Here is a 55,244-nt window from a genome sequence, read left to right as displayed (position 1 = left end):
GTTCCCCACGACCAGCGCCGCAAAGGCCTGCGTCGCCGCCATGGCCGCGAGGCTGGCATAGGCGGCGCGGTCGATGCCCAGGATCTCGGTCAGGCGCCCCGCGCCCCAGGTGCCCAGGGTCCCGCCCAGGCCGAACACCGCCAGCGTCAGCGGGATGACCCAGCCCGGCGCCGCGGTCGTGGCCAGGATCGCCGCCGTCAGGAAGGCATAGACCGCGAACAGCCCGCCAAAGCCGATGGCCCCCACGGCCAGCACCCAGAGCACGCGCGGATTGCGCAGCGCCGCCAGCTCGTCCCAGGGGCGCGCGTCGGGGTTGCCGCCCACCCGCGGCGCCACGCGCAGGATCAGCCAGGCCGAGAGCAGCGCGATGACGCCGGGCAGCGCAAAGCCCCACCGCCAGCCGATGCTCTGCCCCATCCAGCCCGCCAGCGGCACGCCCACGATATTGGCGACGGTCAGGCCCAGCAGCACCCGCGCCGCCCCCCGCGCCCGCTGGCCCGCGGGCAGCGCATCGGCGGCATAGAGCATCGCCACGCCCAGGAACCCGCCATGCGGCAGGCCCGCCAGGAACCGCGTCCCCGTCAGCGCCGCCAGCCCCGGCATGACCGCCGCCGCCAGGTTCATCACGCCATAGAACGCCATCAGCGCCGCCAGGAACCGCCGCCGCGGCAGCCGCGCGCCCAGCATGGCGGTCAGCGGCGCGCCGACCACGACGCCCATCGCATAGGCGCTGATGACATGGCCCGCCTGCGGTTCGGTCAGCGACAGGTCGGCGGCGAAATAGGGCAGAAGGCCCATCGCCGCGAATTCGGAGGTTCCGATGGCAAAGGCGCCAAGGGCCAGCGCCAGGATGGCGGCGCGGAAATCGGGGGTCGCGGTCATGGCACGGTCCTGCGGCACGGGTCGGGGGTCGCGGCCCTCACATCAGCTTGCGGCGGGCTTGGCAAGCCCCCGGGGCGTCAGGACAGCCTTGCAGCTTGTGCAAGGCGCCCGTCAGATCCAGCCCTGCCGCAGCGCGACCCAGATGGACAGCGCCCCCACCATCAGCAGCGCAAAGGCCACGGATGCGGCGATGCTGACCGCCCTGCCTCGCAGGCGCGCGGCCCCGCCCAGGGGGCGCAGATGCGCGCTCAGCGCGGCATGGTCGCGCGACAGGCGGTCCAGCGGCAGCTGGCGGGCGACGCGGGGCTGGCGGGACAGGCGCTGCGCCTCGGCCAGGCGGGCGGCGCGGCGGCGCAGTCGCGCCGGCAGCGCGCCGCCGCGACGGCGCAGCATCAACTCCAGGTCCGGACGCTCACCCCGCCGGGCACCGCCGAAGCGGGACGCGATCAGGTCGGCGATCTCGTCGGCCATGACGGGGATGTCTTCGAAGCTGTGAGCCTTGCGCATCATGGCGGCACGATAGACGGGATGGTTCCCGCGCGCCAGACGCCGTAAGCTGCCCGGATGAAACTGAATCACACCCTTTCCGGCCCCGAGGGCGACCTGCCGGTGCTGCTGGTCCACGGCCTGTTCGGCCAGGGCCGCAACCTGGGCGCGCAGGCGCGCCGGCTGGCCCAAACCCGCCGCGTGGCCACCGTCGATCTGCGCAACCACGGCGACAGCCCGCATGACGCGCGCGCCGATTACCCGGCCTTGGCCGAGGACCTGGCCCAGCTGATCGCGGACCTGGGCGGTCGCGTCGATCTGGTGGGCCATTCGATGGGCGGCAAGGCGGCGATGCTGCTGGCGCTGACCCGGCCCGCGCTGGTGCGGCGGCTGGTCGTCATGGACATCGCGCCCCTGCCCTATCGTCACGATCAGGCCGTGCATATCGACGCGATGGAATCGCTGGACCTGACCGGGCTCGAGCGGCGCTCCCAGGCCGACGCGGCGCTGGCCGGGCGGGTGCCCGATGCGGGCGTGCGCGCCTTCCTGCTGCAGAACCTGGACCTCAAGGCGCGCCCGCCCACCTGGCGGCTGAACCTGACCGCGCTGCGCGCCGCGATGCCGCAGATCGTGGGCTGGCCCGAGGATGCGCCCAAGGCCCGCTTCGACGGCCCCGTCATGGCGCTGCGCGGCGCACGGTCCGATTACGTCGACGCTGCCGGAGAGGCCGAGCTGAGGGCGCATTTCCCGCAGGTCCGCATCGTGACGCTGAAGGATGCCGGGCACTGGCTGCATGCCGATGCGCCCGAGGCCGTGGCCGAGACGCTGGCGGCCTTCCTGGCCTGACGCGCCTCAGCCCTGGGGGCAGTCCAACGCGACCAGCGCCACGGCGGAATCCGTCCCGCCCTGCGGGCGCAGGCTGCCCGGAACCGCCGTGCAGCCGCTGGCGCGGGACGCGGCCTCCAGCATGGCGGCCCGGACGCGGGGCCGGTCGGCGCGGCGGGCGCGGTCCAGACGGATCACCTGCGCCTCGTCGCCGCGCAGATAGACGGCCATGCGAATGCCGCCCGCGGTCACGTCATGGCGCGGCAGGCCCAGCCAACCCGGCTGCGGCGTCGCACATCCGGCCAGGGCCAGGATCAGGGCAAGGGGCGCCGCGCGACAGGCAGGCGTCACTCCGCGTCCCCGCGGCGCTGTTCCTCCAGCCGGTCGGCCAGGGATTCGGCGCGGGCGGCCAGTTCGGCCATCGCCTCGCGCAGGTCGGCCGGAATGACCGGGACCTCGACGCGGGGCGGGTTCTGCTGAAGGCGGGTGACGTGACGCTCGGCCTTCTCGGCGCGCTCCTCCAGCGTGGCGAAGCGGTCGGCCAGCATCAGCCCCGCCAGCAGCAGCAGGCGCGGCTCGGGGACACGGCCCGCCTGCTCCAGGATCTGGCGGGCCTCGCCGTCCAGGATCTGCGCGGCGCGCGCCAGCAGGCGCTCCTCGCCGTCGGCGGCGCCGACGCGGTATTCCTTGTGTCCGATGGTGAATTCGACCTCGGCCATGTCAGCGTTCCTCGTCGGATGGGGCGGATGCGGGCTCCAGGATCGCGGGTTCGTCCGCCAGCAGCCGCTCCAGTTCGGTCATGATCTCGCTCATCTGCGCCATCTCGGCGGCGCGGGCCGCGCGCAGCGCGTCCAACTCGGCCTCCAGCGCGGCCATCTGTTCGTCGGGTCCGATGCCGCCGGTCTCCTGCGCTTCCATCAGGTCGCGATTGGCCGCGATCAGCACGTCGTTGGCGCGCGCCAGCGCGGCCGCCTGTTCGGTCGCGGCGTCCAAGCGCGCCTGCAGCCCGCTGAGATCCGCGCTGTCGGCGGTGGCGTCTGAGGCATCGCCGGGCTCATCGGCCAGCCGGGCCAGCGCCTCGTCGCGCTGCCGCGTCAGCTCCGCGATCACGCCCGTGTCGGCGCGGCCCGGAAGGCCCGCGTCCAGCAGCTGGTCCATCCGGTCAAGCGCGGCGCTGAGGCGGCGTTCGCTGGCTGTGATGTCGCTCATCGGCGCGGGTCCTTCGCTGTGCTGTCGGTCCGTTTTCGCATCGCGGGCCGGCTCATGCAAGAACGGGCGGGAAAACCCGCCCATTCCCCTGTCTTGCAGGTCGCGTCCCCGTCAGCGCAGTTCGCGCCGCTCGGCCATCAGCCCCTTGACCAGCGCGAAGGACGCGCCCAGCAGGACGATGGCGAAGGGGAAGCCCGTCGACACCGCCATGGCCTGCAGCGCGATCAGCCCTCCGCCCATCATCAGGGCGATGGCGACCGCGCCCTCGATCGCGACCCAGAAGATGCGCTGCGCGATGGGGGCGTTGATCTTGCCGCCCGCGGCGATGGTGTCGATGACCAGCGATCCGCTGTCCGAGGAGGTCACGAAGAACACGATGACCAGCACGATGCCCACCAGCGAGGTGATCGAGGCCAGCGGAAGCTGGGCCAACATCTCGAACAGCTCCAGCTCCAGCGGCGCATCCAGGATGCCCGAGAAGCCCGCGACCGTCATGTCGATCGCCGTGCCGCCCAGCGCCGTCATCCACAGCACCGAGATCAGCGAGGGCACGATCAGCACCGCGATCAGGAACTGCCGCACGCTGCGGCCGCGGCTGACGCGCGCGATGAACATGCCGACGAAGGGCGACCAGCTGATCCACCAGGCCCAGTAGAACGCCGTCCAGCCGTGGCGGAAGTTGTCGTCGTCGCGCCCGAACGGGTTCGACAGCGGCACCAGCTCGGTCGCATAGGCGCCTAGGTTGCTGAAGAAGTCCGTCAGGATGACCAGCGTCGGCCCCAGCGCGATCACGAAGACCAGAAGCAGCAGCGCCAGCACCATGTTGATCTCGGACAGGCGCTTGACGCCCTTCTCGACGCCAAGGACCACCGAGGCTCCGGCGACCAGCGTGATCAGCACGATCAGCACGACCTTGGTCACGTCGCCATCGGGCAGCCCGAAGAGATGCGTCAGCCCCGCCGATGCCTGTTCGGCCCCCAGCCCCAGCGACGTCGCCAGGCCGAAGATGGTGGCCAGCACCGCCAGGATGTCGATGACATGGCCCGGCCAGCCCCAGATCCGCTCTCCGAAGATCGGGTGGAAGACCGACCGCAGCGTCAGCGGCAGACCCTTGTTGAACGCGAACAGCGCCAGCGACAGCGCCACGACCGCATAGATCGCCCAGGGGTGCAGGCCCCAGTGGAAGATGGTCGCGGCCATCCCGATGCGGCGGGCGGCGTCCGCATCGTCCTCGGCCCCGCCCAGCGGCGCCCAGTCGGTGCGCAGCCCGTCCTCGGTGGTGACGCCGCCCAAGGCGGCCTCGAAATGGCCCAGCGGCTCGCTGACGCCATAGAACATCAGGCCGATGCCCATGCCGGCCGCAAACAGCATCGCGAACCAGCCGGTCAAGCTGAAGTCCGGCGTGGCCTCCGGGCCGCCAAGGCGCACCTTGCCCAGCGGCGAAAGGATCAGCCCCAGGCACAGCAGCACGAAGAGGTTGCCCGCCAGCATGAAGAACCAGTCCAGATTAGCGGTCAGCCCGTCGCGCAGGCTGCCGAAGAACGGCTCCAGCTGCGCGGGAAAGATCAGCGTGACGGCGGTGAACAGCACGACCGCCACGGCCGAGATACCGAAGACCGGGTTGTGGATGTCGAAGGCGAATGGCGCGCGCCCCTCGATGTTGTCCTGACCGATCGTGTAGTCGGTCTCGATGATCTGGGTCGGGCCTTCGGGTTCGGGTAGGGGCTCGACGCCCTCATCCGGGGCGGGTTCGGGGACGCTGCGGTCCGTCTGCGGGGGATAGCGTCCGCTCAGCGCCTCGTGCTGGCGGTTCGGTCCGCCGGGCGTCGCCGGCGGCTTTGGGGGTGTCTGTGACATCTGTCCCTTTCAGATTGCGTCTTGATCGGGTGGCAGGTCCAAGGACCCTTGGCGGAAAACCGCCGCGGAAGGCGTCGTATGTCTCACATTCCGGTGAGAAAAGCCACCGCAGCCCGATTTGTTCCCGCGCAGGGCCAATGGCAGGCACCATCTTGGCGGATCGGACGCGCGCGCCTATAAGGCCGCCTGACAGGAAGGACATCCCATGCGCCAGGCGACCATCACCCGCAAGACCTCGGAAACCGCGATCGAGGTGACGCTGAACCTCGACGGCACCGGGGTCTATGACAACCGGACCGGCGTGGGCTTCTTCGATCACATGCTGGACCAGCTGTCGCGCCATTCGCTGATCGACATGACCATCCGCGCGGATGGCGACCTGCACATCGACGACCACCACACGGTCGAGGATACAGGCATCGCCATCGGCCAGGCCCTGGTCGCGGCACTGAGCGACAAGAAGGGCATCCGCCGTTACGGCAGCTTCCTGCTGGCCATGGACGATTCGCTGGTCCGCGCGGCGCTGGACCTGTCGGCGCGGCCCTATCTGGTCTGGAACGTGGATTTCCCGTCCCAGAAGATCGGCACCTTCGACACCGAACTGGTGCGCGAATTCTTCCAGGCGCTGTCCACGCATGGCGGCATCACGCTGCATGTGGACCGCCTGCACGGGCTGAACAGCCACCACATCGCCGAGGCCGCCTTCAAGGCCGTTGCCCGCGCGCTCCGCGAAGCGGTAGAGCCCGATCCGCGCATGGCGGGCGTGCTGCCCTCGACCAAGGGGGCGCTGTGATGCGGGTCGCGCTGGTCGATTACGACAGCGGCAACCTGCATTCGGCCGAAAAGGCGTTCCAGCTGATGGGCCGCGACGCGGGCGCGGAGGTCGTCGTGACCTCGGACCCCGAAGTCGCCGCCCGCGCCGACCGCATCGTGCTGCCCGGCGACGGGGCCTTCCCCGCCTGCCGCACCGCCCTGGGCGAGGTGGACGGCATGGCCGAGGCGATCCGCGACGCCGTCCTGACCCGCGGCGTGCCCTTCATGGGCATCTGCGTCGGCATGCAGATGCTGGCCACCACCGGCCACGAATACCGCGAGACGCCCGGCCTGGACTGGATCGGCGGAGAGATCCGCGCCATCGCCGCTCCGGGCCTCAAGGTGCCGCATATGGGCTGGAACGATCTGGTCATCGACCGCCCCCACCCCGTGCTGGAGGGGATCGCGACCGGCGATCACGCCTATTTCGTCCACAGCTGGCAGTTCCAGGTGGCCGACCCCGCGCATCTTCTGGCCCATGTCGATTACGGCGGGCCGGTGACGGCGGTGGTCGGACGCGACAACATCGTCGGCACCCAGTTCCACCCCGAGAAATCGCAGGCCGTGGGCCTGCGCCTGATCGCCAACTTCCTGCGCTGGAACCCCTGAGCGGTCACTGGACCTTGGGGCCCGTTTGCGGTCATGTGCCGCAAACGGACAGGAGAGAGTGATGGATGATCTGGAACGCCGCATCGCCGTGGCCCGGGGCGATCAGCCCGCCGACCTGATCCTGCGCGGCGCCCGGGTCTTCGATCTGATCACCGGCACGATGATGACGGGCGACGTGGCGATCTCTGGCGACCGGATCGCAGGCATCGGCGATTACGCCGCCGACCGCATGATCGACGTCACCGGGCTGATCCTGGTGCCGGGCTTCATCGACACGCATCTGCATGTCGAAAGCAGCCTGGTCACGCCCTTCGAATTCGACCGCTGCGTGACGCCCCGCGGCGTCACCACCGCCATCTGCGACCCGCACGAGATCGCCAATGTCATCGGCCTGGACGGCATCCGCTATTTCCAGGCGGCCACCGAGCATCTGCTGATGGACCTGCGGGTGCAGCTGTCCTCCTGCGTGCCGTCCACCGAGATGGAGACATCGGGCGCGCGGATCGAGGCCGGGGATCTGGCGCAGGTGATGGGCCACCCTTCGGCCATCGGGCTGGCCGAGTTCATGAACTATCCCGGCATCATCCATCGCGATCCGGCCGCCATGGCCAAGCTGCGCCTGTTCGCGGGCGGTCATATCGACGGGCATTGCCCGCAGCTGACGGGTCTGGACCTGAACGCCTATGTCGCCGCCGGCATCCGCACCGAGCATGAGGCCACGACCGCCGACGAAGCGCTGGAGAAGCTGCGCAAGGGAATGCGGGTGCTGATCCGCGAAGGGTCCGTCAGCAAGGACCTGGACGCGCTGCAGCCGATCCTGACGGATACGACCAGCCCCTATCTGTGCCTGTGCACCGACGACCGCAACCCGCTGGACATCGGAGAGCATGGGCATCTGGACTACATGATCCGCCGCCTGATCGCGCTTGGCACCGCGCCGCTGGCGGCCTATCGCGCGGCGTCGCTCTCGGCGGCCGAGGCCTTCGGGCTGAAGGATCGCGGACTGATCGCGCCGGGCCTGCGCGCCGACATCGTGGCCATCGACAGCCTGGAGGGGTGCCACGCGCAGCTGGTCCTGACCGGCGGGCGGGTGGTCGATGACGCGGTCTTCGCCGCGCGCGGGACGGTGGCCCCGGTGGGCCGCGCCTCGGTCAAGGCGCCCAGGGTAGGCCCGCAGGATTTCCGCTGCACCGGCAACCGCACGGAGACCCCGGTGATCGGCATCCTGGAAGGCAAGATCATCACCGAACACCTGACCCATGACATCCCGCCGCAGGACGGCGACAAGCGCCCCGACCCCGCGCGCGATCTGTCCCGCATCGCGGTGATCGAACGGCATGGACGCAACGGCAACATCGCCACGGGCTTTGTGCAGGGGTTCGGGCTGGCGCGCGGGGCCATCGCCTCGACCCTGTGCCACGACCATCACAACATCGCCGTGGTGGGCGTCGATTACGCCGACATGGCGCTGGCGGCCAACCGGCTGACCGATCTGGAGGGGGGCTTCGTCGTGGCCTGCGACGGCCGAATCCTGGCCGAGCTGCCCCTGCCCGTCGCGGGGCTGATGAGCCTGGAGCCGTTCGAGACCGTGCGCGACACGCTGATCGCCCTGCGCGAGGCGGCCCGGACCCTGGGAACGACGCTGGAGGAGCCGTTCCTGCAGCTGGCCTTCCTGGCCCTGCCGGTCATTCCCGCGCTGAAGATCACCGATCGCGGCATGGTCGATGTCGCGAAGTTCGAGATCATCGCCCCCTGAGGATCAGCCGCGCACCCGCTCCACATGGGCGATGGCGGCGGCGACGGCATCACTGATGCTCAGGGTGCTGGTGTCCAGCACCACCGCATCGTCGGCGGGGCGCAGGGGCGCGGTCGCGCGCTGGCTGTCGCGCAGGTCGCGTTCGCGCAGCTGGGCCAGCATCTCGGCGGGGTCGGCGCCCAGTTCGGCGGCGCGGCGCGCGGCCCGGATCTCGTCCGAGGCCACGACATAGAGCTTCACCGCCGCATCCGGGCAGATGACCGTGCCGATGTCGCGCCCATCGAGGACCGCGCCCGGCTCCTGCGCGGCGAAGCGATGCTGGAACGCGACCAGCGCCTCGCGCACCTCGGGGATGGCGGCGATGCGGCTGGCGGCTTGCCCCGCCTCGGCGCTGCGTAGGTCGTCGCGCTGCAGATCGGCCGGGGTCAGCGTGCGCGCCGCGGCCACCGGATCGCCTCCCTTGGCGCCGGTCGCGCGATAGAGGAGGCCGGTATCCAGGTGGTGAAACCCGAACTGTTCGGCCAGCGCGCGGGCGATGGTCCCCTTGCCCGATGCGGCCGGTCCGTCGATGGCGATGATGAAGGGCATGGGTCGGGCTCCGGCAACGGGTCTGTCAGCGGTCCCCATGACACATCCGCCCCCGGAAGGTCCAGCATCGCAGGCCGCGCAATCACGAACCCGTAACCTTCTGGCCAGATTGGCCCTTGGCAAAGCCGCCCCGGCGACGTCCTATATGTCTTTAAGCCATGATTTGAGTGCAGACATAGATGTTGACCGGTTTCATCGAACGCCTTCTGGACGCCCGGACCATTCCCGACATTCGCAACACCTTCCTGGAGGCCGTGCAGCAGCTGGGGTTCGACCATGCGGTCTATGCGGCGCGCTTCATGCTGTCGGTGCCGCGCTCGCTGATGGGCGAGAACCCAGTTTTGTTCAGCAACCTGCCGATGGACCTCATCGCCGAGATCAGGATGCTGCCCGCGCTGGAGCGCGACGGCTGGATTGAATGGGCGCTGACCCATGACGGCGACATCGCGGCGCAGGAGCTGCGCGACCAGGGCCGGCCCTCGCCCTCGCTCGCGCTGGCCGAGCGGCACGGGCTGGCGCAGGCGCAGATCCTCAGCCTGCGGGACAAGGTGCTGAACACGGCGGGCGCGGTGATCGTCATCCCCTTCCAGGGGGCCGATCACGCGGACCTGCGCGACCGATGGCAGCGCACGGGACGCGAGGTTCGGGTCCTGGCCTGGGTGCTGCACATGCGCATGGCCACGATGCAGCGCCACCCCCACGGCGCCGTGCTGACCCTGCGTCAGCGCGAAGTGCTGGGATGGCGCTCGGCCGGCAAGACCGTGGCCGAGATCGCGACGATCCTGGGCATCACTTCCGCCACGGTGGAAAAGCACATGCGCCTGGCGCGCGAGGCCCTGGGGGTCGAGACGACGCCCCAGGCCGTGCTGAAGGCCCATGTCACGCATCAGCTGTTTCAGCCCGCGCGCGCGACGCGGGCCCTGCCGGGCGCGCGCGGCACGGGACGCGACCGGAACGCGGCGCCGAGGTAGGGTTTCCCACCGTTTCCTTCGGCCCGCGTTTCGCGTCACATCATCCCGTTCCGTGAGGTGGCACCTTGGTGCCAGGAACAGGCGATGTCCGGCCTCGTTGCCTTGGCCGGGCATCGTCCCCCCAAACGACAGATGCCGACCCCTGGGGGCCGGCATCCGCAGATCAGATCGAAAAAGGACGGATCAGGCGCCGCTGAGGGTCTTGGCGACCTCGGCCGCGAAATCCTCTTCCTTCTTCTCGATGCCCTCGCCGACCATCACGCGGGCATAGCCGGTGATCTCGACGCCGGATTCCTTGGCGGCCTGCCCGACCGTCAGGTCGGGGTTCATCACGAAGGCCTGGCCCAGCAGGGTGTTCTCGGCCACGAACTTCTTCATCCGGCCCGGGATGATGTTGTTCTGGATGACGGCCTCGGGCTTCGGCTTGTCGGAGGAGGCGTTCTCCTCCAGCGCCTTGGCGGTCTGCACCTGCAGCTCGCGCTCCAGCACGGCCGGGTCCAGCGTCGCCTCGGACAGCGAGACGGGGCTGGTCGCGGCGATGTGCATCGCGAACTGCTTGCCCACGGTCTGCGCCTTGTCGGCCGGACCCGACAGCGCGACCAGCACGCCGATCTTGCCCAGGCCCTCGGCCGCGGCGTTGTGCACGTAGGAGACGACGGTCTCGCCTTCCAGGACCTGCACGCGGCGCAGGGTCAGGTTCTCGCCGATGCGGGCGATGGCGCCGGTGACGACGTCGGCGACGGGCTTGCCGTCCAGCTCGGCGGTCTTCAGCGCCTCGACATCGTCCGAACCCTTCAGCGCCACGGCGGTGATGTCACGGACCAGCTGCTGGAAGTCGGCGTTCTTGGCGACGAAGTCGGTCTCGGAGTTGATCTCCACGGCGACGCCGCGGCCACCCTCGACCTGCACGCCCACCAGACCTTCGGCCGCGACGCGGTCGGCCTTCTTGGCGGCCTTCGCCAGGCCCTTGGTGCGCAGCCAGTCGATGGCGGCTTCCATGTTGCCGTCGTTCTCGGTCAGGGCCTTCTTGGCGTCCATCATGCCTGCGCCGGTGGTCTCGCGCAGTTCCTTCACCATCGCTGCGGTGATTGCCATATCCGTCTCCTATCTGTTCAACGCGTCAGGCGGGGCATATCCCCGCCTGACGACAATTCCGTGAAATCGTTGATCCGGACGGATCAGGCCTCGGCGGGCGCCTCGGCCTCGTCCAGCAGCTCCTCGGGGGCCTCGGCCAGCGAGCCCAGATCGACGCCGGCGGCGCCCATCTGCGCGGACATGCCGTCCAGAGCCGCACGGCTGACCAGGTCGCAATAGAGCGAGATGGCGCGGGCCGCGTCGTCATTGCCCGGGATGATGTAGTCGATGCCATCGGGCGAGCAGTTGGTGTCGACCACGGCCACGACCGGGATGCCCAGCTTCTTGGCTTCCAGGATGGCCAGGTCTTCCTTGTTCACGTCGATGACGAACAGCAGGTCGGGAAGGCCGCCCATGTCGCGGATGCCGCCCAGCGAGGCTTGCAGTTTGGTCTGCTCGCGCTCCAGCTGCAGGCGCTCTTTCTTGGTCAGGCCCTCGGCGCCGCCGGCCATGGTCTCGTCGATCGCCTTCAGGCGGTTGATCGACTGGCTGACGGTCTTCCAGTTGGTCAGCGTGCCGCCCAGCCAGCGGTGGTTCATGTAGAACTGCGCGGACTTCTCGGCGGCTTCGGCGATGGCCTTCTGGGCCTGGCGCTTGGTGCCGACGAACAGCACGCGGCCGCCCTTGGCGACGGTGTCGCGGACGACGGTCAGGGCGGCGTCCAGCATCGGCACGGTCTGGGTCAGGTCCAGGATGTGGATGCCGTTGCGCTCGCCATAGATGAACTCACCCATGCGGGGGTTCCAGCGCTGCGTCTGGTGGCCATAGTGAACGCCAGCTTCAAGCAGCTGACGCATGGAGAAATCGGGAAGCGCCATAACGTGTTCCTTTCCGGTTTGCGCCTTGGCAGGGGATCTCAGGGCGGATGCCCCAACCGGTGGACCGTCGCGGCTATGTCCCGCGGGGCCCGCCCCTGCCTGTGAAGTGTGCGCGCCATAGCCGGTGCCCCGCCCGGATGCAAGCGGATTCGCGGGCCGCGGCTGTTGCCCTGTTGCCGATAGCGGTAACACAGATGGTGGCGCGGTGCCGCTTTCCCTTGCATCGGGCGCATCCGGGGTTCAGGTTCGGGGCGATTTTTCCCTGTCCCGAAGGTGCGCCATGACCCCCCAAGATCAGTCCCGGCAGACGAAAGCCCTGTGCCAGTTGGCCCCGGTCATCCCGGTCATCGTCATCAAGGACGCAGCCCATGCCGAGGGGCTGGCCCGCGCGCTGGTCGCGGGAGGCCTGCCGGTGCTGGAGGTGACGCTGCGCTCGGACGCGGCGCTGGACGCGATCCGCGCCATGAGCGGCGTCGCGGGCGGCCATGTCGGCGCGGGCACCGTGCTGACCCCGGATGACGCAAAACGCGCCAAGGATGCGGGCGCGAGCTTCGCGGTCTCTCCCGGCCTGACCGACCGGCTGATCGCGGCCTGCGAGGATCTGGCCCTGCCGCTGCTGCCCGGCGCCGTCACCGCCTCCGAGGTCATGCGCGCCGCCGATGCGGGCTTTGACATGCTGAAGTTCTTCCCGGCCGAGGCGGTGGGCGGCGCGCCCGCGCTGAAATCGCTGGCAGGCCCCCTGCCCCGCATCAACTTCTGCCCCACGGGCGGCGTGACACCCCAGAACGCGGGCAGCTATCTGTCCCTGCCCAACGTGGTCTGCGTCGGCGGCAGCTGGATCGTGACCGATGCCGACATGGCCGCCGGCAACTGGCAGGCGATCGAGGATCGCGCCCGCACCGCCGCCGCCCTGCGCGGCTGACCATGGACCTGGCGCGCGCCCGCAGGAACGTCGCGGTCCTGGTGCTGGCCCAGGCGATCCTGGGCGCGCAGATGTCGGTCATCTTCATCGTGGGCGGGCTGGCGGGACAGATCCTGTCGCCGCATCCCTGCCTCGTGACGCTGCCGCTGTCGATGATCATCCTGGGCTCGACCCTGTCGGCGCGGCCCCTGGCGCGCTTCATGCAGGCGCGCGGGCGGCAGGCGGGGTTCCTGCTGGCGGTGGCGGCGGGGGCCATGGGCGCGGCCATCGCGGCGGCGGGGCTGTGGCTGGGCTCCTTCGAGCTGTTCATGGTCGGCTCGACCCTGACCGGCATCTACATGTCGGCGCAGGGCTTCTACCGCTTCGCCGCCACTGACACCGCGCCCGAGGATTACGCCCCCAAGGCCATCAGCCTGGTCATGGCCGGGGGCCTGGCCGCCGCCATCATCGGGCCTGCGCTGGTGCGCCTGACCAGCGACCTGACCGCGGTGCCGTTCCTTGCGACCTATCTGGCGGTGATCGGCCTGAACCTGGCCGGACCGCTGCTGTTCGCCTTCCTGGACATCCCCAAACCGCCCGCGCTGGTGGCGGGCGCATCCACCGGGCGCCCGATGGGGCAGATCCTGCGCAGCCCCGCCATCGCCGTGGCGATGGTCTGCGGCATGGTCTCCTATGCGCTGATGAACCTGGTGATGACATCGACGCCCCTGGCGGTGGTGGGCTGCGGCTATGACACAGCGGATGCGGCCAATATCGTCAGCGCGCATGTGCTGGCCATGTTCGCGCCCAGCTTCGTCACCGGCCACCTGATCGCGCGCTTCGGGGCCGAGACGATCGTGGGCCTGGGCCTGGCGATCCTGGCCGCCGCCGGGGCCGTCGCCCTGTCCGGGGTGGAGCTGGAGCAGTTCTTCATCGCCCTGATCCTGCTGGGGATCGGCTGGAACTTCGGCTATATCGGGGCCACGACCATGCTGACCCGCGCCCATGCCCCCGATGAGCGCGGCCGGGTGCAGGGCATGAACGATTTCGTGGTCTTCGGCGGCGTGTTCCTGGCGTCCCTGTCCTCGGGCGGGCTGATGAACTGTTCGGGCGGCTCGATCGTCGCGGGCTGGAACGCGGTGAACCTGGCGATGCTGCCGTTCCTGGCGCTGGCGGGCGGGGCGCTGATCTGGCTGGTCATGCGCCCCCGCCCTGCCTGAGGCCCGCCCTGCCTGAGGTCAGATCAGGGTCTTCTGTTCAGGCGGCGCGGGCTTGCGACGCTTGGGCTTCTCCGGCGCGGCGTCGGGGCGCACGGCCACGCGGCGGTCGCCTGCGAATTGCAGCTCCATCCGCGGCGTCCGGGCGGCGACCTCGGGGGTGGTGATCACCCCGCCCTCCGGGTCGCGCAGGATCACGAAGCCGCGCCGCAGCGTCTGTTCGTGCCCCAGGGACTGCCGCATCCGGTCCAGCCGAACCAGCGCATCCTGCCGCTGACGGCGGATGCGGAACATCGCCGCGATCAGCCGCCGGTCCAGATCGCCCAGACGCGCGCCCTGCTGCGCCGTCACCCGCCGCGTATCGGCCAGAACCCGCACCAGCGAATTGTCCAGCCGCTGGCGCAGCTGCGCCAGCCGGTCGCGCGGACGCTCCAACCGCCGGGCGCGCGCGCCCTCCAGCCGCATCAGCGCCCGGTCCATCCCGGCGCGCTTGCCTTGGGTGAACTGGCGCAGCATCGCCGCGGGCATGGGCCGCGAGGCCAGCTGCTGCCGCCGCGCCCGCGCCAGCTGCCGCAGCGCAGGCTCCAGCCGCCCGCCCCACAGGTCCAGCCGCTGCCGCGCACCCTCCGTCAGCGCCGCGGGGCGGCCCAAGGCGCGGGCCAGATCGCGCAGACGCTGGCGCGGGCGCTGGATCGCCTGCGCATTGCTGCGCGCCATCCGCGCCCCGGTCTCCGCCAGGCGCGCGGCCAGATCGACGCGGACCGGGACCGCCATCTCGGCCGCAGCCGTGGGCGTCGGCGCCCGCCGGTCCGAGGCATAGTCGATCAGCGTCGTGTCCGTCTCATGCCCCACGGCCGAAATCAGGGGGATGGCGCTCTCCGCCGCCGCCCGCACCACCGATTCCTCGTTGAAGCCCCACAGATCCTCCAGCGACCCGCCGCCGCGTGCCACGATGATCAGGTCCGGCCGGGGGATCGGCCCGCCCGGCGCCAACGCGTTGAAGCCCCGGATCGCGGCCGTCACCTGCGGCGCGCAACCCTCGCCCTGCACGGCCACCGGCCAGATGATCACGAGGGTCGGAAAACGGTCGCGCAGCCGGTGCAGGATGTCGCGGATCACCGCGCCCGACGGCGAGGTCACCACCCCGATCACCCGCGGCAGGAACGGCAGGGCGCGCTTGCGGTCCTGGTCGAACAACCCCTCGGCCGCCAGGGCCTTGCGGCGCTTCTCCAGCATGGCCATCAGCGCGCCCGCACCGGCGGGCTCGATCTGATCGACGATCATCTGGTATTTCGACTGGCCCGGAAAGGTCGTCAGGCGGCCGGTGGCGATGACCTCCATCCCCTCCTCGGGGCGCTGGATCAGGCGGGCGGCCTGCCCCTTCCAGGTGACGGCGGCCAGCACGGCGCGGTCGTCCTTCAGGTCGAAATACAGATGCCCCGATCCGGGACGGGACACGCGCCCGACCTCGGCCCGCACGCGGACGCGGCCGAACTGGTCCTCGATGCTGCGTTTGACCGCGCCGGACAGTTCGGACACGGTGAATTCATGCGCGTTGCTGCCCGGTTCCGGGGCATCGTCCATGTCGTCGTCCAGCAGGTCCATGCGTCTTGTTCCCTTGTCCCGGCCAGACTAGAACGCCGCAAGGTCAAGCGAAAGGGCGGCAGATGAATATCCTGATCCTGGGCGGCGGCGGGCGCGAACATGCGCTGGCCTGGGCGATCCGGCAGAACCCCAAATGCGACCGCCTGATCGTGGCGCCGGGCAATGCGGGCATCGCGGGCGTCGCCGAATGCGCCGATCTGGACGTGCTGTCGCGCGCCGATGTGCTGGAATTCGCCCAAGGCAATGCCATCGACTTCGTCATCGTCGGCCCCGAGGCGCCGCTGGCCGCGGGCGTGTCCGACGCGCTCCGCGATGCGGGCTTCCTGGTCTTCGGCCCGTCCCAGGCCGCGGCCCAGCTGGAGGCTTCCAAGACCTTCACCAAGGAGATCTGCGACGCCTGCGCCGCCCCGACCGCGGCCTGGGCGCGCTTCACCGACGCCGCCGCCGCGCGCGATTACGTGACCGCCCAGGGCGCGCCCATCGTGGTCAAGGCCGACGGACTGGCCGCCGGCAAGGGCGTCACCGTGGCCGAGACGGTGGACCAGGCCCATGCTGCCATCGACGACATCTTCGACGGTGCCTTCGGCGACATGTCCGTCGTCATCGAGGAGTTCATGGACGGAGAGGAAGCCAGCTTCTTCATCCTGTCGGACGGAACCGACTGCCTGCCCATCGGCACCGCACAGGACCACAAGCGCGTGGGCGACGGCGATACCGGCCCGAACACAGGCGGCATGGGTGCCTACAGCCCCGCCCCGGTGCTGACGCAGGCGATCCAAGATCAGGTGATGGCGCGCATCGTGCGCCCCACCATCGCCGAGATGGCGCGCCGCGGCACGCCCTTCCAGGGGGTGCTCTATGCCGGGCTGATGATCGCCGAGGGTGAGGCGCGGTTGGTCGAATACAACGTCCGCTTCGGCGACCCGGAATGCCAGGTGCTGATGATGCGGCTTGGCGGCCAGGTGCTCGACCTGCTGCTGGCCTGCGCCGAGGAGCGTCTGGCCGACACGGCGGTCACCTGGGCCGACGATCACGCGCTGACCGTGGTGATGGCTGCACGCGGCTATCCCGGCGCCTATGACAAGGGCAGCGTAATCGGCGGCCTGAAATCCCTGCCGGAAAGCAGCTTCCAGATGACCTTCCGCGCCGGCACCGCGGAACGCGACGGCGCGATCGTGGCGACCGGCGGCCGGGTCCTGGCCTGCACCGGGCGCGGCGCGACCCTGACGGAGGCGCATCGCCGCGCCTATGCGCTGGTCGACGCGATCGACTGGCCGCAGGGCTTCTGCCGCGGCGACATCGGCTGGCGCGCCCTGTGACGGCAGTGGCCGGCGCATCGACGGCGCACCGGCCCCTTCTTCTTCAGAAAAATATCCCCGCCGGAGGCATCCCCGGCCCCGGCGCGCGCGGCGGTCAGCTGGGGGAATACAGCCCCTCGTAGATCGGCAGCAGCGTGTCCACCTCGAACAGGCTGCTGACCGAAGTCCCGTTCCAGATGTTCAGGATCGCCTGCGTGAACATCGGCGCGGTCGGCACGATGCGGATGTTCGGCGCGTTGCGGACCGCGTCGGACGGCTGGATCGAATCGGTGATGACCAGCGACTTCATCACCGACTTGCTGACCCGCTCGACCGCGGGGCCCGAAAGCACGCCGTGGGTGATGTAGGCATGGACCTCGGTCGCGCCGTTGTCGGTCAGCACCTGGGCGGCCTTGCACAGCGTGCCGGCCGTGTCGCAGATGTCGTCCACGATGATGCAGGCCTTGCCCGAGACGTCGCCGATCACGGTCATCTCGGCGACCTCGCCGGCCTTCTCGCGGCGCTTGTCCACGATGGCCAGGGGCGCGCCGATCCGCGTCGCCAACTCGCGCGCGCGCGCCACCCCGCCCACATCGGGCGAGACCACCATCAGATCGCCCATCCGGCCCTTGAAGTGGTGCTGCACGTCCAGCGCGAAGACCGGCGCGGCATAGAGGTTGTCCACCGGGATGTCGAAGAAGCCCTGGATCTGGGCCGCGTGCAGGTCCAGCGTCAGGACGCGGTCTATACCCGCATTGGTCAGCAGGTTCGCGACCAGCTTGGCGGTGATCGGCGTGCGGGCCTTGGCGCGGCGGTCCTGGCGGGCATAGCCGAAATAGGGGATCACGGCGGTGATGCGCGCGGCCGACGACCGCTTCAGCGCATCGACCATGATCAGCAGCTCCATCAGGTTGTCATTGGCCGGATTCGAGGTCGGCTGGATGATGTACATGTCCTCGCCGCGGACATTCTCATAGACTTCGACGAAGATCTCGGCATCGTTGAACCGCTCGACCCGCGCATCCAGCAGGTTCACGCTCATCCCGCGATGAAGCGACATGCGCCGCGCGATGGATTGGGCCAGCGGGCGGTTCGCATTGCCGGAGATCAGCTTGGGTTCGGTCATGACGGGCATGGGGCGGGCCTTGTGGTTGCGTCAGATTGCGGCTGCCTTAGCACCGCGCTAGCCTGCGGGCAAACCCGTAAAAGGACCCAACCATGGCCCATATCGACTATTACCTGGGGACCATCAGCCCCTGGTGCTATCTGGCCGGCGACCGGCTGGAGGGCATCGCCGCCCGCCACGGCGCGACCGTCACCTACAAGCCCCTGGACCTGCTGCAACTCTTCGACCGGACCGGCGGCGTGCGTCCCGCGCAGCGCCATGCCAGCCGCATGGAATACCGCGCGCAGGAGCTGCCGCGTTGGGCCGCGCATCTGGGCATGGCCCTCAACCTGCGGCCCGCCTTCTGGCCGGTGAACATGGCCCCCTCCAGCTATGCGATCATCGCGGCGCAGGCGCAGGGCGGCGATGTGGGCCCGCTGGTGCAGGCCTTCCTGCGCGCGGTCTGGGCCGAGGAGCGCGACATCAGCGACGACGCGGTGATCCGCGACATCCTTCAGGCGCAGGGCTTCGATCCGTCGCTGGCCGATACCGGCCTCTTCGTCGGCGCCGAGACCTATGGCCGCAACCTGGAGGAGGCCGTCGCCGCCGGGGCCTTCGGCGCCCCCTTCTACATCGTGCGCGAGACCGGAGAGCGGTTCTGGGGACAGGACCGGCTGGACTTCCTGGACCGCCACCTGGCCACGCTGTGAGCGGGCTGCACCTGCGCCACTGGCCGGGCGACGCCGACCGCCCGGCGCTGGCGCTGCACTGCATGATGGGCAGCGGCGCGACCTGGGGGCCGGTGGCCCAGGCCCTGGGCGGGCGGATCGACCTCTCCGGCTTCGACATGCCGGGCCACGGGCGCAGCGACGACTGGACACCGGGGCCGGACGACCCGGACTACTTCACCGCCGTCACGCGCCTGGCCGCGGCCCTGATCGAACGCCCGCTGGACCTGATCGGGCACAGCTTCGGCGCGGTCGTGGCGCTGCGCATCGCGGTCGCCGCCCCCGAGGCCATCCGCAGCCTGACCCTGATCGAGCCGGTACTGTTCGCGGCCCATCCCGACCCCGACCAGCAGGCCCGCGACGCTCGCATGGCCGCGTTGCTGGAACGGGGCGACGCCGCGCAGGCCGCGACCGAGTTCCTGTCGGTCTGGGGTCAGGGCCCCGCGCCCGACGCGCCCTCGGCGCGGCTGATCCGCCAGGTCGCGCTGGTCGCCGAAACCGGCGCGGCGCTGCATCAGGACAGCGCCCGCCTCCTGCGCCCCGACGGGCTGGAGGCCATCGACGCGCCGGTGCTGCTGATCCAGGGGGGCGACAGCCCGCCGGTGGTGAGCGGCATCATCGACGCGCTGGCCGCGCGCCTGCCCGATGTCGGGCGCGCCACGATCCCGGGCGCGGGGCACATGGCGCCCCTGACCCATCCCGCGCAGGTCGCGGGGCTGATCGGGGTGAACCTGGAACGCGCCTAGAGGATGAAGTCCTGCTCGTCGGGGACCGCGCCGATGGCCAGCCAACTGACCCGCATCCGCGCGATGCGGGTGTCGCCCCAGGTCTGGAACACCAGGTCGAAGCCCGTCAGCGTCACCGCCTCGACCCGCAGGTCGCCGCGCTGGTTGCGCTCGCTGTCCATGTCCCACATGGCCAGGCTGACATGCACCACCGGCGGCGCGATGAAGCGTTCGTCGAAGACGATGGGCTGGCGGTGGATGCGCTCGCCCTCGCCGGTCCACATCGGACCCTGGGTGTCGAAATCGGACACCACCATGACCTCGCCGCGCTGGATCCCGATCTCGTGAAACGCAAATCGCTGCATCGCTCCCCCCTCCTCATGGTTGCGTGCCGGTCCCTGCATGCCGCAGCGGCAAACCGGTCCGGCAAAAATGCATCAGGCCCCGGCGCGGTGCCGGGGCCTGATGTCGATGGTCTGACGCGACGGCCCGATCAGTCGGGCACCGTCGCCTGGTTCGGGTCCAGCCCGATATGGGTGCCAAGCGCCTGCATGTCGCCCAGGAGCTTGACGGCGGCTGTCACGATCTCCTCGCCGACATGCTCGCGCCGTTCCTTGGCGCTGCGATGGGCGCGGTGGGCGTCCTTCAGCATGTCGTTGTAGACCTCCTGCGTGATCTCCTCACGCGGGTGGCCGCGCTCGGCCAGGAGGCTGACGCTCTCCTGATTGATCTCGGCAAAGCCGCCAGTCACGGCGAATTCCCTGGTGGAGCCGTCGGCACCGACCAGGATCACCATGCCCGGACGCAGGGTCACGATCGTGGGCGCATGGCCGGGCATGGCGGTCAGATCGCCGTCGCTGCCCGGCAGGCGCACCTCGCGCACGGGAACGGAGGCGAGGCTCCGTTCCGGCGACACGAGGTCGAACTGCATGGTATCGGCCATGATGCCCCCTTACGCCGCTTCGGCGGCCAGACGCTGTGCCTTGGCCTTCACGTCCTCGATGTCGCCGACCATGTAGAAGGCCGATTCCGGCAGGTGGTCGTACTCACCGGCGACGACCGCCTTGAACGAGGCGATGGTCTTCTCCAGCGGCACCTGGACGCCGTCCGAACCGGTGAAGACCTTGGCCACGTCGAAGGGCTGCGACAGGAAGCGCTGGATCTTGCGCGCGCGGGTCACGGTCAGCTTGTCCTCTTCGGACAGTTCGTCCATGCCCAGGATCGCGATGATGTCCTGCAGCGACTTGTACTTCTGCAGGATGCCCTGCACGTCGCGCGCCACCTGATAGTGCTCCTCGCCGACGACGGCGGGGTCCAGGATGCGGCTGTTGGAGTCCAGCGGGTCCACGGCCGGGTAGATGCCCAGCTCCGAGATCGCGCGCGACAGAACGGTCGTGGCGTCCAGGTGGGCGAAGGTCGTCGCGGGCGCCGGGTCGGTGAGGTCGTCGGCCGGGACGTAGACGGCCTGGATCGAGGTGATCGAGCCGTTCTTGGTCGAGGTGATGCGTTCCTGCATCGCGCCCATGTCGGTGGCCAGCGTCGGCTGATAGCCCACGGCCGAGGGGATGCGGCCCAGCAGAGCCGACACTTCCGAACCGGCTTGGGTGAAGCGGAAGATGTTGTCCACGAAGAACAGCACGTCCGTGCCCGACGCGTCGCGGAACTGCTCGGCCAGGGTCAGACCGGTCAGGGCGACGCGCATGCGGGCCCCCGGCGGCTCGTTCATCTGGCCATAGACCAGGGCCACTTTCGATTCGACCAGGTTGTCGGGAACGATGACGCCCGATTCGACCATCTCGTGATACAGGTCGTTGCCTTCGCGGGTGCGCTCACCCACGCCGGCGAACACCGAATAGCCCGAGTGCACCTTGGCGATGTTGTTGATCAGTTCCATGATCAGAACGGTCTTGCCCACGCCGGCGCCGCCGAACAGGCCGATCTTGCCGCCCTTGGAATAGGGGGCCAGCAGGTCGATGACCTTGATGCCGGTCACCAGGATCTCCGAGCTGGTCGCCTGAGCGGCGAAGTCGGGGGCCGGCTGGTGGATCGCGCGGCTCTCGCCGGCGGCCAAGGGGGTGCCCTCGTCCACGGGCTCGCCCACGACGTTCAGGATGCGGCCCAGGGTCACGTCGCCCACGGGCACGGTGATCGGACCGCCGGTGTCGGAGACGGCCTCGCCGCGGACCAGACCTTCGGTCGCGTCCATGGCGATGGTGCGGACGGTGTTCTCGCCCAGGTGCTGGGCCACTTCCAGCACCAGCTTCTTGCCGTTGTTGGTCGTTTCCAGCGCGTTCAGAATCGCGGGCAGGTGGTTGTCGAACTGCACGTCAACGACGGCGCCGATCACCTGCGTGATTTTACCAGTGGCCTCTGCCATGTCATCACCCTCTAGCGTTACGGTCAGAGCGCCTCGGCGCCCGAAATGATTTCGATGAGTTCCTTGGTGATCGCAGCCTGACGCGAGCGGTTGTACTCGGTGGTCAGACGGTCGATCATGTCGCCCGCGTTGCGCGTGGCGTTGTCCATGGCACTCATCCGCGCGCCCTGTTCGGACGCCGCATTCTCCAGCAGCGCGGCAAAGATCTGCGTCGCGACCGAGCGCGGCAGCAGATCGGCCAGAAGCTCTTCCTCGCCCGGCTCGTAATCATAGAGCGCGTTGGCGCTGGCGTCTTCCGGCACCTCGGCGGGGATCACCTGCCGGGCGGTCGGAATCTGGCTGATCACCGATTCGAAGCGGTTGTAGAACAGCGTCGCCACGTCGAAGTCGCCTTTGTCGAAGCGGGCCAGAACCTCGTCCGCGATGGCGCGGGCGGTGTCATAGCCCATGCGCTTGACCTCGGACAGGTCGACATGGTGCACGAACAGGCTGCCATAGTCGCGCTTCAGCTGCTCGCGGCCCTTCTTGCCGACGGTCAGGATCGCGACCTCCTTGCCTTCGCCCCGCAGCCGGTCGGCGTGCTGGCGGGCCAGACGCACGATCGAGCTGTTGAAGCCGCCGGCAAGGCCGCGTTCCGCCGTCATCACGACCAGCAGGTGACGCCTGTCATCGCCCGTGCCGGCCAGCAGGCGCGGCGCGCCCGACTGGCCCGCCGCATTCGCGGTCAGGCCGGCCATGACGGCCGCCATGCGGTCGGCATAGGGGCGCGCGGCCTCCGCCGCGTCCTGCGCGCGGCGCAGTTTCGCGGCGGCGACCATCTGCATCGCCTTGGTGATCTTGCGCGTGTTCTTGACGCTGCCGATCCGGTTCTTGAGATCCTTGAGACTGGGCATCTATTCCCCCTCTCAGGCGCGGGTGCTGTTGTATTCGTCCAGCGCCGCCTTGATCGCATTTTCCAGATCGCCGCCGACCTTGCGGTCGTTGCGGGTCATGTCGTCCAGCAGGTCGGACTTCTGGCTGCGCAGGAACTGGATCAGGCCTTCTTCCCAGGCCGTGATCTCACGGACGGGAACCTGGTCGATGTAGCCCTTGGTGCCGGCATAGATGACGATCACGATCTCGGCGTTCGTCAGCGGGCGGTACTGGGGCTGCTTCATCAGCTCGGTCAGGCGCGCACCGCGGTTCAGCAGACGCTGCGTCGAGGCGTCGAGATCCGAGCCGAACTGCGCGAAGGCCGCCATCTCGCGATACTGCGCCAGCTCCAGCTTGACCGGACCCGCGACCGACTTCATCGCCTTGGTCTGGGCGGCCGAGCCCACGCGGCTGACCGACAGACCGGTGTTCACGGCCGGGCGGACGCCCTGGAAGAACAGTTCCGTCTCCAGGAAGATCTGGCCGTCGGTGATCGAGATCACGTTGGTCGGGATGTAGGCCGACACGTCGCCCGCCTGCGTCTCGATGATCGGGAGCGCCGTCAGCGAGCCCGAGCCGTTGGCCTCGTTCAGCTTGGCCGAACGCTCCAGCAGGCGCGAGTGCAGATAGAAGACGTCGCCCGGATAGGCTTCGCGTCCGGGCGGACGGCGCAGCAGCAGCGACATCTGGCGATAGGCCACGGCCTGCTTGGACAGGTCGTCATAGATGATCAGTGCGTCCATGCCGTTGTCGCGGAAGTATTCGCCGATCGCGGTGCCCGAATAGGGCGCCAGGAACTGCATCGGCGCCGGGTCGGACGCGGTCGCGGCCACCACGGTGGTGTAGGCCATGGCGCCGGTCTCTTCCAGCTTCTTGACCAGCTGGGCAACGGTCGAACGCTTCTGACCCACGGCGACGTAGATGCAGTGCAGCGTCTTCATGCCCTCGGCCTCGCGGCCGTTGTAGTTCATCTGGTTCAGGATCGTGTCCAGCGCGATGGCGGTCTTGCCGGTCTGGCGGTCGCCGATGATCAGCTCGCGCTGGCCGCGGCCGACGGGGATCATGGCGTCCACGGACTTCAGGCCGGTCGCCATCGGCTCGTGCACCGACTTGCGCGGCATGATGCCGGGGGCCTTGACGTCGGCGATGCGGCGCTCGGTCGTCTCGATCGGGCCCTTGCCGTCGATCGGGTTGCCCAGGCCGTCCACGACGCGGCCCAGCAGGGCCTTGCCCACGGGAACGTCCACGATCGAGCGGGTGCGCTTGACGGTGTCGCCTTCCTTGATCTGACGGTCGTCGCCGAAGATCACGATGCCGACGTTGTCGGTCTCGAGGTTCAGCACCATGCCGCGGACGCCGCCGGGGAACTCGACCATCTCGCCGGCCTGGACCTTGTCCAGACCATAGACGCGGGCGATGCCGTCACCGACGGACAGGACCTGACCAACTTCGGCGACTTCGGCATCCTGGCCGAAGTTCTTGATCTGCTCCTTGAGGATCGCCGAAATTTCGGCAGCCTGGATTCCCATTATCCGACCTCTTTCATGACATTCTGCAGGGAAGCGAGCTTCGAGCGGACCGAACTGTCGATCATCTGCGAGCCCAACTTGACAATCATGCCGCCGATGAGGGTCTCATCGACGCGCGTGTTCAGCTTGACCGTCTTGCCGGTCTTTTCGGCCAGGGCGGCCTTCAGGCGCTCGACCTGCTCGTCGTTCAGCGCGATGGCGCTGGTGACGTCGGCCGTGACCTCGCCCCGCTCGGTCGCGATCAGCGCCGCCAGACGGTCCAGCAGCTGCGGCAGCACGAACAGGCGGCGGTTCTTCGCCATCAGCTGCAGCGTGTTGTCCAGCACCGGCGACAGGGCCATGCGCTCGGCCAGCGCGCCGATGGCGCGGGCCTGCTGGTCGCGGGAATAGATCGGGCTGGCTATCAGGTCGCGCAGCTCGGCGCTGTCGTGCAGGGCGGCGGTCAGATCGTCGGTCTGGGTGGCCAGGGCGTCCACGCCCCCGCCTTCCCTCGCGATCTCGAAGACGGCCTGCGCATAGCGTCCGGCGATGCTCTGGGACATGGAAACAGAGTTGGCCACGGTCATCCTTTACGGTTTGCGCAAACCCCGCTGGCGGGCCGGGCTGCTGCCTGGTCTGTCGCGGGGTGCGGGTCGCGGTCGCGCGGCTGATGGAAGGTCGCGCAAATCTGCGGCGTCTCTAGCAGGTGATTTCGACCCCGGCAACCGTCAAGGACAGGGAAACGCAGGGTGTTGCAGCAAACCCGGCATGATTGCGCAAACCCCCGCGGCACCCCCTGCGGACCCCCGCCCGGACCGGGTTCCGCGCTGTGGCAGGATGTCGCATCCGGGCCGTCAGCGCGGCGAATCCCGCCCTGAAATCCGTCCCGTGGGCGCGGCCTGCGGGCGGGGCCGGGCGACGCCGTCCAGGATCTCCAGCGGGCTGGGCACATGGATTCGCACCCCCGGCCCCACCGGCGCGCGGGTCTGCTTGGACAGCTCGACCAGGATCACGCCCGCGATCAGCACCCGGCTGATGCGCGCGCCGGTGCGTTCCCAGAACTGCGCGCTGCCCAACCAGAATCGCCGGTCCGACGGCGGGATGTAGACCGCGCTGCCGTGCCAGTCGGGGCTGAACCCCGCCCGCCGCATCTGCGCCTCGACTTGGCCCGTCGTGTAGGCGCGCCCGAATCCGAAGGGCGTGCGGTCGGACGCCGCCCACAGGCCCGCCCGGTTCGGCACCATCAGCATCATTCGCCCGCCCGGACCCAGGCAGCGCCAGACCTCGTCCAGCAGCTCGCGCGGATGCTCGCTGGTCTCCAGCCCGTGCAGCATGACCAGCCGGTCCAGGCTGCCGGTCTCGACGGGCCAAGCGGTCTCGTCGCACAGGACGGCATGGTTGGGCATCCCGGCAGGCCAGCCCATCACCCCCTGCGGCCCCGGCATCAGCGCCGTCACCCGCCGCGCGCGGCCCAGATAGGGGCGCAGCATGGGGGCGGCGAACCCGTATCCCGCGACCGTCATGCCCGCGCATTGGGCCGGGTCCCACCGTCCGGTCAGCCGGTCGCGCAGGATGCGCTGGACGACCCGGCCCAGGGCGCGCTGATAATAAAACCGCCGCAACTGGTCGATGTCATGGTGCATTGCGCCGGGGTCCCGCGTTTGTCAGGCTCAGGTGAACACATGGTCGAGGATTTGCCAATGCCGCTGGAACTGGTCACGCTGCGCTGTCTGACGGATAATTACGCCTATCTGCTGCATTCGGACGGCGGCACCGTCCTGATCGACGCGCCCGAGGCGCTGCCCGTGCTGACCGAACTGGATGCGCGGGGCTGGGGCCTGGACGCGATCCTTCTGACGCATCATCACGACGACCACATCCAGGCGGTGCCGAAGATCGTGGCCGCCACCGGCGCGCGGGTCATGGGCGCCGCGGCCGACGCCCATCGCCTGCCGCCGCTGGACGTGCGGCTGGCCCCCGGAGAGCCGCTGGAGGTGCTGGGCGAAAGCGTGAGCGTCATCGAGGTCTCGGGCCACACGATCGGCCATGTGGCCTTCCACTTCCCCGAAAGCGGCATGGCCTTCACCGCCGACAGCCTGATGGCGATGGGCTGCGGGCGCCTGTTCGAGGGCGACGCGCCGACCATGTGGGCCAGCCTGCAGCGGCTGGACGCCCTGCCCGGCGCGACGCTGATCTGTTCGGGACACGACTATTGCGCGGGCAACGGCGCCTTCGCGCTGTCCGTGGACCCGGAGAACGAGGCCCTGCAGGCGCGTCTGCAGGCCATCGCCGAGGCCCGCCAGCCCTGCGCCCCCGCCACGCTGGAGGTCGAACGCGCGACGAACCCGTTCCTCCGCGCCGCCGCGCTGGCCGAATCCCTCGGCATGGCGGGGGCGCCCGAGGTCGAGGTTTTTGCCCGGCTGCGCCAGATGAAGGACCGGTTCTGAGCGCGGGCCGGCACGCCCTGCGTCATGCGCGCGCAGGGCGCGCCGGGGGTCGGGACGCGCCCGGCTTGAAATGCGGGCTCTGTGACATCACATCTGCCTCAACCGTGGGAAAATCGTGGCACCTGTCGGAAAAACCACTTGATGCCGGGCGAAATCCACCAAATCTTAACCTTACCATGACAGTCTGGGCAGGTGGGCAGCGAACGGCCCATACCGCCAGCCGACTGACAGGAGACGACCGTGCCAAGTTTCTCGACCTCCCTGGAACAGGCCATTCACCAGGCTCTCGCGCTGGCGAACGAACACAGACACGAACTTGCGACGCTGGAGCATCTGCTGCTGGCGCTGACCGAGGAGCCGGATGCGGTCAAGGTCATGCGCGCCTGCAATGTCGACCTCGAGGAACTGCGCAAGACGCTGGTCGAGTTCATCGAGGATGACCTGTCGACCCTCATCACCGACGTCGAAGGCTCCGAGGCGGTGCCGACCGCGGCCTTCCAGCGCGTGATCCAGCGCGCCGCGATCCATGTGCAAAGCTCGGGCCGCCAGGAGGTGACCGGGGCCAACGTGCTGGTCGCCATCTTCGCGGAACGCGAATCGAACGCCGCCTATTTCCTGCAGGAGATGGACATGACCCGTTACGACGCGGTCAATTTCATCGCCCATGGCGTCGCCAAGAACCCCTCCTTCAACGAGCCCCGCAAGGTGGTCGGATCGGAGGAGCCGGTCGAGCAGAGCAAGGCTGAAGCCGCCCCCGATCCCAAGGACGAGACCGCGCTTGGCAAGTACTGCGTCGACCTGAACGTGAAGTCGAAGAAGGGCGACGTGGACCCGCTGATCGGCCGCGAGGCCGAGGTCGAGCGCGCGATCCAGGTCCTGTGCCGGCGGCGCAAGAACAACCCGCTGCTGGTGGGCGATCCGGGCGTGGGCAAGACCGCCATCGCCGAGGGCCTGGCGCTGAAGATCACCCGCGGCGAGACCCCCGAGGTCCTGGCCGGGGCCACGATCTTCTCGCTGGACATGGGCGCGCTGCTGGCGGGCACCCGCTATCGCGGCGATTTCGAGGAGCGGCTGAAGGCCGTCGTCAAGGAGCTGGAGGCGCATCCCGACGCGATCCTGTTCATCGACGAAATCCATACCGTCATCGGTGCGGGCGCTACCTCGGGTGGGGCGATGGACGCGTCGAACCTGCTGAAACCCGCGCTGGCGGGCGGCAAGCTGCGCTGCATGGGCTCGACCACCTACAAGGAATATCGCCAGCACTTCGAGAAGGACCGCGCGCTGAGCCGCCGGTTCCAGAAGATCGACGTGAACGAGCCTTCGGTGCCCGACACCATCAAGATCCTGATGGGCCTGAAGCCGCATTTCGAGGCGCATCACGACCTGCGCTACACCAACGACGCGATCAAGTCGGCGGTGGAGCTGGCCGCGCGCTACATCAACGACCGCAAGCTGCCGGACAGCGCCATCGACGTCATCGACGAGGCGGGTGCCGCCCAGCATCTGGTCAGCGAAAGCAAGCGGCGCAAGACGATCAGCCCCAAGGAGATCGAGGCCGTCGTGGCCAAGATCGCCCGCATCCCGCCCAAGAATGTCAGCAAGAACGACGCCGAGGTCCTGCGCGATCTGGATGCCGGTCTGAAGCGCGTCGTCTTTGGTCAGGATAACGCCATCGAGATGCTGTCCAGCGCCATCAAGCTGGCCCGTGCGGGCCTGCGCGAGCCGGAGAAGCCCATCGGCAACTACCTGTTCGCGGGCCCGACCGGCGTCGGCAAGACCGAGGTGGCCAAGCAGCTGGCCTCCAGCCTGGGGGTCGAGCTGATCCGCTTCGACATGTCGGAATACATGGAGAAGCACGCCGTCAGCCGCCTGATCGGCGCACCTCCGGGCTATGTGGGCTTCGACCAGGGCGGTCTTCTGACCGACGGCGTGGACCAGCACCCGCATTGCGTGCTGCTCTTGGACGAGATCGAGAAGGCGCATCCGGATGTCTTCAACATCCTGCTGCAGATCATGGATGCGGGGCGGCTGACCGACCATAACGGCCGGACCGTCGATTTCCGCAACGTGATCCTGATCATGACCTCGAACGCGGGCGCCGCGGATCAGGCCAAGGCGGCGATCGGCTTCGGCCGCGACCGGCGCGAGGGCGAGGACACGGCCGCGATCGAGCGGACCTTCACGCCCGAGTTCCGTAACCGTCTGGACGCGATCATCAGCTTTGCGCCGCTGTCCCGCGATGTCGTGGTCCATGTGGTTGAGAAGTTCGTGCTGCAGCTGGAGGCGCAGCTGATGGACCGCAACGTCCATATCGAGCTGACCCCCGAGGCCGCCAACTGGCTGGCCGAGAAGGGCTATGACGATCGCATGGGGGCCCGCCCCCTGGGCCGTGTGATCCAGGAGAGCATCAAGAAGCCTCTGGCTGAGGAGCTGCTGTTCGGTCGCCTGACCAAGGGCGGCGTAGTCCGGGTGAAGATCGAGGACGACAAGCCCGCCTTCGACATCACCGGTCCCGACACACCGCGCATCGGCAAGACCAAGACGCCGCTGCTAACGGCCGAGTAAAATGAGGGCGGACCCTGCCGGGGTCCGCCCTTTCCTCTTGCGCGGATATCAGGCGTCGATTAGCTCGGCGGGGATCAGGCCGCGCAGCGCATTGCCGCAGAACAGCTCGCCATCCTTCAGGTCGCGAGGGTACAGCACCGCCTCCTGCACCCGCCCGGACTGCAGCAGGCTCTCGCGCAGCACACCCGGCAGCAGGCCGCAGGACAGGGGCGGCGTAAGCAGCATCCCCTCGCGGCGCAGAAAGACGCTGGTGATCGAGCCCTCGCACAGCGCGCCATCGGCATTCAGCAGCAGCGCCTCGTCCATCCCGTCGGGCAACGCCGCCCGCGCCGCGTCATAGACCGGGCGGTGCGAGGACTTGATCGACAGCCAAGGGTCGCCGGCATCCAGCCGCAGCGGCGAGAGGCAGACACGCCAGCGTGACGGGTTCGGAGGCTGGGGCGCCGACGTGACCGTCACGCACCCCAATGCATCCACCGCCAACCGCGTCCGCAGCACCGTCCCGCGCGGCAGCCCGGTCAGCGCGGCCTCGACGGCCGCCGGGTCCAGCGGAAATCCCACCGCCGCACAGCCGCGCCGCAGCCGGGCCAGATGCAGCGGCCACAGCGCGATGCGGCCGTCGGCCTCGCGGCGCATCGTCTCGAAGACGGTCAGCCCCGCGGGGTAAGGTCCATGAATGCGGCCTTGCACAGCGCCTCCTCCCATTCCGATGCGGCCTCGCTGTCATGCACGATGCCGCCGCCCACGTTCAGCCGCAGGCGGTCGGGCGCGGCCAGCCAGGGCGACCGGATCGCCACCGAAAACCGCATCGGACCCTCCGGGTCGACCCACCCGATCGCGCCGCAATAGACCTCGCGCGGGGCGGCCTCCAGATCGGCGATGATCTCCATCGACCGGATCTTGGGCGCCCCGGTGATCGACCCGCAGGGAAACAGCGCCCCCAGGATCTGCGCCAGACCGACATCCGGCTGCAGCTGCCCCTGCACGGTCGAGACCATCTGATGCACCGTCGCGTAGGTCTCGACATGGAACAGTTCAGGCACGGTCACGCTGCCCGGCAGGCAGATGCGGCTGATGTCGTTGCGCAGCAGATCGACGATCATCAGGTTCTCGGCCCGGTTCTTGTCCGAGAGGCGCAGCGACCGGGCGGCGGCGGCGTCCTGCACGGGGCTTGCGGCGCGGGCGGCGGTGCCCTTCATCGGGCGGGTGGTGACGCGCCCTTGCCGGTCGACGGCAAAGAACAGCTCGGGGCTGCGCGACAGGACGGGCGGGCCGCCCAGATCGACGAAGGCGCCCTCGGGGACCGGCTGCCGCGCGGCCAGCGCGGCATAGAGCTCCAGCGGCGAGCCCTCCGCCTCGGCCTCCATCGGAAAGGTCAGGTTGATCTGGTAGGTGTCGCCCGATTCGATCAGCCGGTGCACCGCCGCGATGGCCGCGTCATAGCGCGCCCGGTCCCAGAGCGGCCGCGCGGGCCCGATGCGCCCCGCCGGACCCGGCAGCGGCGGTGCCGGGCGGGGACCGTCGAACACCCCCATCAGGATCAGCGGCATCGCCCGACCCGCAGGCATCCGCCCCGCCAGGCGCGGGATCAGCGCATATCCCAGCTCATAGGACAGATAGCCCGCCAGCCAGCAACCCCGCCCGACCGCTGCCTGCATCGCCGCCAGCGCAGGCGCCACGCCCTGCGCGGTGTCGGCCCGGATCACCGACTGCGGGGCCGCGAACAGCGTGCCGCCGCCCAGGGGCCCCGTGTCGAAACGGACCTGTCCGGCGGTCATGCCCTGGCCTTGCCCGCGGTCGCGGCGCGGCCTTCGCGGACCTTGGCGGCCAGGTCGCGGGCCACGGCGAAGGCGCCCTTGATCCGCTCGGCGTCGGTCGCGAAGTCGCGCTTCAGGACGACCTTGTTGTCGGTCACCTTGGCGGTGCCACGCTCGTCTGCCAGGAAATCGACCAGGCCCGCAGGGTTCGGGAACTTGTCCATGTGGAACTGCACCGTCACGCCCTTGGGGCCGACGTCCAGCTTGGAGATGTTGGCGCGTTTCGCCATCGCCTTGATGCGGATGACCAGAAGCAGCGTGTTCACCTCGCGCGGTAGCGGACCGAAGCGGTCGATTAGCTCGGCCGCGAAACCCTCCAGCTCCACCTTGGTGGTCAGCTCGGCCAGGCGGCGGTAGAGACCCAGGCGAACGTCCAGATCGGGGATGTAGCTGTCGGGGATGGTCACCGGCACGCCCAGGTTCAGCTGCGGCGCCCATTCATCCTCGGGCGTGCCCTCCAGCTCGCCGGATTTCAGCTTGGCGATCGTCTCCTCCAGCATCTGCTGATAGAGCTCGAAGCCGACCTCCTTGATATGACCCGACTGCTCCTCGCCCAGCAGGTTGCCCGCGCCGCGCAGGTCCAGATCCTGCGACGCCAAGTTGAACCCTGCCCCCAGCCCGTCGATCGAGCCCAGGAACTTCAGCCGCCGCATCGCCTGCGGGGTCAGCGGCACGCGCGGCTTGGTGGTCAGATAGCAATAGGCCCGCGCCTTGGACCGCCCCACCCGGCCGCGGATCTGATAGAGCTGCGACAGGCCGAACATGTCGGCGCGCCAGACGACCATCGTGTTGGCGGTCGGGATGTCCAGGCCCGATTCGACGATGGTCGTGGCCAGAAGCACGTCATGGCTGCCGTCATAGAAGGCGTTCATGCGGGCATCCAGATCGCCCGCCGCCAGCTGGCCGTGGGCCACGATATAGTTCAGCTCGGGCATGTTCTCGGTCAGCCAATGCTCGACCTCGGGCAGGTCGGTCAGGCGCGGGACGACGAAGAAGGACTGCCCGCCGCGATACTTCTCGCGCAGAAGCGCCTCGCGGATGGTGACGCTGTCGAATTCGCTGACATAGGTGCGGATCGCCAGGCGGTCCACCGGCGGCGTGCTGATGACCGAGAGGTCCCGCACCCCGGTCAGGGACAGCTGCAGCGTGCGCGGGATGGGCGTCGCGGTCAGCGTCAAGACGTGGATGTCGGACCGCAGCTCCTTCAGGCGCTCCTTGTGGCCGACGCCGAAATGCTGCTCCTCGTCGATGATCAAGAGGCCGAGATTCTTGAACCGCACGCCCTTGGCCAGCACCGCATGGGTGCCCACGACGATATCCACGCTGCCATCCGACAGGCCGGTCCGGGTCGCCGCCGCGTCCTTAGCGCTGACGAAGCGCGACAGGGGCCGCACGGTGATCGCGGTGCCGCGGAACCGTTCGACGAAGCTGCGGTAATGCTGGCGCGCCAGCAGGGTCGTGGGAGCGACCACGGCCACCTGCATGCCTTGGCTGGCGGCAATGAAGGCCGCGCGCATCGCGACCTCGGTCTTGCCAAAGCCCACATCGCCCACGACCAGGCGGTCCATCGGGCGGCCCGCGGCCAGATCCTCGGCCACGTCCTCGATGGCCGACAGCTGGTCGTCGGTCTCGCTGTAGGGGAAGCGGGCGGCGAACTGCTGCCAGTCGTGATCCTCGGGCTCCAGCACGGGGGCGGGCCGCAGCAGGCGTTCGGCGGCGACGCGCATCAGCTTGTCGGCGATCAGCTTGATGCGTTCCTTGAGCCGTGCCTTGCGCGCTTGCCACGCGCCGCCGCCAAGGCGATCCAGCAATCCCTCCTCATGGCCGTAACGCGAGAGCAGCTCGATATTCTCGACCGGGACATAGAGCCGGTCGCCCCCCGCATACTCCAGCGCGACGCAGTCATGGGGCACCTTGAGCGCCATGATCGTCTCGATGCCGGTATAGCGGCCGATGCCGTGTTCGACATGCACGACCAGATCGCCGGGCGACAGGGTCTGGGTGTCCTTGAGGAAATTGTCGGCCTTGCGCCGCTTCTTCGCGCCCCGGATCAGCCGGTCGCCCAGCACGTCCTGTTCCGAGATGACCGCGATCCGCCCCAAGGCGGTGCCATCCGCGACGAACCCCTCCTCCAGCGGCCAGACGGCAAGGCCGATGCTGCCCGCAGCCTCGGGCAGGTCGCGCAGATCGGCGATGGGCTTGGCGCCCGCCAGCCCCTCATCGGTCAGAAGCCCCGACAGGCGGTCGCGCGCCCCGTCGGAGAAGCTGGCGATGACCACGCGATGCGTGCGGGCCAGCGTCTTGACGTGATCGGCCAGGGCGCTGAACAGGTTGACCTGTTCCGCCTGCCGTTCGGGGGCGAAGTTGCGCCCCGGCCGCCCGCCCGCATCCAGCACGCCCGGACCGGGGGGCTGGTTCAGCACCGACAGGCGCAGCACGCGATGCGCCGACAGCCAGGCGGACCATTCGCCTTCCGTCGGGAACATCGCGTCGGGGGGGATGGGCTTGTAGACCGTATCGCTGCGCCCCTTGGCGGCCATGGCGGCGCGGCGGGCGTCGAACTGTTCGCGGATCGTGGCGCGGCGGGCGTCGATCACCTGGCCCAGATGGTCGTCCAGCACCACCGAGGCGCCGGGAAGATAGTCGAAAAGGCTCTCCATCCGGTCGTGGAACCAGGGCAGCCAATGCTCCATCCCGGCGGTCTTGCGCCCCGCGCTGACGCTCTCGTACAGCGGATCGTTCGTGCCGCCGCCATATTCGGTGCGATAGCTCTGCCGGAAGCGGGTGATGGCGGGTTCGTCCAGGACGACCTCGGACATGGGGGCCAGCTCGACCCGGTCCAGCTTTTCGGTGGTGCGCTGCGTGTCGGGGTCGAAGCGGCGCGCCCCGTCCAGCACGTCGCCGAACAGGTCCAGCCGGATCGGCCCCGCCGTGCCCGGCGCATAGATGTCGATGATGCCTCCCCGGATCGCGTAATCGCCCGGATCGGTGACGGTGGGGCTTTGCACGAAGCCCATGCGCACCAGAAAGTCGCGCAGCGCAGCCTCGTCAATGCGGTCGCCCACGCGCGCGATGAAGGCCGTGCCGCGCACCAGATCGCGGGCGGGCACGCGCTGCAGCACCGCGTTCAGCGTGGTCAGCAGCACGAACGGTCCCTTGACCCGCCCCTGCGCCAGCCCGGCCAGCGTCGCCATGCGCGCCGCCTGCACCTCGGGCGCGGGGGATACGCGGTCATAGGGCGTCGTGTCCCAGGCCGGAAAGTCCAGCACGGCCAGATGCGGGGCCATGAAGGCCAGCGCCGCGCGCATCGCCTCCATGCGGCGGTCGTCGCGGGCCACGTGGATCACGGGGGCGCCGCGGTTTTCGGGTCGCGCGGCCTCGCGCGCGATCAGCGCAGCGTCATAGCCTTCGGGCGCGCCGGAGAGGATCAGCTGGTCGGACATGAGCCGTGAGGTATAGGGCCGCGCCGCGAAGTCAAGCGCGTCAGAAGCCCATCGGGTCCATCAGCGTCCACACCGCCCCCCACAGCGCCACCACCGCGACCGACAGCATCGACAGGACCGTCACGCCCCGCTTGTGCCAGACCATCGCGCGCATTGCGTCGCGGGCGGCCTGCGACACGGGCGCGCGCCCCTCCTGCGCGGCGGCGACCAGGGGCGTCAGCCGGCGCGCCAGACGCAGCCGCATCCAGAACAGCACCCAGAACGGGGCCAGCAGCAGGACCAGGGCCTGCGCCATCTCCAGACCAAAGCCGAATCCCAGGATCGCCAGCGAGGTCAGCAGGAAGGTGGTGACCCCCAGAAAGGCCGCGCCCTCGCGCGGGCTCAGCTGCCAGCGCGGCAGGACCAGCGACAGCCAGTCCAGCAGCGTGATGGCCGCATCCTCGGTCGCGGGGTCGCGGCGGGCGCGGGCCAGGACCTCGGTCGGGATGCCCAGCACGCTGCGGCCGGTGACCGACCACATGCCGACCAGCAGCAGCCAGAACCAGATCGAGGAGAAGGATCGGCTGCCCAGGAGGCCCAGCAGGTTGTCGAATTGCGGCACGGGCAGTTCCTTGTCCTTGGCTGCGCGCGACCTTAGAACGGGTTTCATCCAAGGAAAAGCGCCGCTTGCGCCCCATGACAGGAGGCCCCCCGATGGCCAGCCCGATCGTTGCCCCGTTTCCCGCCGGCCGCCTGCGCCGCCTGCGCCGCAACGCCAACATCCGCGCCATGGTGTCGGAGCGCAACCTGACCCCCGCCAACCTGATCTGGCCGATCTTCGTGACCGAGGTCGCGGGCGCCGAGGGCGAGATCGCCTCCATGCCCGGGGTCGAGCGCCTGACGCTGGACGGGGCACGGCGCGCGGCGGAACGGGCGGCGCGGCTGAACATTCCCGCCATCTGCATCTTTCCCCATTCCGACCAGGCCAGCCGCACCGACGACTGCGCCCGGGCCTGGGACCCCGACAATATCGGCAACCTGGCGATCCGCGCGGTCAAGGAGGAGGTCCCGGACCTGGTCGTGATGACTGACATCGCGCTGGACCCCTACAACGCCAACGGCCATGACGGCCTGGTCCGCGACGGAGAGATCCTGAACGACGAGACGATCGAGGCGCTGGTCCGCATGGCGCTGGTCCAAGCGGAATCCGGGGCCGACATCCTGGGCCCGAGCGACATGATGGACGGGCGCATCGCCGCCCTGCGCGCGGCGCTGGAGCGCGAGGGCCACAAGAACGTGGCGATCCTGTCCTATGCCGCGAAGTTCGCCAGCGCCTTCTACGGCCCGTTCCGCGACGCGGTGGGCGCCTCGGGGCGGCTGGTCGGCGACAAGAAGACCTATCAGATCAACCCCGCCAATCGCGGCGAGGCGATCCGCTGCGTCGCCCGCGACCTGGCCGAGGGCGCCGACATGGTCATGGTCAAGCCCGGCATGCCCTATCTGGACATCTGCCAGGCCGTGAAGGAGGAGTTCGGCGCCCCCACCTTCGCCTATCAGGTCAGCGGCGAATACGCGATGCTGGAGGGGGCGATCCGCAACGGCTGGCTGTCGCGCGACGCGATGATCGAGAGCCTGCTGTGCTTCCGGCGGGCTGGCTGCGACGGGGTGCTCAGCTACTTCGCGCCGACGGTCGCCGAAATGCTGGCGTGACGCCCGCCGCTGGCCTATCCTGCGCGCCAACGGGCCGCCACGAGCCCCGCACAACGACACGAGGCGACACATGAGCAACCCGATCGGCCTGTCCCGGCGCAACGTCCTTCTGGCGGGAGGGGCGGCGCTGCTGACCGCCGCCTGCAGCAACGCGGTCGGCAGCGACGCCTCCGCGCAGCTGGATGCGCGGGTGGACCAGACGCATCAGTATCTGGTCTCGACCTATCCCGCCTCGCAGCCGCTGCTGCAGAACGCGCGCGGCGTGCTCTACATGCCGCTGATGACCGAGGCCGCGCTTGGTCTGGGCGGGGCCTATGGCCAGGGCGCGCTGCGCATCGGCGGGCAGACGGTCGACTACTACTCCGCGACCCGCGCCACGGTGGGCTTCCAGGCGGGCGCGCAGCAATATGCGCATGTGCTGATCTTCCAGGACGAACAGGCGCTGATGGCGTTCCGCGCGGCACCGGGCTGGACCGCGGGGGCCGGGGCCTATTACGCGCTGCCCTCGGGCGGCATGGCGGTGGGGGCCGACACGTTCAGCGCCCAGTTCCCGGTGGTCGCGATGATCTTCGGACAGTCCGGCCTGATCGCCGGTGCCGCCATCGAGGGCACGAAATACACCCGCGTCATCCCCTCCTCCCTGCCCGAGGTCCAGTTCGGCACCATCGGCCTGCCGCCGATGGGCACCCCCGGCTGACGCGCATCTAAAGCAGCGCGGCGCGGTCGTCGGACAGGCCGATGACCATGGCCGCGTCGAAGCCGCCCTCGACCTGCGTGACCTCGGCATAGGCGCCCTGCCCCGCGCGGCGCGCGATGCCGTCGCGGTCGTTGAAGATCCGCCCCCGCGTGCTGTCGCGGGCATAGTCGGGCAGCTGGTCGAAGACCGCCCGGCTGAAGCGGTCGGGAAAGAAGATCTGCCCGGTCAGCAGGTCGCGTTCCCCCAGCAGCACCTTGAAATGCACATGCGCGGTGCGTCCGCGATACCAGCCCGGCCAGATCGTGCGGAAGGCCGCGCGCCCGGCCTGGTTGGTCATCTGCGTACCGCGCAGGCAGGTCTCGCCGCGCTGGTCGCCCTGCTCCTGCCCGGCATAGCCGCTGTAGTTGCCCTGCGCGTCGCAATGCCAGACATCGACGCGCGCCCCCTCGATCGGCCGGCAGGCCGCGTCCACCACCTGCAGCCGCAGCGCCAGCGGATAGCCGGGCCGCCCGTCGCGGATGTCGCCGCGCATCAGGCGGGGGTCGAAATAGAACGGGCCCTCGGTCGTCTCCGGGGTCAGCTGACAGACATTCGCGGCGATCAGGCGGGCGGCGCGGGCCTCGTCGGCCAGCGCGGGCAGGACGGCGCCCACGCCCAGGACCGACGGCGCGGCGATGGCCAGGCGTTGCAGCAATTGACGGCGGTCGATCATGGCGGCGTCTCCTCTGGCGCAGGGCCATGATGCCCGGCACCGCGGCCGCGCCAAGTCAAATTGCCGTCAGCCCCCTTCGGTGGAGGTCAGGTGCCGCAGGCCGTGGGTCACGTCCGCCCGCACCGCCAGCCGCAGCGCGGGTTCGTCCCCCGCCCGCAGCGCGGCCAGGATCATCCGGTGATGCCGCGGCGGCTCGTTCCGCCGCACCCGGCCATAGAGCGCGCGCATGGTCGGCCCCAGCTGCAGCCAGATCGTCTCCAGCATGGCCAGCATGGCCGGGGCCTGGGCACGCAGGTACAGCATCCGGTGAAAGTCCAGGTTGCAGCGGATGTAGCCCACCGCGTCATGGCGTTCGACCGCATCGGCGATGCGCCCGTTCATCACCGCCAGCCGGTCGATCAGCGCGAAATGCGCCCGCGGCAGGGCGCGGGCCGCCAGCTCGGGCTCGATCAGCGCGCGCAGGGCGGCCAGCTCTTCGATCCGGTCGTCCGACAGGGCGGGCGTGGCGACGCGACCCGAGGCCGACAGGGTCAGCGCGCCCTCGGCCACCAGCCGCCGCACGGCCTCGCGCGCGGGCGTCATCGACAGGTGATGGTCGCGCGCGATCCCGCGCAGGGTCAGCGCCCGGCCGGGCGGCAGCTCGCCCAGCATGATCTGGCTGCGCAGCGTGCGGTAGAGGCGCTCATGCGCGGTGGGATCGGTCGGGCTCATGCGGAAGGTGTGATCACGAATCGCGCGCCCGTCAATCGCCGAACCGCCACAGCATCAGGTCGCCGCCCTGCGCGCGCAGCCAGGCCCGATGCGGCGCGTGATCCGGCATCAGCGCCGCGACCTGCGCCCAGAAGCGGGGCGAATGGTCCATATGCGCCAGATGCGCCACCTCATGCGCCGCGACATAGTCGAGGACCGGCGGCGGTGCCATGATCAGCCGCCAGTTGAACATCAGCCGCCCGTCATGGGTGCAGCTGCCCCAGCGCGAGCGCGTGTCGCGCAGCACGATGGCCCGATAGGGTCGGCCCAGCCGCGCCGCATGGCGGTCGCAGGCCGCGCGCAGCCGCGTCATGGCCAGCTGCCGCAGCCAGGCCGCGGCCACCGTGCCCGCAGGCCGGCCCTCGGGGATCAGCAGCGCATGGGCCTCGGGCGTCACGCGGCGCACGGGCGCGGGGGTCAGGATCAGCGCGCGCCCCTCGACCGGCAGGGCCGCGCCGGGGGCCGCCACGCGCCGTTCCGGCACCCGGCCCATGGCGGCCTGCAGCCAGTCGCGGCGCGACTGCGCGAAATCGCGGCCCTCCGACAGGGGCACATGCGGGGGCAGCGTCAGCACCGGACCCGAGCCGTCGCGCGGCACGCGCAGCGTCATGCGCCGCGCCCGGCCCGACCGGCGCAGGCGCACCGCAAGCCCCTCATCCAGGATGATCCGCTGATCGCCGCTTGCCATGCCCGCCCCGGCCTGCCAGATAAAGCCTTTGACACCCTCTGGCCGCTGTGGCAGGGGATCGCCCGATTTCCCCTAATCGCGGCTGAAGGAGAATACCATGCCCAAAGAGGAATGGGGCACCAAACGCCTGTGCCCGCATTGCGCGACCCGGTTCTACGACCTCAAGGCCGACCCGATGACCTGTCCGGCCTGCGGCAACACGTTCAGCCTGGACAGCCTGACCGACGGCCGCGGCAAGACGCTGGTGACCGAGAAGACCGCCGCCTCCAACGATGACGACGATCTGGTCGACGACGAGGAGGACATCGCCGACGATGCCGGCGAGATCGACGACGATCTGCTGGAGGAGGACGATGACGACGGCGACGTGTCGCTGGACGACATCGCCGATGTCGCCGGAGACGAGGAGGACTGATCCCCTCAAGGCCGCACCCCCCGGGGCGCGGCCTTTTTCGTGGCCGGGCGGGGGTTATTCCGGGGTCGCAAAAAATCTGACCCGGGACATTCTTTTTCCGCTTGCGCCCCGCGGCGCCCGCCCATATAGACCCCACACGCGGCGGCGCTGAAACGCTTCGCGGACCTCAAGGTGGGGCCATAGCTCAGTTGGTAGAGCGCTTGAATGGCATTCAAGAGGTCAGGGGTTCGACTCCCCTTGGCTCCACCATTAATCAAATATCGTTTTAATTTAGCATCTTGCAGAGAAACTTCTGCCTGGCTGCCTAGGCTATTCTGCCTAGTGTCGAAGGGCCAGTGGCCAGCCCCTCTCTCTGATTCCTCGGTGTTGCAGTCAGGCCCGCGAAACCTTGATAAGGCCCAGCCGAACGGCTTCCCAATAGCTGACCTCCCCATGCCCCTGAAGTGACATCAGGATTTCACCGTTGCCGCCGCGCCGATGGTTCAGGCCCGCAGCCTTCAGGGCATCGATGACCGCTTCCGGGTCGATGATGTCTAGCGATTGGGTGAACTTCTGGGCCAGCCCGTCAAAGCCTGCCGGGTCGTTGTTCATCACCATGCTTCGCACGGCCTGCTGCATCTGCCGTGCCATGCGGCCGTCGCCTTCGATGAAGTCACCGAACATGTCGGCATCATGGACGCCCAGCGCGCCGACACGATCCATCACGGCCCGGTAAAAGCCTGCATGGGCATCTTCCATCTGCCGGGAAAGCTCGGAGGGGTCAGGGCATCGCGGATATGGCTTTCCCATTCGGCCTGCTTCATCGGCCAGGGTGTGTAAAGGAGCTTCTGCACCTCCTCATCAGTGAAGGGCCGCTCCTCCTCCTTCCTGCTGCCGCGCTCCACCCGCTTGCCGGTCTGAACCGTCTGCTGCCCATTCCACGGCCACCCATCGTCTAGGCACAGACCGGGCGGAAGGTTGATGTGTCCACGCCGGGCAAGGTGCTTCCAGTAGGACCGCAGCGCGGTCAGGTGCTTTGTCTGGGTGACCGGGTGCAGGGGGTCGATCTCCTCCCCCACATACCTGCCAGCCTGCCTCCGGTCGATCCGGTCCAGCGTTAGCATCTTCGCGTCAGCCCATCGGGCAAACCTTAGAACCAACCCCCGGCGCTCTGCCGTGGTCTTCGGGGCAAGCCCCGCGGTGGACAGATAGGCTTCGAGGTGATGTGCAACCCCCTCGCGCCCCGTGAAAGCATCCGTGAAGGTTCGCCGCTGGGCATCGTCCCGAAGGCGCTCCGCCTCATCAGAAGCAAGCTCTTGGGCAAGGTCCAGTGCGTCGGGGTAGTCGGCCTCTCTGGCATCGGTGATCGCATCACGCCACAGAGCGCCCCGCTGGGCTGGCCCTAGAGTGGCAAGCTTCGGTGGTCCTGAAGGCTTCCATCCGGGCAACTCAAAGGTAACCCTGCGGCCCAGCTTGATCTGTCGGAACTGCATCGAGGTCTGCGCTTCCAGTTCATCACGTCGGCGCTTGGCTTCGATAACGTCAGCCGTGGCTAGGTTCACCCGGACAAACTTTGGCCCCCCGATGATGGTGTGAACGGCTGCGGGCAGCTGCTGTCGATACCAGAAGACATTGGCTTGCAGCCACAGGTGCCGTTCGCCGCCGCGCTTGCTCTTACCCGCCATGTCGCACCATTCTGCCTGGTCATGGCCTGTGATCTTCAGCAATACAAGGATTATTGGGGATACTCCCAGCTAGGTGTAGCCTCCCCTTGGCTCCACCATTAATCCTCAGACGATCCGAGCAGATGCGCGAAACGCCCGCGCAGGCACGCGGAAACTTGACACTGCCGGTCGGCGGGTTAAGCCGTCACAGACCGTTCCGGACGGAGCGGCCATCCGACGATCTTCCCCCGTTCAGGCCGACGCATCAGGGCTGCATCATCAGCGCCGACCATACCGCACGGGGGTCACATCCCCTGCCCTCCAGCGCCCTATGGATCTTCCATGACCATCACCCGACCATCCGCCGCGCGCACCCGCGCGGCCCCGACCAATTCGCCCGCCCAGGTCCTGACGGCCAGCGTCATCGGCACGACGATCGAGTTCTTCGACTTCTACATCTATGCAACGGCGGCCGTCCTGGTGTTCCCGACGCTGTTCTTTCCGGGGTCCGACCCGACCACGGCGCTGCTGGCCTCCTTCGCCACCTTCTCGATCGCGTTCTTCGCGCGGCCCCTGGGGGCGATCGTCTTCGGTCATTATGGCGACCGCATCGGGCGCAAGGCCACGCTGGTCGCGGCGCTGCTGACGATGGGCGTGTCCACGGTCACCATCGGCCTGCTGCCGACCCATGCGCAGATCGGGGTCTGGGCGCCGCTGCTGCTGGCGCTGTGCCGGTTCGGGCAGGGATTCGGCCTGGGCGGCGAATGGGGCGGCGCGGTCCTGCTGGCGACCGAGAACGCGCCCGAGGGCAAGCGCAGCTGGTACGGGATGTTCCCGCAACTGGGCGCACCCCTGGGCCTGCTGCTGTCGTCGGGCTTCTTCTGGGTGCTGCTGCACTTCATCACCCAGGATCAGCTGCTGGCCTGGGGCTGGCGCCTGCCGTTCCTGTCGTCGATCCTGCTGATCGCCATCGGCCTGTGGGTCCGCCTGTCCATCACCGAGACCCCGGAATTCGCCGAGGCCGTGAAGAAGGACAAGCGCGTCTCGGTCCCGCTGGCCGAACTGTTCCGCAACCACAAGCTCAGCCTGCTTCTGGGCACCTTCGCGGCGCTGGCGACCTTCGTGCTGTTCTACCTGGCGACCGCGTGGCTGCTGTCCTACAACGTCAAGGTGCTGCAGATCCCGTTCACGGACGCGCTGCTGATCCAGATCTACGGGTCGATCGTCTTCGGCCTGACCATCCCCTTCGCGGGCAAGATCGCCGACCGCACTGGACGCTACGGCTTCCTGATCGTGGTGACGGTCCTGATCGGTGCCTTCGCGCTGTCCTTCGGGCAGCTGATGCAGGGCAGCGCCGAAAACGAGGCCAGCATCTATCTGTTCGTCACGATCAGCCTGGTGCTGATGGGCCTGACCTATGGCGTCATCGGGGCGGCGCTGGCCGCGCCCTTCCCGGCGCAGGTGCGCTATACCGGGTCGTCGCTGACCTTCAACTTCGCCGGCATCTTCGGCGCGTCTCTGGCGCCCTACGCGGCGACCTGGCTGCAGATGAACTATGGCATGGCGCAGGTCGGATACTATCTGCTGGCCGCGGCCGTGATCTCGCTGATCTGCATCGTGGCGACCGGGCGCGACAAGATCTGAATCCGTCCAAGACCGCTCCCCGCGCCGCACGGTGCGGGGAGACACCGCCCGACGCCTCCCCCACGCGGCGTGATTCCGGCCTGATGTAATCCTTTTCATCGCTCATGAAATCCATTACATCAGGACCTGCCCTCATCGGGAGGGCGTCCATGGGAGAGAGACATGACCCGATACTTCACCGGCCTGACGCTGACGCCCGCCCTGCTGGCCGCGCTGGCCGTTCCCGCCCTGGCCCAGGAGGACCGCAAGGCCGCCGACCTGCCGATCGCGGTGCAGCTCTACACGCTGCGCGATTTCGGCACGCTGGAGGAGCGGCTGGCGGCCGTGCAGGCGGCGGGCGTCACCGCGGTGGAAACCGTGGGCACGCAGGACGTCGCGGCGGAGGAGCTGAAGGCGCTGCTGGACGAACATGGCATCGAGGCGATCTCGACCCATGCGCAGCTGGCCGATCTGCGCGCCGACCCGCAGGCGGTGATCGACTTCAACAAGGCCATCGGCAACGACGTGATCACGGTACCCTTCCTGCGCGAGGAGGATAGGCCCACCGATGCCGCCGGATGGACCGCCCTGGGCGAGGAGCTGGCCGCGCTGAGCGAGACCGTGCAGGCGGCGGACATGACGCTGGCCTATCACAACCACGCCTTCGAGATGGTCGAGTTCGACGGCCGCACCGCGCTGGAGATCATGATGGAGGCCGCGGGAGAGGACGTGATGGCCGAGCTGGACCTGGCCTGGGTCGCCCGTGGCGGGCTGGACCCGGTCGAGTACATGTCCCGCTTCGACGGCCGCCTGTTCGCCATCCACGCCAAGGACAACGCCCCCAAGGGCGAGGCCGAGGACGAGCGCGGCTTCAAGGCCCTGGGCGAGGGCGTGCTGGACTGGGCCGCGATCCTGCCCGCCGCCGAGGCGGCCGGCGCGGACTGGTACATCATCGAGCATGACCAGCCGATCGACGCCGCCCAGGTCGTGACGACCGGCGCCACCTTCCTGACCCGGAACCTGCCCGACACCGTGACGCGCTGAGCGCCACCGGCGATGCCGAAGGGGCCGCGCGATCCGCGCGGCCCCTTTTCGTTGCGCCCCGTGGGTCCGGGATCACATTGGGCGGACCCAGATGTTGCGGAAGCTGACATCCGCGTCGTGGTCCTGCAGCTGGATGGGCGCGCAGTCATGCGCCTCATAGGCCGGATAGCCGATCCATTCCGTCGCCCCTTGGATCTGAGCGTGGTTCTGCACCACGACCCCGTTGTGCAGCACGGTGACATGGGCGGGACGGCGCAGCGCGCCTTCGTCCGAAAAGACCGGCGCCTGGAAGATGATGTCGTAGCTCTGCCATTCCTCCGGCGCGCGCGAGGCGTTCACCAGCGGCAGGTGCTGCTTGTAGATCGACCCCGCCTGCCCGTTCGCATAGGTCGGGTTCTCATGGCTGTCCAGGACCTGCACCTCGTAGCGGCTCTGCAGGAAGATGCCGCTGTTGCCGCGGTCTTGGCCGTCATGTCCCTCGTCGTTCGGCGGAGAGCGCCATTCGACATGCAGCTGCACGTCGCAGAAGCTCTCTGTGGTGCGGATGTCGCCCGATCCGCGCGCGACGCGCATCGCGCCGTCCTCGACGATCCATTCGGCCGGGCCGCCGTTCAGGGATTCCCATCCGTCCAGACCGGTCCCGTCGAACAGCACGACCGCATCCGACGGCGGCTGGCCCTCGGGGGTCTGGACCAGGCGCGGCTCGGGCCCGGCGATCTCGGTCACGCGGGACTGGGCCTGGCGCTCCTCGCGGGTGGGCTCGTCGGCCTCCTGGGCCAGAGCGGGGGCGGCCAGCGCCAGAAGCGCGGCCATCGATGTCATCAGTCTCATGGCAATGTCCTCTGCGGAAGGAAGGCGGCCCCGGCCGCGCCGGGGCCGATGTGTCGATCAGGTGGCCCAGGCCGGGCCGCCGTCGTAATCCAGGTCGCCGATGTACTCGCCCGGCACCGGCTCATAGCGCAGCACCTGCGTCGCCCCGATCTCGGAGGTGAAGAAGCCCAGAAGCGTCAGCTGCTGGAACGGCGTGAACCAGTGCAGCGCCGGCAGTTCGACGTCGGTCTCGGCCGCCGCCGCGCCGTCGGCCGCGGGCTGGACGTTGCGCGCCTGCAGGCGGGCCTCCTCCTTGGCCGCATTCACGATGACCGCCTGCGCCGCCGCCGCGACCATCGCCTCCTGCAGCAGCTCCCGGCGCTGCTCGGGCTCCAGCGTCTCGAAGGCCGCGCCATGGCGGGACTGCGCCTCGGCCTTCAGCGTCGCCATGCTGTCGCGGAAGGCGGCCTGCTCCTCGGCGTCATAGCAGTCGCTGACGAACTGGGTCATGAAGGCGCCCACGCCCGCATCCTTGGCGCCCGGCGTGTCGGTGGCGGGGATGATCGTCTCGGCCACCTCGTCCAGAAAGGCCGCATCCTCGGGGGTGAACAGGTTACGCCCCGTCTCGGTCGGGACATAGGCCATGACGCGGCCCGCACCGATCATGGCCGTGCCGGTCAGGGCGGCGATCATCGCCAGAAGGTTGCGACGGTTCATCACAGATCTCCGTTCTTGAGGGCTTTGACGGCGTGATCGGCCGCACGCGCGGTCAGCGCCATGTAGGTCAGCGACGGGTTCACGCAGCTGGCCGAGGTCATGCAGGCCCCGTCCGTCACATAGACGTTCGGCGCGTCCCAGACCTGGTTGTCGCCGTTCAGCACCGAGGTCGCGGGGTCGCGGCCCATGCGCGCCGTGCCCATTTCGTGGATGCCCATGCCGGGGGCATAGTCGCGATCGACCGGCTTGACGTCGACGACGCCCGCGGCCTCCAGGATCTCGACCGCGTCCTGCTTCATGTCCTCGCGCATGCGCTTCTCGTTCTCGCGCAGGTCCACGCTGACGGACAGGACCGGCAGGCCCCATTTGTCCGTCGTCCCGCGATCCAGCGAGATGGCGTTGTCGTGATAGGGCAGCATCTCGCCAAAGCCGGTCATGCCGATGGTCCAGTCGCCGGGCGTCGACAGCGCCTGCTTCAGGTCCGCGCCGATGTTAAGCTCGGCGATGTCGCGCTGCCATCCCTGGCGGCTGGCCGAACCCTGATAGCCGAAGCCACGGGTATAGGGCCGCTCCTCGCCGTCGATGTTGCGGAAGCGCGGGATGTAGAAGCCCGCCGGACGGCGCCCGAAATAGTACTTGTCGTCGAACCCCTCGACCCGGCCCTCGGCGCCGACGCGGAAGTGGTGGTCCATGACGTTGTGGCCCAGCTCGCCCGAGGAGGACCCCAGACCGCCCTCCCAGACATCCGTGGCCGAGTTCATCAGCACCCAGGTGGAGTTGAAGCTGGAGGCGTTCAGGAACACCACGTCGGCGGTGTATTCATAGGTCAGGTTCGTCTCGGCATCGATGATCTCGACGCCGCGGGCCCGCTTGCGGTCCTTGTCGTAGAGCACCTCCTTCACGATGGAGAACGGCCGCAGCGTCAGGTTGCCCGTGGCCATCGCGGCCGGCAGCGTCGCCGATTGCGTGCTGAAATAGGCGCCATAGGGGCAGCCCAGCCAGCACTTGTTGCGATACTGGCAGGCGACGCGGTTCTGCTCCGGCTTGGCCTCGGTGATGTTCGCCACGCGCGCGTTGATCAGATAGCGCTTGCCGCCGAAGGCGTTGCGCAGCCGGGCGGCCACGTCCTTTTCCACGATGTTCAGCGGGATGGGCGGCAGGAACTGCCCGTCGGGCAGAATGTCCAGCCCCTCGGCCGTGCCGGAGATGCCCGCGAACCGCTCGACATGGTCGTACCAGGGCGCGATGTCGGCATAGCGGATCGGCCAGTCGGTCGCGATGCCCTCGCGTTCGTTGGCGGTGAAGTCGGTGTCCGACAGGCGATAGGTCTGGCGGCCCCACATCAGGCTGCGCCCGCCGACATGATAGCCGCGGAACCAGTCGAAGCGCTTGGCCTCGACATAGGGGCTGTCCTGTTCGTTGGCCCACATGCCGAAGGTCTGCTCGTTCAGCGGATAGTCGCGCGACAGGACGGGATAGTTCTCCTCCATCTGCACCGTGGCGGTGCCGCGATGGGGATAATCCCAGGCCTCCTTCTCGGCGTTCACGTAATCGGACAGATGCTCAATGTTGCGGCCGCGCTCCAGCATCAGGACCTTCAGGCCCCGCTCGGTCAGCTCCTTGGCGGCCCAGCCGCCGCTGATGCCCGATCCGACGACGATCGCGTCGTAATGCATGTTCTCTGCCATCTGGCGTTTCCTTCTTCCGGTGATGCTCGTGGCGGGGTCAGACGTCGCAGGTCAGCACCGCGTCGCGCAGCGATCGCGGCCCGGTCTGCGGGTCGAGGGGGATGAATTCCTGCGCGATCCAGCCCTGAAAGCCGGTGTCGCGGATCGCGCGGCAGATCGCGGGATAGTTCAGCTCCTGCCGGTCGTCGGGTTCGTTGCGGCCGGGATTGCCCGCGGTGTGGTAATGGCCGAACCAGCGGTGGTGATCGGTGATCGTGCGGATCACGTCCCCTTCCATGATCTGCATGTGATAGATGTCGTAGAGCAGCCTGAAGCCGGGGCTGTTCAGCCGCTCGCACAGCGCCACGCCCCAGGCGCTGCGGTCGCAGAGATAGTCGGGATGGTTCACGCGGCTGTTCAGCAGCTCCATGTGCAGGACGACCCCCGCGGCCTCGGCCGCGGGCAGGATGCGCGACAGGCCGCGCGCGCAGTTCTCCAAGCCTTCCGCGTCGCTCATGCCGCGGCGGTTGCCGCTGAACAGGATCAGGTTGGTGTGGCCCGCCGCCGCGACCAGGTCGATGTGGCGCAGATAGCTCTCGGTCAGGCGGTCATGGTTCGCGGGGTCCGCCCAGCCGTCCTCCAGGCTGATCTCGGCGCCGTTGCACATGGAGCTGGCCAGCCCGTGCCGCGCCAGCACCGGCCAGTCGTCCGGCCCGCACAGGTCGATCGCGCCCAGGCCCACCTCGCGGGCCAGCAGGCACAGATCGTCCAGCGCCATGTCGCCGAAGGTCCAGCGCGCGACGGAATGGTTGATGGTGCCCTTCAGCGCGGGCGCCGCCTGCTGCGCGGCGGCGGTGCCTGCCAGCGTGGCGCCCAGGGCCATCGCGCCTGCGCCTTGGAACAGGCCGCGCCGCGACAGGGCCGCAGCCGGTCGATCCGACAAATCGGTCATGGTGTCCTCCCTTGATGCGTGATGCCCCGGTCGCCCAAATGAAACCGATTACACAGCGGGGCGGACCGACCCTCCTCCGGGTCGGATACGGCGCGGGATCACCCCCGCGCCGCGCGGCCCCTCAGTAGGGGCTGTCCTCGAAGTAGAAGTCCTCGGCGTTGTCGGGGGTGATCAGCTCGGAGGCGATGATGAACTCGCCGGTCATCGGCGCGCCCGCGGTCAGGCCCAGGGCCGTCATCTCGATCGCGGTCGAGATCATCGAGGGCGGATAGGTCACGTTCACCGGCACGGTCGGGTCGCTGTTCTGGATGCGCTGGACCATCTCCTTCATGCCCGCGCCGCCGACGACGAACATCTCGTCGGTGCGTCCGGCCTGGTCGATGGCGGCCAGCGCGCCCACGGCCATGTCGTCATCGGCCGCCCAGACCGCGTCGATCTCGGGGAAGCGCGACAGCCAGTCCTGCATCAGGCCGAAGGCCGTGTCGCGGTTCCAGTTGCCGTGATCCATGGCCAGCACCTCGATGCCCGACCCCTCCAGCGCGGCCTCGAAGCCCGCGACGCGCTCGTTGTCGACGGTGGATGCGATGCCGCGCATCACCACGACCTTGGCGCCCTCGTCCAGCGTGTCGGCGAAATACTGGCCCGCCGTGCGCCCGAAGCTGTCGTTGTCGCCCGCGACATAGAGGTTCTCGATCCCCTCCTGCGCCAGGCCGCGGTCCACGACCGTGACCCAGACGCCGCTTTCGGCGATGCGCTGGATCGGGCCGGTCAGCGGCTCGGATTCGAAGGGCAGCACGACCAGCGCGTCGATGCCGCGGGTGGCCACCATGTCCTCCAGGTCCGACACCTGCTGGCCCGGACCCGAGGTCGTGGTCAGCACGAATTCCAGGTCGGGATTGGCCTCCGACAGCCGCTCGATGGTGCGCTCGGCGTGAAAGTTCAGGGCGCCCGCCCAGCCGTGGGTCGCGGCGGGGATGGATACGCCGATGGTCTGCGACAGCGCCGGGACGGCCGTCAGGCCCAGCAGCGCGGTGGTGGCGATCAGGGTCTTTCTCATGGTGGTTACTCCTCCCACAGGTGAAAAATCAGCGTGCCGCGCCGGTATTGCGTTGCAGCACGACGGCAAGGATGATGACGACGCCCTGGATGGCCCCGTTCAGGTAAGGGCTGACGAAGTCCGTCAGGTTCAGCAGGTTGCCGATCAGCGACAGGATCAGCACCCCCACGACCGTGCCCCAGACGCGTCCGAAGCCGCCCTTCAGCAGCGTGCCGCCGATGATGACCGCGGCGATGGCCTCCAGCTCCCACAGCAGGCCCGTCGTGGCGGATGCCGAGCCCAGGCGCGGGACATACATCACGACCGCGATGCCCACCGACAGGCCCAGCAGCACATAGGTGGCCAGCTTGACCCGCGCGACGGCGACCGCCGAATAGCGCGCGACCTTCTCGTTCGAGCCGATGGCGGCGCAGTGCCGGCCGAAGGCGGTGTGGCGCATGGTGATCTCTCCGACCACCGCCAGCAGCGCGAAGACCAGGATCGGCCAGCTGATCCCCAGGATGCCGCCGTAATAGACGGGGCGGTACAGCTCCTGCATCTCGTAGCCCAAGGACAGCGTGCCCCCGTCGGCCAGCCAGGTGATCAGGCTGCGATAAATGCCCATGGTCCCCAGCGTCAGGATAAAGGCCTCGATGCCCGCCCGGGTGATCAGCACGCCGTTGATCAGGCCCGCGATCAGCCCGGTCGCCAGCGCCAGCCCGACGCCCAGCAAGATGACAGGAAGCCCGGTCCCCATGCTGCCGGTCAGCTGGTTCATCACCAGGATCATCAGCCCCGCGACGAAGGCCGCCATCGAGCCCACCGACAGGTCCAGCCCGCCCGCGGTGATGACGAAGGTCATGCCGATCGCGATGATGCCGATGAAGGCCGAGCGCGCCAGCACGTTGGTGATGTTGGCATAGCTGAGGAAGTTCGGGTTCAGCGCCATGCCGATCAGGACCAGCACGATCAGCGCGACGATGGGCGCGATGACCGGCAGGTTGGCCACAAGGCCGCCGCGGCTGCGGGGGCTGTGCGATTTGGTCGTTGCCACGCTCATGCCGCGGTCACTCCTTGTCCTTCAAGTCCCATGGCGAGGCGCACGATGCCGCGTTCGGTCACCGCGTCGCTCGACAGTTCCCCGGCGATGCGGCCGGCATGCATGACGATCACCCGCCCCGCGAGGCCGATCAGCTCGGGCATCTCGGAGGAGATCACGATGACGCTGCGCCCCTCCGCGGCCAGGGCGGCGATCAGGTTGTAGATCTGCTGCTTGGTGCCGATGTCGATGCCGCGGGTCGGCTCGTCGATGATGACGACCTCGGGGTCCGACAGGAGCGTCTTGGCCAGAAGCAGCTTCTGCTGGTTGCCGCCCGACAGGTTGCCCACGGCCATGCCGCGCTCGGGCGCCTTGATGGCGAAATCGGCGATGGCCTTGTCGAGGGCGGCCTCCTCGCGGCCGCGGTCGATCAGCGGACGCCCGAAGCGCGACAGCTGGCCCAAGGTCAGGTTCTCGCGCAGCGACTTCTCCAGCAGCAGCCCCGCGCCCTTGCGGTCCTCGGTCAGATAGACCAGCCCCGCACCCACCGCCCGCGCGACGTCGCCCGCGGGCAGGTCCTGCCCCTTGAGCCGCACCTGGCCCTCGCGCGGGCGCAGTCCGGCGATGGCCTCGGCCAGTTCCGTCCGGCCCGATCCGACCAGCCCGCCGATGCCCAGCACCTCGCCCCGATGCAGGGTCAGATCCGCGTTCTCGACCACGCCGGCCACCGACAGGCCCCGCACCTCCAGGATCGTCTCGGCCCCGCGCCCCGCCTTGGCGGGATAGAGGTCCGACAGCTCGCGCCCGACCATGGCGGTCGCCATGTCGTCCTCGGTCACGTCGGCGGTCCGGTCGGACCGCACCATCACGCCGTCGCGCAGCACGGTGACGCGGTCCGCGATGCGCTTGACCTCGCCCAGCTTGTGCGAGGTGTAGAGGATCGCCACCCCCTCGTCGCGCAGACGCTCGATCTGGGCGAACAGGACCTCGGTCTCCTTCTCGGTCAGCACGGCGGTCGGCTCGTCCATGATCAGCACGCGCGCCTGACGCGACAGGGCCTTCGCGATCTCGACCATCTGCTTGTCGGGAACCGACAGGCGCGACACCCGCTCGCCGGGATCGGCGCGGCAGTCCAGCCGGGCCAGCAGCTCGGCCGTGCGCGCGCGCATCGCCCGATGGTCCAGCAGAAAGCCCCGCCGCAACTCGCGGCCCAGAAAGACGTTCTGATCGACGCTCAGATGTTCGGCCAGGTTGAACTCCTGGTGGATCATGATGATCCCCCGCGCCTCGGCCTCGTCCGAACCCGAGAACCGCGCGGGCCGCCCCTCGAAGGTGACCTCGCCGGCCGTGGGGTCCAGATAGCCCGCGAGGATCTTCATCGTCGTGGACTTGCCCGCGCCGTTCTCTCCGATCAGGGCATGGACCTCGCCGGGGCGCAGCGCGAAATCGACGCCGTGCAGCACCTCGATGGGGCCGAAGGATTTGGTGACCCCCGTCAGGGCCAGGATCGGCGCGCTCATGCCATCACCTCCACGAAGGCCGTTCCCGCCGCGTTGGACCGGATGCAGGCGTCGATGAAGGAAAGCCCCTCGACCCCGTCGGCGATGCCGGGCAGGCACAGGTCCTCGGGCAGCGGGCGTCCAGCCTGCCGCGCGCGGATCGCGCGGGCGGCCTCGGCATAGATGTTCGCGAACCCCTCAAGATAGCCCTCGGGATGGCCGGCGGGCACGCGGCTGCCGGCATCCCCGGTCAGCGTCCCCGGACCGCCGCGACGCAGCTTGCGCGCGGGTTGACCGAAGGGGGTGAACCACAGCGTCTCGGGCGTCTCGTGGTGCCATTCGATGCCGCCCTTGGCGCCGAAGACGCGCAGCCGCAGCCCATTCTCGCCGCCCGGCGCCACCTGCGACGCCCAGAGCATGCCCTTGGCGCCACCCTCATAGCGCAGCAGCACATGCGCGTTGTCGTCCAGCCGCCGCCCCGGCACGAAGCTTGACAGATCCGCCGCCAGATGCGAGGGCCGCATGCCCGTCACGAACCGCGCCAGCTGGAAGGCATGCGTGCCGATGTCGCCGATCGCGCCCCCGGCCCCGGCCCGTGCCGGATCGCCGCGCCATTCGGCCTGCTTGCTGCCGCTGTCCTCGGTCAGCCAGTCCTGGGCGTATTCCACCTGCACCAGGCGGATCGCACCCAGATCGCCGCGCGCGATCAGCGCCCGCGCCTCGCGGATCATCGGATAGGCCGAATAGTTGTGGGTCAGCACGAACAGCGCGTCGCCCGCCTCCGCAATGCGCGCCAAGGCATGCGCCTCCTCCAGCGTCGCGGTCATCGGCTTGTCGCAGATGACGTGGATGCCCGCCTCCAAGAAGGCGCGCGCCACGGGGAAATGCAGATGGTTCGGGGTGCAGATCGCGACGGCCTCGATCCCGTCCGGGCGCGCCGCCTCGGCCACGGCCATCTCTGCGTAATCCGCATAGCTGCGCGCGATGCCCGCCGCGTCGGCGCTGGCCTGCGCGCGCGCGGCATCCGACGACAGCGCGCCCGCCAGCAGCGCGAACTGTCCGTCCAGGCGCGCGGCGATGCGATGCACGTTGCCGATCATCGCCCCCGCGCCGCCGCCGACCATGCCCAGGCGGATGGGTTCATGCCGCGCGCTCATCGGTCCAGCCCCAGCATGCGCCGGTTGGCGGCATCGTCGGTGCCCGCCCCCGCGAAATCGTCGAAGGCATGGTCGGTCACGCGGATGATGTGATCGCGCACGAAGGCCGCACCCTCGCGCGCGCCGTCCTCGGGGTGCTTCAGCGCGCATTCCCACTCGACCACGGCCCAGCCGTCGAAGCCGTGCGCCGTGAGCCGGGAGAAGACCGCGCCGAAATCCACCTGACCGTCGCCGGGGCTGCGGAACCGGCCCGCACGCCGGACCCAAGGCTGATAGCCGCCATAGACACCCTGCCGCCCGGTCGGATTGAACTCGGCATCCTTGACGTGGAACATGCCGATCCGCTCGGCATAGATGTCGATGTTGTCGAGGTAGTCCAACTGCTGCAGGACGTAATGCGACGGATCGTAGAGCATGCGGGCGCGCGGGTGCTGATCGACCCGGTCGAGGAACATCTCGAAGCTGACCCCGTCATGCAGATCCTCTCCGGGATGGATCTCGAAGCAGATGTCGACGCCGCGGCTGTCGGCATGATCCAGGATCGGGCGCCAGCGCGCGGCAAGCTCATCGAACGCCGCCTCGACAAGACCCGCCGGGCGCTGCGGCCAAGGATAAAGATAAGGCCAGGCCAGCGCGCCCGAGAACGCAGCCATTCGGTCTAGACCCAGATTGGCCGAGGCGTCGATGGTCTTGCGGACCTGATCGACCGCCCATTCCTGGCGCGCCGCGGGATTGCCGCGCAGGCCTGCGGGGGCGAAGCCGTCGAACAGCGCATCATAGGCCGGATGCACCGCGACCAGCTGGCCCTGCACATGCGCCGACAGTTCGGTGATGCTCACGCCGTTCGCGGCGGCGGCACCGGCCAGATCCTCGGCATAGCCGCGCGAGGACGCCGCCTGCTCCAGATCCATCAGTTGCGCCGCGCCGGACGGAACCTGCACCCCCAGATAGCCGCATTCGGCGGCCCAAGCCGTGATCGCGTCCCAGCCGTCGAACGGCCCCGTGTCGCCCACGAACTGCGCAAGAAACAGGCCGGGGCCCCGCATGGTCTTCATCGAATGTCTCCTCCCCACCCGCTCCCCGGTGCAGGGACCGAATGTAATCGGTTTCATGAATTGAAAACACAGATTGAAAAGGTTTACAAGAGGGTGTCATGCGTTATTGCATGGGCATGATCCCAAAGGAAATTCTGTGACGAACTCGATCCGACCGCCCCGAATCCACGACGTCGCCCAGCTTGCGGGCGTCTCAGTCGCGACGGTCAGCCGGGTCATCTCGAATCCCGGCATCGTCGCGCAGACCACGCGGGAGGCGGTCGAGGCCGCCATCGCGGCCACCGGCTACACCGTGAACCTGACCGCCCGGAACCTGCGTCAGCAGCAGGTCGGGGGCGTCTTGGCCCTGGTTCCCAAGCTGGCCAACCCGTTCTTCTCCGAGATCCTGTCGGGCATCTCGGACGTCCTGCGCCGCGAGGGTCTCAGCCTGCTGGTGGTCGACACGACGGCTGTTCCGCACCAACCGGCGCGGACCGCGCTGGCCTCCTATCTCAGCCGCTCGCGCTCCGACGGGGTGATCGTGCTGGACGGCAGACTGGATCCGACGCTGTTCGCCGCGCCGGGCTGCCCGCCGGTGGTGCAGGCCTGTGAATGGAACGAGGCGCTGCAGGCCCCCCGCGTGCTGGCCGACAACGCGGCCGGCGGGCGGCTGGCCGCACGGCATCTGACCGGGCTGGGGCACCGCCGCATCCTGCACCTGACCGGCCCGGAGGCGAACACGCTGACTATCGACCGCCGGCGGGGATTCCTGCACGGTCTTTCCGAAGCGGGGTTGGACGCAGCCGACAGCCCCGAGATGACGGGCGATTTCAGCATCGCCTCGGGACATGCCGCCGCTGCCCGCATCTTGGCGCTCGAGGACCGCCCCACCGCCGTCTTCTGCGACAACGACGAGATGGCGATCGGCCTGATTACCGGCCTGATCCGCACGGGGCTGGACGTTCCCGGCGACATCTCGGTGATGGGCTTCGACAACATCGAGATGTCGGCCTACTGCCTGCCGGCGCTGACCACGATCCGCCAGCACCGCGCCCGCCTCGGTCGCCGCGCGGCCGAGGTCCTGCTGTCCCGCATGCGCGGCGAGGCCGTCGACGGCACAACAATGCTGGACGTCGAACTCTTGGCCCGCGCCAGCACCGGCCCAGCATAGAGCGACGGCAAGCGCGATCCTGGCACATGCGCCTTTGGGCGAGCTGACAGAAATCAGATTCGGCTGCGGTCCTATCACGTCTTCCCATATATCAATTTTTTCGACCGGACATTTAGGTACAGCGCCTTGGGCGTGGCTGTTTTGCCAGAACGGGTTCTCGGTGGCGGTCGTCCGTGGCTCAGATCAACTCTAGGCAGGAGGTGGAACCTAGTACTACAGTTGCGCATTGATGCGCAACTTCCGATGTGCGATGGCAGCGATCGCTTGATGTTCTCGTCGCCATCGTGACCAGTCCCAGACAAAGG

At 69.0% G+C, this 55,244-nt stretch carries 54 protein-coding genes and 1 tRNA gene (1 of these 55 running past the window's edge); 19 read left to right on the top strand and 36 right to left on the bottom strand.

From position 1 onward, the window contains the following. Positions 1–882, bottom strand: partial view of an MFS transporter gene (locus AC2SGK_RS02050; RefSeq protein ID WP_488321942.1) — the 5' portion only. The gene continues 306 nt to the left of window position 1, outside the view; only the first 882 of its 1,188 coding nucleotides appear in the window; the start codon lies at positions 880–882; its stop codon lies off the left edge, out of view. A gap of 111 nt (positions 883–993) precedes the next feature. Beyond that, positions 994–1,392 carry a hypothetical protein gene (locus tag AC2SGK_RS02045; RefSeq protein WP_488321941.1) on the bottom strand — a complete coding sequence of 133 codons (399 nt, stop codon included), beginning with the start codon at positions 1,390–1,392 and terminating at the stop codon, positions 994–996. A 54-nt stretch (positions 1,393–1,446) separates the two neighbouring features. Between AC2SGK_RS02045 and AC2SGK_RS02040 the strand changes: the two genes are divergently transcribed. Next, positions 1,447–2,214, top strand: a complete 768-nt coding sequence (locus tag AC2SGK_RS02040) for an alpha/beta fold hydrolase (protein ID WP_488321940.1) — start codon at positions 1,447–1,449, stop codon at positions 2,212–2,214. A 6-nt stretch (positions 2,215–2,220) separates the two neighbouring features. On the opposite strand, the gene AC2SGK_RS02035 is transcribed toward AC2SGK_RS02040, so the two are convergent. The 4 genes from AC2SGK_RS02035 to AC2SGK_RS02020 form a co-directional block, all read right to left on the bottom strand. Next, positions 2,221–2,544 carry a hypothetical protein gene (locus AC2SGK_RS02035; protein WP_488321939.1) on the bottom strand — a complete coding sequence of 108 codons (324 nt, stop codon included), beginning with the start codon at positions 2,542–2,544 and terminating at the stop codon, positions 2,221–2,223. Continuing rightward, on the bottom strand, positions 2,541–2,912 hold the full coding sequence (gene zapA / locus AC2SGK_RS02030; protein WP_488321938.1) for a cell division protein ZapA: 372 nt from the start codon (positions 2,910–2,912) through the stop codon (positions 2,541–2,543). The genes AC2SGK_RS02035 and zapA overlap by 4 nt, the downstream gene beginning before the upstream one ends. A gap of 1 nt (position 2,913) precedes the next feature. Continuing rightward, positions 2,914–3,402, bottom strand: a complete 489-nt coding sequence (locus AC2SGK_RS02025) for a hypothetical protein (RefSeq protein ID WP_488321937.1) — start codon at positions 3,400–3,402, stop codon at positions 2,914–2,916. Positions 3,403–3,513: 111 nt separating this feature from the next. Further along, positions 3,514–5,259, bottom strand: coding sequence for a BCCT family transporter (locus tag AC2SGK_RS02020; RefSeq protein WP_488321936.1), 1,746 nt, complete (start codon positions 5,257–5,259; stop codon positions 3,514–3,516). A 205-nt stretch (positions 5,260–5,464) separates the two neighbouring features. Here AC2SGK_RS02020 and hisB point away from each other — a divergent pair, with 205 nt between their 5' ends. The 3 genes from hisB (at position 5,465) to ade (ending at position 8,437) form a co-directional block, all read left to right on the top strand. After that, positions 5,465–6,052, top strand: coding sequence for an imidazoleglycerol-phosphate dehydratase HisB (gene hisB / locus AC2SGK_RS02015; protein WP_488321935.1), 588 nt, complete (start codon positions 5,465–5,467; stop codon positions 6,050–6,052). Beyond that, complete coding sequence (hisH, locus tag AC2SGK_RS02010) at positions 6,052–6,681, top strand: imidazole glycerol phosphate synthase subunit HisH (RefSeq protein WP_488321934.1); 630 nt, start codon at positions 6,052–6,054, stop codon at positions 6,679–6,681. Before hisB ends, hisH begins: the two co-directional genes overlap by 1 nt. 61 nt (positions 6,682–6,742) lie before the next feature. After that, on the top strand, positions 6,743–8,437 hold the full coding sequence (gene ade / locus AC2SGK_RS02005; protein ID WP_488321933.1) for an adenine deaminase: 1,695 nt from the start codon (positions 6,743–6,745) through the stop codon (positions 8,435–8,437). 3 nt (positions 8,438–8,440) lie between these two features. Here ade and AC2SGK_RS02000 read toward each other — a convergent pair whose 3' ends face one another. Then, positions 8,441–9,025 carry a (d)CMP kinase gene (locus AC2SGK_RS02000; RefSeq protein ID WP_488321932.1) on the bottom strand — a complete coding sequence of 195 codons (585 nt, stop codon included), beginning with the start codon at positions 9,023–9,025 and terminating at the stop codon, positions 8,441–8,443. 179 nt (positions 9,026–9,204) lie between these two features. Here AC2SGK_RS02000 and AC2SGK_RS01995 point away from each other — a divergent pair, with 179 nt between their 5' ends. Next, positions 9,205–9,996, top strand: coding sequence for a helix-turn-helix transcriptional regulator (locus AC2SGK_RS01995; RefSeq protein ID WP_488321931.1), 792 nt, complete (start codon positions 9,205–9,207; stop codon positions 9,994–9,996). A gap of 183 nt (positions 9,997–10,179) precedes the next feature. On the opposite strand, the gene tsf is transcribed toward AC2SGK_RS01995, so the two are convergent. Further along, positions 10,180–11,091: a translation elongation factor Ts gene (gene tsf, locus AC2SGK_RS01990; protein WP_488321930.1), complete on the bottom strand. Its 912-nt coding sequence runs from the start codon at positions 11,089–11,091 to the stop codon at positions 10,180–10,182. Between the two features lie 83 nt (positions 11,092–11,174). Beyond that, complete coding sequence (rpsB, locus tag AC2SGK_RS01985; protein WP_488321929.1) at positions 11,175–11,948, bottom strand: 30S ribosomal protein S2; 774 nt, start codon at positions 11,946–11,948, stop codon at positions 11,175–11,177. Between the two features lie 280 nt (positions 11,949–12,228). Here rpsB and eda point away from each other — a divergent pair, with 280 nt between their 5' ends. Together eda and AC2SGK_RS01975 are read left to right on the top strand one after the other, a co-directional pair. Further along, a complete protein-coding gene (gene eda, locus AC2SGK_RS01980; protein ID WP_488321928.1) occupies positions 12,229–12,870 on the top strand; it encodes a bifunctional 4-hydroxy-2-oxoglutarate aldolase/2-dehydro-3-deoxy-phosphogluconate aldolase in 642 nt (213 codons plus the stop codon). A gap of 2 nt (positions 12,871–12,872) precedes the next feature. Next, positions 12,873–14,069, top strand: a complete 1,197-nt coding sequence (locus tag AC2SGK_RS01975; RefSeq protein WP_488321927.1) for an MFS transporter — start codon at positions 12,873–12,875, stop codon at positions 14,067–14,069. An 18-nt stretch (positions 14,070–14,087) separates the two neighbouring features. Here the strand turns inward: AC2SGK_RS01975 and xseA are convergent, their stop codons facing one another. Beyond that, complete coding sequence (gene xseA / locus AC2SGK_RS01970; RefSeq protein ID WP_488321926.1) at positions 14,088–15,671, bottom strand: exodeoxyribonuclease VII large subunit; 1,584 nt, start codon at positions 15,669–15,671, stop codon at positions 14,088–14,090. A gap of 62 nt (positions 15,672–15,733) precedes the next feature. On the opposite strand from xseA, the gene purD reads away from it, so the two are divergent. Further along, a complete protein-coding gene (gene purD / locus AC2SGK_RS01965) occupies positions 15,734–16,990 on the top strand; it encodes a phosphoribosylamine--glycine ligase (RefSeq protein ID WP_488321925.1) in 1,257 nt (418 codons plus the stop codon). A gap of 94 nt (positions 16,991–17,084) precedes the next feature. On the opposite strand, the gene AC2SGK_RS01960 is transcribed toward purD, so the two are convergent. Continuing rightward, positions 17,085–18,104 (bottom strand): ribose-phosphate pyrophosphokinase, encoded by a 1,020-nt coding sequence (locus AC2SGK_RS01960; RefSeq protein ID WP_411837347.1) that lies wholly within the window; start codon positions 18,102–18,104, stop codon positions 17,085–17,087. An 83-nt stretch (positions 18,105–18,187) separates the two neighbouring features. Between AC2SGK_RS01960 and AC2SGK_RS01955 the strand changes: the two genes are divergently transcribed. Further along, entirely contained in the window at positions 18,188–18,784 is a 597-nt protein-coding gene (locus AC2SGK_RS01955) for a DsbA family protein (RefSeq protein ID WP_488321924.1), read from the top strand. After that, positions 18,781–19,548, top strand: a complete 768-nt coding sequence (locus tag AC2SGK_RS01950) for an alpha/beta fold hydrolase (RefSeq protein WP_488321923.1) — start codon at positions 18,781–18,783, stop codon at positions 19,546–19,548. The genes AC2SGK_RS01955 and AC2SGK_RS01950 overlap by 4 nt, the downstream gene beginning before the upstream one ends. Here the strand turns inward: AC2SGK_RS01950 and AC2SGK_RS01945 are convergent. From AC2SGK_RS01945 to AC2SGK_RS01915, 7 genes are all read right to left on the bottom strand, one after another. Further along, a complete protein-coding gene (locus tag AC2SGK_RS01945) occupies positions 19,545–19,892 on the bottom strand; it encodes an H-type lectin domain-containing protein (protein WP_488321922.1) in 348 nt (115 codons plus the stop codon). The two genes, AC2SGK_RS01950 and AC2SGK_RS01945, sit on opposite strands and share 4 nt — an antisense overlap. 128 nt (positions 19,893–20,020) lie before the next feature. Next, positions 20,021–20,470, bottom strand: coding sequence for a F0F1 ATP synthase subunit epsilon (locus AC2SGK_RS01940; RefSeq protein WP_488321921.1), 450 nt, complete (start codon positions 20,468–20,470; stop codon positions 20,021–20,023). A gap of 9 nt (positions 20,471–20,479) precedes the next feature. Next, complete coding sequence (gene atpD, locus AC2SGK_RS01935) at positions 20,480–21,904, bottom strand: F0F1 ATP synthase subunit beta (RefSeq protein WP_488321920.1); 1,425 nt, start codon at positions 21,902–21,904, stop codon at positions 20,480–20,482. Between the two features lie 23 nt (positions 21,905–21,927). Next, the gene (locus AC2SGK_RS01930) at positions 21,928–22,797 is read right to left on the bottom strand and encodes a F0F1 ATP synthase subunit gamma (RefSeq protein WP_488321919.1); all 870 of its coding nucleotides are present in this window, start codon (positions 22,795–22,797) and stop codon (positions 21,928–21,930) included. A 12-nt stretch (positions 22,798–22,809) separates the two neighbouring features. After that, the gene (gene atpA / locus AC2SGK_RS01925) at positions 22,810–24,345 is read right to left on the bottom strand and encodes a F0F1 ATP synthase subunit alpha (RefSeq protein WP_488321918.1); all 1,536 of its coding nucleotides are present in this window, start codon (positions 24,343–24,345) and stop codon (positions 22,810–22,812) included. Next, positions 24,345–24,911, bottom strand: coding sequence for a F0F1 ATP synthase subunit delta (locus AC2SGK_RS01920; protein ID WP_488321917.1), 567 nt, complete (start codon positions 24,909–24,911; stop codon positions 24,345–24,347). Before AC2SGK_RS01920 ends, atpA begins: the two co-directional genes overlap by 1 nt. Positions 24,912–25,178: 267 nt before the next feature. Next, positions 25,179–25,967: a methyltransferase domain-containing protein gene (locus AC2SGK_RS01915; protein WP_488321916.1), complete on the bottom strand. Its 789-nt coding sequence runs from the start codon at positions 25,965–25,967 to the stop codon at positions 25,179–25,181. A gap of 57 nt (positions 25,968–26,024) precedes the next feature. Here AC2SGK_RS01915 and gloB point away from each other — a divergent pair, with 57 nt between their 5' ends. Both gloB and clpA read left to right on the top strand, forming a co-directional pair. Further along, positions 26,025–26,771 carry a hydroxyacylglutathione hydrolase gene (gene gloB, locus AC2SGK_RS01910; RefSeq protein ID WP_488321915.1) on the top strand — a complete coding sequence of 249 codons (747 nt, stop codon included), beginning with the start codon at positions 26,025–26,027 and terminating at the stop codon, positions 26,769–26,771. A gap of 240 nt (positions 26,772–27,011) precedes the next feature. Further along, positions 27,012–29,336 carry an ATP-dependent Clp protease ATP-binding subunit ClpA gene (gene clpA / locus AC2SGK_RS01905; RefSeq protein WP_411837358.1) on the top strand — a complete coding sequence of 775 codons (2,325 nt, stop codon included), beginning with the start codon at positions 27,012–27,014 and terminating at the stop codon, positions 29,334–29,336. 48 nt (positions 29,337–29,384) lie between these two features. Here clpA and AC2SGK_RS01900 read toward each other — a convergent pair whose 3' ends face one another. Genes AC2SGK_RS01900 through AC2SGK_RS01885 form a run of 4 tightly spaced genes read right to left on the bottom strand, consistent with a single transcriptional unit; the run spans position 29,385 to position 35,197 of the window. After that, positions 29,385–30,026 (bottom strand): aminotransferase class IV family protein, encoded by a 642-nt coding sequence (locus tag AC2SGK_RS01900; protein WP_488321914.1) that lies wholly within the window; start codon positions 30,024–30,026, stop codon positions 29,385–29,387. Next, on the bottom strand, positions 29,987–31,114 hold the full coding sequence (locus AC2SGK_RS01895) for an aminodeoxychorismate synthase component I (RefSeq protein ID WP_488321913.1): 1,128 nt from the start codon (positions 31,112–31,114) through the stop codon (positions 29,987–29,989). Before AC2SGK_RS01895 ends, AC2SGK_RS01900 begins: the two co-directional genes overlap by 40 nt. After that, complete coding sequence (gene mfd / locus AC2SGK_RS01890) at positions 31,111–34,596, bottom strand: transcription-repair coupling factor (protein ID WP_488321912.1); 3,486 nt, start codon at positions 34,594–34,596, stop codon at positions 31,111–31,113. The genes AC2SGK_RS01895 and mfd overlap by 4 nt, the downstream gene beginning before the upstream one ends. A 40-nt stretch (positions 34,597–34,636) precedes the next feature. After that, positions 34,637–35,197, bottom strand: coding sequence for a hypothetical protein (locus AC2SGK_RS01885; RefSeq protein ID WP_488321911.1), 561 nt, complete (start codon positions 35,195–35,197; stop codon positions 34,637–34,639). A gap of 92 nt (positions 35,198–35,289) precedes the next feature. Here AC2SGK_RS01885 and hemB point away from each other — a divergent pair, with 92 nt between their 5' ends. Beyond that, positions 35,290–36,285: a porphobilinogen synthase gene (gene hemB, locus AC2SGK_RS01880; RefSeq protein WP_411837363.1), complete on the top strand. Its 996-nt coding sequence runs from the start codon at positions 35,290–35,292 to the stop codon at positions 36,283–36,285. A gap of 70 nt (positions 36,286–36,355) precedes the next feature. Further along, positions 36,356–36,982 carry a lipid-binding SYLF domain-containing protein gene (locus AC2SGK_RS01875; protein ID WP_488321910.1) on the top strand — a complete coding sequence of 209 codons (627 nt, stop codon included), beginning with the start codon at positions 36,356–36,358 and terminating at the stop codon, positions 36,980–36,982. A 7-nt stretch (positions 36,983–36,989) separates the two neighbouring features. Here AC2SGK_RS01875 and AC2SGK_RS01870 read toward each other — a convergent pair whose 3' ends face one another. The 3 genes from AC2SGK_RS01870 to AC2SGK_RS01860 form a co-directional block, all read right to left on the bottom strand. Further along, positions 36,990–37,694 (bottom strand): intradiol ring-cleavage dioxygenase, encoded by a 705-nt coding sequence (locus tag AC2SGK_RS01870; RefSeq protein ID WP_488321909.1) that lies wholly within the window; start codon positions 37,692–37,694, stop codon positions 36,990–36,992. Positions 37,695–37,760: 66 nt separating this feature from the next. Then, positions 37,761–38,405, bottom strand: coding sequence for a GntR family transcriptional regulator (locus AC2SGK_RS01865; protein WP_411837366.1), 645 nt, complete (start codon positions 38,403–38,405; stop codon positions 37,761–37,763). 31 nt (positions 38,406–38,436) lie between these two features. Next, the gene (locus AC2SGK_RS01860; RefSeq protein WP_488321908.1) at positions 38,437–39,132 is read right to left on the bottom strand and encodes a M48 family metallopeptidase; all 696 of its coding nucleotides are present in this window, start codon (positions 39,130–39,132) and stop codon (positions 38,437–38,439) included. A 97-nt stretch (positions 39,133–39,229) separates the two neighbouring features. On the opposite strand from AC2SGK_RS01860, the gene AC2SGK_RS01855 reads away from it, so the two are divergent. Both AC2SGK_RS01855 and AC2SGK_RS01850 read left to right on the top strand, forming a co-directional pair. After that, a complete protein-coding gene (locus tag AC2SGK_RS01855) occupies positions 39,230–39,547 on the top strand; it encodes a TIGR02300 family protein (protein WP_488321907.1) in 318 nt (105 codons plus the stop codon). Positions 39,548–39,720: 173 nt separating this feature from the next. After that, positions 39,721–39,796, top strand: a tRNA-Ala gene (locus AC2SGK_RS01850). Positions 39,797–39,919: 123 nt separating this feature from the next. Here AC2SGK_RS01850 and AC2SGK_RS01845 read toward each other — a convergent pair. Both AC2SGK_RS01845 and AC2SGK_RS01840 read right to left on the bottom strand, forming a co-directional pair. Continuing rightward, entirely contained in the window at positions 39,920–40,285 is a 366-nt protein-coding gene (locus AC2SGK_RS01845; protein WP_488321906.1) for a hypothetical protein, read from the bottom strand. Next, a complete protein-coding gene (locus tag AC2SGK_RS01840) occupies positions 40,249–41,253 on the bottom strand; it encodes a DUF6538 domain-containing protein (RefSeq protein WP_488321905.1) in 1,005 nt (334 codons plus the stop codon). Before AC2SGK_RS01840 ends, AC2SGK_RS01845 begins: the two co-directional genes overlap by 37 nt. Positions 41,254–41,532: 279 nt before the next feature. On the opposite strand from AC2SGK_RS01840, the gene AC2SGK_RS01835 reads away from it, so the two are divergent. Continuing rightward, complete coding sequence (locus AC2SGK_RS01835) at positions 41,533–42,834, top strand: MFS transporter (RefSeq protein ID WP_488321904.1); 1,302 nt, start codon at positions 41,533–41,535, stop codon at positions 42,832–42,834. Between the two features lie 162 nt (positions 42,835–42,996). After that, on the top strand, positions 42,997–43,857 hold the full coding sequence (locus tag AC2SGK_RS01830) for a sugar phosphate isomerase/epimerase family protein (RefSeq protein WP_488321903.1): 861 nt from the start codon (positions 42,997–42,999) through the stop codon (positions 43,855–43,857). A 72-nt stretch (positions 43,858–43,929) separates the two neighbouring features. Here AC2SGK_RS01830 and AC2SGK_RS01825 read toward each other — a convergent pair whose 3' ends face one another. The 9 genes from AC2SGK_RS01825 to AC2SGK_RS01785 form a co-directional block, all read right to left on the bottom strand. Next, on the bottom strand, positions 43,930–44,688 hold the full coding sequence (locus AC2SGK_RS01825) for a 3-keto-disaccharide hydrolase (RefSeq protein WP_488321902.1): 759 nt from the start codon (positions 44,686–44,688) through the stop codon (positions 43,930–43,932). Between the two features lie 57 nt (positions 44,689–44,745). Continuing rightward, positions 44,746–45,384 carry a gluconate 2-dehydrogenase subunit 3 family protein gene (locus tag AC2SGK_RS01820; RefSeq protein WP_488321901.1) on the bottom strand — a complete coding sequence of 213 codons (639 nt, stop codon included), beginning with the start codon at positions 45,382–45,384 and terminating at the stop codon, positions 44,746–44,748. Continuing rightward, the gene (locus tag AC2SGK_RS01815) at positions 45,384–47,072 is read right to left on the bottom strand and encodes a GMC oxidoreductase (RefSeq protein ID WP_488321900.1); all 1,689 of its coding nucleotides are present in this window, start codon (positions 47,070–47,072) and stop codon (positions 45,384–45,386) included. The genes AC2SGK_RS01820 and AC2SGK_RS01815 overlap by 1 nt, the downstream gene beginning before the upstream one ends. Positions 47,073–47,109: 37 nt before the next feature. After that, on the bottom strand, positions 47,110–48,003 hold the full coding sequence (locus tag AC2SGK_RS01810; protein WP_488321899.1) for a hydroxypyruvate isomerase family protein: 894 nt from the start codon (positions 48,001–48,003) through the stop codon (positions 47,110–47,112). Positions 48,004–48,124: 121 nt separating this feature from the next. Then, positions 48,125–49,060 (bottom strand): ABC transporter substrate-binding protein, encoded by a 936-nt coding sequence (locus AC2SGK_RS01805; RefSeq protein ID WP_488321898.1) that lies wholly within the window; start codon positions 49,058–49,060, stop codon positions 48,125–48,127. Positions 49,061–49,088: 28 nt separating this feature from the next. Then, positions 49,089–50,099 carry an ABC transporter permease gene (locus AC2SGK_RS01800; RefSeq protein ID WP_411837376.1) on the bottom strand — a complete coding sequence of 337 codons (1,011 nt, stop codon included), beginning with the start codon at positions 50,097–50,099 and terminating at the stop codon, positions 49,089–49,091. Continuing rightward, positions 50,096–51,598 (bottom strand): sugar ABC transporter ATP-binding protein, encoded by a 1,503-nt coding sequence (locus tag AC2SGK_RS01795; protein WP_488321897.1) that lies wholly within the window; start codon positions 51,596–51,598, stop codon positions 50,096–50,098. Before AC2SGK_RS01795 ends, AC2SGK_RS01800 begins: the two co-directional genes overlap by 4 nt. Further along, on the bottom strand, positions 51,595–52,734 hold the full coding sequence (locus AC2SGK_RS01790) for a Gfo/Idh/MocA family protein (protein WP_488321896.1): 1,140 nt from the start codon (positions 52,732–52,734) through the stop codon (positions 51,595–51,597). Before AC2SGK_RS01790 ends, AC2SGK_RS01795 begins: the two co-directional genes overlap by 4 nt. Beyond that, positions 52,731–53,789 carry a sugar phosphate isomerase/epimerase family protein gene (locus tag AC2SGK_RS01785; RefSeq protein WP_488321895.1) on the bottom strand — a complete coding sequence of 353 codons (1,059 nt, stop codon included), beginning with the start codon at positions 53,787–53,789 and terminating at the stop codon, positions 52,731–52,733. The genes AC2SGK_RS01790 and AC2SGK_RS01785 overlap by 4 nt, the downstream gene beginning before the upstream one ends. 136 nt (positions 53,790–53,925) lie before the next feature. On the opposite strand from AC2SGK_RS01785, the gene AC2SGK_RS01780 reads away from it, so the two are divergent. Beyond that, entirely contained in the window at positions 53,926–54,939 is a 1,014-nt protein-coding gene (locus AC2SGK_RS01780) for a LacI family DNA-binding transcriptional regulator (protein ID WP_488321894.1), read from the top strand. Positions 54,940–55,244 lie beyond the last annotated feature (305 nt).

Source organism: Paracoccus sp. NIOT.M2S5SZ12 (assembly GCF_057748165.1).
This window is presented reverse-complemented; position numbering and strand designations above follow the sequence as displayed.

Bases quoted from the DNA above. Each gene is read 5' to 3' on its own strand.
- AC2SGK_RS02045 (WP_488321941.1), bottom strand. From the start codon at position 1,392: ATGATGCGCAAGGCTCACAGCTTCGAAGACATCCCCGTCATGGCCGAC.
- AC2SGK_RS02040 (WP_488321940.1), top strand. From the start codon at position 1,447: ATGAAACTGAATCACACCCTTTCCGGCCCCGAGGGCGACCTGCCGGTG.
- zapA (WP_488321938.1), bottom strand. From the start codon at position 2,912: ATGGCCGAGGTCGAATTCACCATCGGACACAAGGAATACCGCGTCGGC.
- AC2SGK_RS02025 (WP_488321937.1), bottom strand. From the start codon at position 3,402: ATGAGCGACATCACAGCCAGCGAACGCCGCCTCAGCGCCGCGCTTGAC.
- AC2SGK_RS02020 (WP_488321936.1), bottom strand. From the start codon at position 5,259: ATGTCACAGACACCCCCAAAGCCGCCGGCGACGCCCGGCGGACCGAAC.
- hisB (WP_488321935.1), top strand. From the start codon at position 5,465: ATGCGCCAGGCGACCATCACCCGCAAGACCTCGGAAACCGCGATCGAG.
- hisH (WP_488321934.1), top strand. From the start codon at position 6,052: ATGCGGGTCGCGCTGGTCGATTACGACAGCGGCAACCTGCATTCGGCC.
- ade (WP_488321933.1), top strand. From the start codon at position 6,743: ATGGATGATCTGGAACGCCGCATCGCCGTGGCCCGGGGCGATCAGCCC.
- AC2SGK_RS02000 (WP_488321932.1), bottom strand. From the start codon at position 9,025: ATGCCCTTCATCATCGCCATCGACGGACCGGCCGCATCGGGCAAGGGG.
- AC2SGK_RS01995 (WP_488321931.1), top strand. From the start codon at position 9,205: ATGTTGACCGGTTTCATCGAACGCCTTCTGGACGCCCGGACCATTCCC.
- tsf (WP_488321930.1), bottom strand. From the start codon at position 11,091: ATGGCAATCACCGCAGCGATGGTGAAGGAACTGCGCGAGACCACCGGC.
- rpsB (WP_488321929.1), bottom strand. From the start codon at position 11,948: ATGGCGCTTCCCGATTTCTCCATGCGTCAGCTGCTTGAAGCTGGCGTT.
- eda (WP_488321928.1), top strand. From the start codon at position 12,229: ATGACCCCCCAAGATCAGTCCCGGCAGACGAAAGCCCTGTGCCAGTTG.
- AC2SGK_RS01975 (WP_488321927.1), top strand. From the start codon at position 12,873: ATGGACCTGGCGCGCGCCCGCAGGAACGTCGCGGTCCTGGTGCTGGCC.
- xseA (WP_488321926.1), bottom strand. From the start codon at position 15,671: ATGGACCTGCTGGACGACGACATGGACGATGCCCCGGAACCGGGCAGC.
- purD (WP_488321925.1), top strand. From the start codon at position 15,734: ATGAATATCCTGATCCTGGGCGGCGGCGGGCGCGAACATGCGCTGGCC.
- AC2SGK_RS01960 (WP_411837347.1), bottom strand. From the start codon at position 18,104: ATGCCCGTCATGACCGAACCCAAGCTGATCTCCGGCAATGCGAACCGC.
- AC2SGK_RS01955 (WP_488321924.1), top strand. From the start codon at position 18,188: ATGGCCCATATCGACTATTACCTGGGGACCATCAGCCCCTGGTGCTAT.
- AC2SGK_RS01945 (WP_488321922.1), bottom strand. From the start codon at position 19,892: ATGCAGCGATTTGCGTTTCACGAGATCGGGATCCAGCGCGGCGAGGTC.
- AC2SGK_RS01940 (WP_488321921.1), bottom strand. From the start codon at position 20,470: ATGGCCGATACCATGCAGTTCGACCTCGTGTCGCCGGAACGGAGCCTC.
- atpD (WP_488321920.1), bottom strand. From the start codon at position 21,904: ATGGCAGAGGCCACTGGTAAAATCACGCAGGTGATCGGCGCCGTCGTT.
- AC2SGK_RS01930 (WP_488321919.1), bottom strand. From the start codon at position 22,797: ATGCCCAGTCTCAAGGATCTCAAGAACCGGATCGGCAGCGTCAAGAAC.
- atpA (WP_488321918.1), bottom strand. From the start codon at position 24,345: ATGGGAATCCAGGCTGCCGAAATTTCGGCGATCCTCAAGGAGCAGATC.
- AC2SGK_RS01920 (WP_488321917.1), bottom strand. From the start codon at position 24,911: ATGACCGTGGCCAACTCTGTTTCCATGTCCCAGAGCATCGCCGGACGC.
- AC2SGK_RS01915 (WP_488321916.1), bottom strand. From the start codon at position 25,967: ATGCACCATGACATCGACCAGTTGCGGCGGTTTTATTATCAGCGCGCC.
- gloB (WP_488321915.1), top strand. From the start codon at position 26,025: ATGCCGCTGGAACTGGTCACGCTGCGCTGTCTGACGGATAATTACGCC.
- AC2SGK_RS01895 (WP_488321913.1), bottom strand. From the start codon at position 31,114: ATGACCGCCGGACAGGTCCGTTTCGACACGGGGCCCCTGGGCGGCGGC.
- mfd (WP_488321912.1), bottom strand. From the start codon at position 34,596: ATGTCCGACCAGCTGATCCTCTCCGGCGCGCCCGAAGGCTATGACGCT.
- hemB (WP_411837363.1), top strand. From the start codon at position 35,290: ATGGCCAGCCCGATCGTTGCCCCGTTTCCCGCCGGCCGCCTGCGCCGC.
- AC2SGK_RS01875 (WP_488321910.1), top strand. From the start codon at position 36,356: ATGAGCAACCCGATCGGCCTGTCCCGGCGCAACGTCCTTCTGGCGGGA.
- AC2SGK_RS01870 (WP_488321909.1), bottom strand. From the start codon at position 37,694: ATGATCGACCGCCGTCAATTGCTGCAACGCCTGGCCATCGCCGCGCCG.
- AC2SGK_RS01865 (WP_411837366.1), bottom strand. From the start codon at position 38,405: ATGAGCCCGACCGATCCCACCGCGCATGAGCGCCTCTACCGCACGCTG.
- AC2SGK_RS01860 (WP_488321908.1), bottom strand. From the start codon at position 39,132: ATGGCAAGCGGCGATCAGCGGATCATCCTGGATGAGGGGCTTGCGGTG.
- AC2SGK_RS01855 (WP_488321907.1), top strand. From the start codon at position 39,230: ATGCCCAAAGAGGAATGGGGCACCAAACGCCTGTGCCCGCATTGCGCG.
- AC2SGK_RS01845 (WP_488321906.1), bottom strand. From the start codon at position 40,285: ATGGAAGATGCCCATGCAGGCTTTTACCGGGCCGTGATGGATCGTGTC.
- AC2SGK_RS01835 (WP_488321904.1), top strand. From the start codon at position 41,533: ATGACCATCACCCGACCATCCGCCGCGCGCACCCGCGCGGCCCCGACC.
- AC2SGK_RS01830 (WP_488321903.1), top strand. From the start codon at position 42,997: ATGACCCGATACTTCACCGGCCTGACGCTGACGCCCGCCCTGCTGGCC.
- AC2SGK_RS01825 (WP_488321902.1), bottom strand. From the start codon at position 44,688: ATGAGACTGATGACATCGATGGCCGCGCTTCTGGCGCTGGCCGCCCCC.
- AC2SGK_RS01820 (WP_488321901.1), bottom strand. From the start codon at position 45,384: ATGAACCGTCGCAACCTTCTGGCGATGATCGCCGCCCTGACCGGCACG.
- AC2SGK_RS01815 (WP_488321900.1), bottom strand. From the start codon at position 47,072: ATGGCAGAGAACATGCATTACGACGCGATCGTCGTCGGATCGGGCATC.
- AC2SGK_RS01810 (WP_488321899.1), bottom strand. From the start codon at position 48,003: ATGACCGATTTGTCGGATCGACCGGCTGCGGCCCTGTCGCGGCGCGGC.
- AC2SGK_RS01805 (WP_488321898.1), bottom strand. From the start codon at position 49,060: ATGAGAAAGACCCTGATCGCCACCACCGCGCTGCTGGGCCTGACGGCC.
- AC2SGK_RS01800 (WP_411837376.1), bottom strand. From the start codon at position 50,099: ATGAGCGTGGCAACGACCAAATCGCACAGCCCCCGCAGCCGCGGCGGC.
- AC2SGK_RS01795 (WP_488321897.1), bottom strand. From the start codon at position 51,598: ATGAGCGCGCCGATCCTGGCCCTGACGGGGGTCACCAAATCCTTCGGC.
- AC2SGK_RS01790 (WP_488321896.1), bottom strand. From the start codon at position 52,734: ATGAGCGCGCGGCATGAACCCATCCGCCTGGGCATGGTCGGCGGCGGC.
- AC2SGK_RS01785 (WP_488321895.1), bottom strand. From the start codon at position 53,789: ATGAAGACCATGCGGGGCCCCGGCCTGTTTCTTGCGCAGTTCGTGGGC.